At 64.2% G+C, this 56654-nt stretch carries 54 protein-coding genes and 1 pseudogene (1 of these 55 running past the window's edge); 11 read left to right on the forward strand and 44 right to left on the reverse strand.

Annotated features, from left to right (window positions below):
- Window positions 1-161: 161 nt before the first annotated feature.
- The 19 genes from L6637_RS17070 to L6637_RS17160 form a co-directional block, all read right to left on the reverse strand.
- A complete protein-coding gene (locus tag L6637_RS17070) occupies window positions 162-572 on the reverse strand; it encodes a DUF3052 domain-containing protein (protein ID WP_237871497.1) in 411 nt (136 codons plus the stop codon).
- Between the two features lie 10 nt (window positions 573-582).
- A complete protein-coding gene (gene ftsH, locus L6637_RS17075) occupies window positions 583-2505 on the reverse strand; it encodes an ATP-dependent zinc metalloprotease FtsH (RefSeq protein WP_237862955.1) in 1923 nt (640 codons plus the stop codon).
- 255 nt (window positions 2506-2760) lie between these two features.
- Window positions 2761-3858 carry a tRNA lysidine(34) synthetase TilS gene (gene tilS / locus L6637_RS17080; RefSeq protein WP_237871500.1) on the reverse strand — a complete coding sequence of 366 codons (1098 nt, stop codon included), beginning with the start codon at window positions 3856-3858 and terminating at the stop codon, window positions 2761-2763.
- Between the two features lie 81 nt (window positions 3859-3939).
- Window positions 3940-4974, reverse strand: coding sequence for a tol-pal system protein YbgF (gene ybgF, locus L6637_RS17085; RefSeq protein ID WP_237862957.1), 1035 nt, complete (start codon window positions 4972-4974; stop codon window positions 3940-3942).
- A 184-nt stretch (window positions 4975-5158) separates the two neighbouring features.
- On the reverse strand, window positions 5159-5647 hold the full coding sequence (gene pal, locus L6637_RS17090; RefSeq protein WP_237862958.1) for a peptidoglycan-associated lipoprotein Pal: 489 nt from the start codon (window positions 5645-5647) through the stop codon (window positions 5159-5161).
- Window positions 5648-5912: 265 nt separating this feature from the next.
- The gene (locus tag L6637_RS17095; RefSeq protein ID WP_377802947.1) at window positions 5913-6653 is read right to left on the reverse strand and encodes an N-acyl amino acid synthase FeeM domain-containing protein; all 741 of its coding nucleotides are present in this window, start codon (window positions 6651-6653) and stop codon (window positions 5913-5915) included.
- 170 nt (window positions 6654-6823) lie between these two features.
- Window positions 6824-9151 (reverse strand): putative bifunctional diguanylate cyclase/phosphodiesterase, encoded by a 2328-nt coding sequence (locus L6637_RS17100; protein WP_237862959.1) that lies wholly within the window; start codon window positions 9149-9151, stop codon window positions 6824-6826.
- A gap of 245 nt (window positions 9152-9396) precedes the next feature.
- Entirely contained in the window at window positions 9397-10749 is a 1353-nt protein-coding gene (tolB, locus tag L6637_RS17105) for a Tol-Pal system beta propeller repeat protein TolB (RefSeq protein ID WP_237863346.1), read from the reverse strand.
- Window positions 10750-10790: 41 nt separating this feature from the next.
- Window positions 10791-11756, reverse strand: a complete 966-nt coding sequence (locus L6637_RS17110) for a protein TolA (RefSeq protein WP_237862960.1) — start codon at window positions 11754-11756, stop codon at window positions 10791-10793.
- Between the two features lie 4 nt (window positions 11757-11760).
- On the reverse strand, window positions 11761-12213 hold the full coding sequence (gene tolR, locus L6637_RS17115) for a protein TolR (RefSeq protein WP_237862961.1): 453 nt from the start codon (window positions 12211-12213) through the stop codon (window positions 11761-11763).
- Window positions 12214-12256: 43 nt separating this feature from the next.
- Window positions 12257-12973 carry a protein TolQ gene (gene tolQ, locus L6637_RS17120; RefSeq protein ID WP_027532430.1) on the reverse strand — a complete coding sequence of 239 codons (717 nt, stop codon included), beginning with the start codon at window positions 12971-12973 and terminating at the stop codon, window positions 12257-12259.
- A 506-nt stretch (window positions 12974-13479) separates the two neighbouring features.
- Window positions 13480-13998: a flavodoxin family protein gene (locus tag L6637_RS17125; protein WP_237871502.1), complete on the reverse strand. Its 519-nt coding sequence runs from the start codon at window positions 13996-13998 to the stop codon at window positions 13480-13482.
- Window positions 13999-14158: 160 nt separating this feature from the next.
- A complete protein-coding gene (locus L6637_RS17130; protein ID WP_237871504.1) occupies window positions 14159-14926 on the reverse strand; it encodes a serine acetyltransferase domain-containing protein in 768 nt (255 codons plus the stop codon).
- A 193-nt stretch (window positions 14927-15119) separates the two neighbouring features.
- The gene (locus L6637_RS17135) at window positions 15120-15377 is read right to left on the reverse strand and encodes a hypothetical protein (protein ID WP_237862964.1); all 258 of its coding nucleotides are present in this window, start codon (window positions 15375-15377) and stop codon (window positions 15120-15122) included.
- Window positions 15378-15440: 63 nt separating this feature from the next.
- Window positions 15441-15611, reverse strand: coding sequence for a hypothetical protein (locus tag L6637_RS17140; RefSeq protein ID WP_237871506.1), 171 nt, complete (start codon window positions 15609-15611; stop codon window positions 15441-15443).
- A 144-nt stretch (window positions 15612-15755) separates the two neighbouring features.
- Window positions 15756-16250, reverse strand: coding sequence for a DUF2852 domain-containing protein (locus L6637_RS17145; protein ID WP_237862966.1), 495 nt, complete (start codon window positions 16248-16250; stop codon window positions 15756-15758).
- A gap of 120 nt (window positions 16251-16370) precedes the next feature.
- Window positions 16371-17111: a TetR/AcrR family transcriptional regulator gene (locus tag L6637_RS17150; RefSeq protein ID WP_237871508.1), complete on the reverse strand. Its 741-nt coding sequence runs from the start codon at window positions 17109-17111 to the stop codon at window positions 16371-16373.
- A gap of 96 nt (window positions 17112-17207) precedes the next feature.
- Window positions 17208-17570, reverse strand: a complete 363-nt coding sequence (locus L6637_RS17155) for a hypothetical protein (protein ID WP_237862968.1) — start codon at window positions 17568-17570, stop codon at window positions 17208-17210.
- A gap of 51 nt (window positions 17571-17621) precedes the next feature.
- Window positions 17622-18026 carry a YciI family protein gene (locus tag L6637_RS17160; RefSeq protein WP_237862969.1) on the reverse strand — a complete coding sequence of 135 codons (405 nt, stop codon included), beginning with the start codon at window positions 18024-18026 and terminating at the stop codon, window positions 17622-17624.
- Window positions 18027-18442: 416 nt separating this feature from the next.
- Here L6637_RS17160 and L6637_RS17165 point away from each other — a divergent pair, with 416 nt between their 5' ends.
- The 4 genes from L6637_RS17165 to L6637_RS42800 all read left to right on the forward strand — a co-directional run bounded on the left by L6637_RS17165 (window position 18443) and on the right by L6637_RS42800 (window position 22521).
- Window positions 18443-20107, forward strand: a complete 1665-nt coding sequence (locus L6637_RS17165) for a methyl-accepting chemotaxis protein (protein ID WP_237871510.1) — start codon at window positions 18443-18445, stop codon at window positions 20105-20107.
- Between the two features lie 233 nt (window positions 20108-20340).
- Window positions 20341-21129, forward strand: a complete 789-nt coding sequence (locus tag L6637_RS17170) for an SDR family NAD(P)-dependent oxidoreductase (protein ID WP_237862971.1) — start codon at window positions 20341-20343, stop codon at window positions 21127-21129.
- A gap of 124 nt (window positions 21130-21253) precedes the next feature.
- Window positions 21254-21691: a hypothetical protein gene (locus L6637_RS17175; protein ID WP_237862972.1), complete on the forward strand. Its 438-nt coding sequence runs from the start codon at window positions 21254-21256 to the stop codon at window positions 21689-21691.
- Between the two features lie 674 nt (window positions 21692-22365).
- Window positions 22366-22521, forward strand: coding sequence for a hypothetical protein (locus tag L6637_RS42800; protein ID WP_377802949.1), 156 nt, complete (start codon window positions 22366-22368; stop codon window positions 22519-22521).
- Between the two features lie 70 nt (window positions 22522-22591).
- On the opposite strand, the gene L6637_RS17185 is transcribed toward L6637_RS42800, so the two are convergent.
- The 4 genes from L6637_RS17185 to L6637_RS17200 form a co-directional block, all read right to left on the reverse strand.
- A complete protein-coding gene (locus tag L6637_RS17185) occupies window positions 22592-23011 on the reverse strand; it encodes a VOC family protein (protein WP_237871514.1) in 420 nt (139 codons plus the stop codon).
- Between the two features lie 60 nt (window positions 23012-23071).
- Window positions 23072-23608: an SRPBCC family protein gene (locus tag L6637_RS17190; RefSeq protein ID WP_237862975.1), complete on the reverse strand. Its 537-nt coding sequence runs from the start codon at window positions 23606-23608 to the stop codon at window positions 23072-23074.
- 164 nt (window positions 23609-23772) lie between these two features.
- Window positions 23773-25068 (reverse strand): RNA polymerase sigma factor, encoded by a 1296-nt coding sequence (locus L6637_RS17195; protein WP_237862976.1) that lies wholly within the window; start codon window positions 25066-25068, stop codon window positions 23773-23775.
- Window positions 25065-25433 (reverse strand): YciI family protein, encoded by a 369-nt coding sequence (locus L6637_RS17200; protein WP_057759198.1) that lies wholly within the window; start codon window positions 25431-25433, stop codon window positions 25065-25067. Before L6637_RS17200 ends, L6637_RS17195 begins: the two co-directional genes overlap by 4 nt.
- Before the next feature lie 144 nt (window positions 25434-25577).
- Between L6637_RS17200 and L6637_RS17205 the strand changes: the two genes are divergently transcribed.
- The gene (locus L6637_RS17205) at window positions 25578-26543 is read left to right on the forward strand and encodes a 2-hydroxyacid dehydrogenase (RefSeq protein ID WP_237871516.1); all 966 of its coding nucleotides are present in this window, start codon (window positions 25578-25580) and stop codon (window positions 26541-26543) included.
- Window positions 26544-26651: 108 nt separating this feature from the next.
- The gene (locus L6637_RS17210) at window positions 26652-28619 is read left to right on the forward strand and encodes a methyl-accepting chemotaxis protein (RefSeq protein WP_338076857.1); all 1968 of its coding nucleotides are present in this window, start codon (window positions 26652-26654) and stop codon (window positions 28617-28619) included.
- 5 nt (window positions 28620-28624) lie between these two features.
- Here L6637_RS17210 and L6637_RS17215 read toward each other — a convergent pair whose 3' ends face one another.
- Window positions 28625-29287, reverse strand: coding sequence for a TetR/AcrR family transcriptional regulator (locus L6637_RS17215; RefSeq protein ID WP_237871520.1), 663 nt, complete (start codon window positions 29285-29287; stop codon window positions 28625-28627).
- 107 nt (window positions 29288-29394) lie between these two features.
- Here L6637_RS17215 and L6637_RS17220 point away from each other — a divergent pair, with 107 nt between their 5' ends.
- Window positions 29395-30039, forward strand: a complete 645-nt coding sequence (locus L6637_RS17220; protein ID WP_237871689.1) for a glutathione binding-like protein — start codon at window positions 29395-29397, stop codon at window positions 30037-30039.
- 59 nt (window positions 30040-30098) lie between these two features.
- Here the strand turns inward: L6637_RS17220 and L6637_RS17225 are convergent, their stop codons facing one another.
- From L6637_RS17225 to L6637_RS17245, 5 genes are all read right to left on the reverse strand, one after another.
- Window positions 30099-31757 (reverse strand): hydantoinase B/oxoprolinase family protein, encoded by a 1659-nt coding sequence (locus tag L6637_RS17225; protein ID WP_237871522.1) that lies wholly within the window; start codon window positions 31755-31757, stop codon window positions 30099-30101.
- A 2-nt stretch (window positions 31758-31759) separates the two neighbouring features.
- Window positions 31760-33844, reverse strand: a complete 2085-nt coding sequence (locus L6637_RS17230; protein ID WP_237871524.1) for a hydantoinase/oxoprolinase family protein — start codon at window positions 33842-33844, stop codon at window positions 31760-31762.
- A 141-nt stretch (window positions 33845-33985) separates the two neighbouring features.
- Window positions 33986-34807, reverse strand: a complete 822-nt coding sequence (locus L6637_RS17235; protein ID WP_237871526.1) for an NAD-dependent protein deacetylase — start codon at window positions 34805-34807, stop codon at window positions 33986-33988.
- Between the two features lie 86 nt (window positions 34808-34893).
- Window positions 34894-35298: a hypothetical protein gene (locus tag L6637_RS17240; protein WP_237871528.1), complete on the reverse strand. Its 405-nt coding sequence runs from the start codon at window positions 35296-35298 to the stop codon at window positions 34894-34896.
- 52 nt (window positions 35299-35350) lie between these two features.
- Window positions 35351-36130 carry a sensor histidine kinase gene (locus L6637_RS17245; RefSeq protein ID WP_237871530.1) on the reverse strand — a complete coding sequence of 260 codons (780 nt, stop codon included), beginning with the start codon at window positions 36128-36130 and terminating at the stop codon, window positions 35351-35353.
- 434 nt (window positions 36131-36564) lie between these two features.
- On the opposite strand from L6637_RS17245, the gene L6637_RS17250 reads away from it, so the two are divergent.
- The gene (locus L6637_RS17250; protein WP_237862991.1) at window positions 36565-36825 is read left to right on the forward strand and encodes a DUF1488 family protein; all 261 of its coding nucleotides are present in this window, start codon (window positions 36565-36567) and stop codon (window positions 36823-36825) included.
- Window positions 36826-36877: 52 nt separating this feature from the next.
- Here L6637_RS17250 and L6637_RS17255 read toward each other — a convergent pair whose 3' ends face one another.
- On the reverse strand, window positions 36878-37714 hold the full coding sequence (locus L6637_RS17255) for an SDR family oxidoreductase (RefSeq protein WP_237862992.1): 837 nt from the start codon (window positions 37712-37714) through the stop codon (window positions 36878-36880).
- Between the two features lie 73 nt (window positions 37715-37787).
- A pseudogene (locus tag L6637_RS17260) lies at window positions 37788-38941 on the reverse strand (solute carrier family 23 protein).
- A 125-nt stretch (window positions 38942-39066) separates the two neighbouring features.
- Between L6637_RS17260 and L6637_RS17265 the strand changes: the two are divergent.
- Window positions 39067-40395, forward strand: a complete 1329-nt coding sequence (locus L6637_RS17265; protein ID WP_237862994.1) for a dicarboxylate/amino acid:cation symporter — start codon at window positions 39067-39069, stop codon at window positions 40393-40395.
- 238 nt (window positions 40396-40633) lie between these two features.
- Here L6637_RS17265 and L6637_RS17270 read toward each other — a convergent pair whose 3' ends face one another.
- The 4 genes from L6637_RS17270 to L6637_RS17285 all read right to left on the reverse strand — a co-directional run bounded on the left by L6637_RS17270 (window position 40634) and on the right by L6637_RS17285 (window position 45476).
- Window positions 40634-42226 (reverse strand): ABC-F family ATP-binding cassette domain-containing protein, encoded by a 1593-nt coding sequence (locus tag L6637_RS17270; protein WP_237871532.1) that lies wholly within the window; start codon window positions 42224-42226, stop codon window positions 40634-40636.
- Window positions 42227-42361: 135 nt separating this feature from the next.
- Window positions 42362-43609, reverse strand: a complete 1248-nt coding sequence (locus tag L6637_RS17275; RefSeq protein ID WP_237871534.1) for a metal-dependent hydrolase family protein — start codon at window positions 43607-43609, stop codon at window positions 42362-42364.
- A 14-nt stretch (window positions 43610-43623) separates the two neighbouring features.
- Window positions 43624-44121, reverse strand: coding sequence for a GAF domain-containing protein (locus L6637_RS17280; RefSeq protein ID WP_237871536.1), 498 nt, complete (start codon window positions 44119-44121; stop codon window positions 43624-43626).
- Window positions 44118-45476: an MFS transporter gene (locus L6637_RS17285; protein WP_237871538.1), complete on the reverse strand. Its 1359-nt coding sequence runs from the start codon at window positions 45474-45476 to the stop codon at window positions 44118-44120. The genes L6637_RS17280 and L6637_RS17285 overlap by 4 nt, the downstream gene beginning before the upstream one ends.
- Before the next feature lie 118 nt (window positions 45477-45594).
- On the opposite strand from L6637_RS17285, the gene L6637_RS17290 reads away from it, so the two are divergent.
- On the forward strand, window positions 45595-46518 hold the full coding sequence (locus L6637_RS17290; RefSeq protein ID WP_237862999.1) for a LysR family transcriptional regulator: 924 nt from the start codon (window positions 45595-45597) through the stop codon (window positions 46516-46518).
- 13 nt (window positions 46519-46531) lie between these two features.
- Here L6637_RS17290 and L6637_RS17295 read toward each other — a convergent pair whose 3' ends face one another.
- Genes L6637_RS17295 through L6637_RS17330 form a run of 8 tightly spaced genes read right to left on the reverse strand, consistent with a single transcriptional unit; the run spans window position 46532 to window position 54318 of the window.
- Window positions 46532-47656: an NAD(P)/FAD-dependent oxidoreductase gene (locus L6637_RS17295; protein WP_237863000.1), complete on the reverse strand. Its 1125-nt coding sequence runs from the start codon at window positions 47654-47656 to the stop codon at window positions 46532-46534.
- Entirely contained in the window at window positions 47653-49071 is a 1419-nt protein-coding gene (locus L6637_RS17300; RefSeq protein WP_237863001.1) for an NAD(P)/FAD-dependent oxidoreductase, read from the reverse strand. The genes L6637_RS17295 and L6637_RS17300 overlap by 4 nt, the downstream gene beginning before the upstream one ends.
- Complete coding sequence (locus L6637_RS17305) at window positions 49068-49364, reverse strand: (2Fe-2S)-binding protein (protein ID WP_237863002.1); 297 nt, start codon at window positions 49362-49364, stop codon at window positions 49068-49070. Before L6637_RS17305 ends, L6637_RS17300 begins: the two co-directional genes overlap by 4 nt.
- 28 nt (window positions 49365-49392) lie before the next feature.
- Window positions 49393-50529 (reverse strand): NAD(P)/FAD-dependent oxidoreductase, encoded by a 1137-nt coding sequence (locus L6637_RS17310; RefSeq protein ID WP_237871540.1) that lies wholly within the window; start codon window positions 50527-50529, stop codon window positions 49393-49395.
- Window positions 50530-50537: 8 nt separating this feature from the next.
- Window positions 50538-51344: an ABC transporter permease gene (locus L6637_RS17315; RefSeq protein ID WP_237863004.1), complete on the reverse strand. Its 807-nt coding sequence runs from the start codon at window positions 51342-51344 to the stop codon at window positions 50538-50540.
- A complete protein-coding gene (locus L6637_RS17320) occupies window positions 51341-52216 on the reverse strand; it encodes an ABC transporter permease (protein ID WP_237871542.1) in 876 nt (291 codons plus the stop codon). Before L6637_RS17320 ends, L6637_RS17315 begins: the two co-directional genes overlap by 4 nt.
- Window positions 52213-53253 (reverse strand): ABC transporter ATP-binding protein, encoded by a 1041-nt coding sequence (locus tag L6637_RS17325; RefSeq protein WP_237871544.1) that lies wholly within the window; start codon window positions 53251-53253, stop codon window positions 52213-52215. Before L6637_RS17325 ends, L6637_RS17320 begins: the two co-directional genes overlap by 4 nt.
- A gap of 27 nt (window positions 53254-53280) precedes the next feature.
- Window positions 53281-54318 carry an ABC transporter substrate-binding protein gene (locus L6637_RS17330; protein ID WP_237863007.1) on the reverse strand — a complete coding sequence of 346 codons (1038 nt, stop codon included), beginning with the start codon at window positions 54316-54318 and terminating at the stop codon, window positions 53281-53283.
- Between the two features lie 271 nt (window positions 54319-54589).
- On the opposite strand from L6637_RS17330, the gene L6637_RS17335 reads away from it, so the two are divergent.
- A complete protein-coding gene (locus tag L6637_RS17335) occupies window positions 54590-55489 on the forward strand; it encodes a LysR substrate-binding domain-containing protein (protein WP_237863008.1) in 900 nt (299 codons plus the stop codon).
- Here L6637_RS17335 and L6637_RS17340 read toward each other — a convergent pair.
- Window positions 55486-56654 carry the 3' portion of an amidohydrolase family protein gene (locus L6637_RS17340; protein ID WP_237871545.1) on the reverse strand. The gene runs 205 nt beyond the window's last position, so 1169 of the gene's 1374 nt are visible here — the last part of the coding sequence; its start codon lies beyond the right edge, outside the window — the gene reads right to left on this strand; the stop codon is at window positions 55486-55488. The two genes, L6637_RS17335 and L6637_RS17340, sit on opposite strands and share 4 nt — an antisense overlap.

Raw genomic sequence — 56654 nt, forward strand, 5'->3', positions numbered from 1 at the left:
GCGGCCACCCGGGCTGGGCCATTCCTCACGGAACGAGGCCATTCTAGCCCGGTGCGCTAAGACAAGGGTGGGCAAAGCGGAGCGTGCCCACCACCTGTCGCGATTGGCGAGAGATCGTGGGCACGGCGCTCCGCGCCTTTGCCCACCCTACGAAAGCGGTGCTACTTCGCTCGGTCCTTCACGGGGATCACGAGCTTGAGGCCGGACCAGACGTCGTTGACCGCGCAGATCTTGATATCGACGAGGCCGGTGGCAAGCGCGGTCTCGCGCACCAGGGCTTCGGTGACGTCTGTCGTGACGCCCGACGCCTTCTTCGGCCAGGATGCCCAGATCATTCCGTTGGGCGCGATCGCCTTGCGGTAGAGGCGCAGCTTGGCGGCGAGGCCTTTGGCCTCGGCGGCGAAGAGATGCACCATGTCGAGCGGGGCCTTGACGGCTTTTGCGATGCTCACTCCGGCAGGGAGCTCGCCGACGACGTCGCGATAAGGCGTCGCAAGGCCGTCCACCAAAATACAAAAGCCCGGCTTGATGCCGAGCTTTTGCACAACGGGTTTACCGGAATATCCGGCCATCGCCGAAGCGTTACGCCTGCGGCTGGGGCTCCAGGCCGGGATCCGGATCGGGACGCGGCCGCGACTTGCCGGCCGGGGGCACGGCGGAGGCGCGCGGCGTGGCCGGCTCCAGCACGGACTCGCGGTTCGGCTTCTTGCCCTTGAGCAGGTCGACGATCTCATCGCCGCTGAGCGTTTCGAACTCGAGCAGGCCCTTGGCCAGCGCTTCGAGGTCGGCGTGCTTCTCGGTGAGGATGCGGGTCGCTTCCTTGTAGCCTTCCTCGACCAGGCGGCGGATCTCGGAGTCGATCTTCTGCACGGTCGCTTCAGAGGCGTTCTGCGTGCGGGAAACCGACATGCCCAGGAAGACCTCGTCCTGGTTCTCGCCGTAGGAGACGGTGCCGAGCTCTTCCGACAGGCCCCAGCGCGTCACCATCATCCGGGCAAGGCGCGTGGCCTGCTCGATGTCGGAGGCGGCGCCCGAGGTGACCTTCTCGCGGCCGAAGATCAGCTCTTCGGCGACGCGGCCGCCCATCATGATGGCGAGGCGCGAGGTCATCTGCTCCAGCGACATCGACAGCTTGTCGCGCTCGGGGAGCTGCATGACCATGCCCAGCGCACGGCCGCGCGGGATGATGGTCGCCTTGTGGATGGGATCGGTCGCGGGCACGTTGAGGCCGACGATGGCGTGGCCGCCTTCGTGATAGGCCGTCAGCAGCTTCTCTTCCTCGGTCATGACGAGCGACTTGCGCTCGGCGCCCATCATCACCTTGTCCTTGGCTTCCTCGAACTCGGCCTGGGTCACCATGCGCTTGTTGCGGCGCGCAGCGGTGAGGGCTGCTTCGTTGACGAGATTCATGAGGTCGGCGCCGGAGAAGCCCGGAGTGCCGCGCGCGATGGTCTTGAGGTTGATATCGGGCGCCAGCGGAACTTTACGGACATGCACCTTGAGGATCTGCTCGCGGCCGACGACGTCGGGGTTCGGCACCACGACCTGGCGGTCGAAGCGGCCCGGACGCAGCAGCGCGGGATCGAGCACGTCGGGACGGTTGGTCGCGGCGATCAGGATCACGCCCTCGTTCGCCTCGAAGCCGTCCATCTCGACCAGCAACTGGTTCAGCGTCTGCTCGCGCTCGTCGTTGCCGCCGCCGAGGCCGGCGCCACGGTGACGACCGACCGCGTCGATTTCGTCGATGAAGATGATGCAGGGCGCGTTCTTCTTGGCCTGCTCGAACATGTCGCGCACGCGAGAGGCGCCGACGCCGACGAACATCTCGACGAAGTCAGAACCCGAAATGGTGAAGAACGGCACATTGGCTTCGCCCGCGACCGCACGCGCGATCAGGGTCTTGCCGGTGCCGGGAGGGCCGACCAGCAGCACGCCGCGCGGAATGCGGCCGCCGAGGCGCTGGAATTTGCCGGGGTCGCGGAGGAATTCGACGATCTCCTGCAGGTCCTGCTTGGCCTCGTCGACGCCAGCGACGTCTTCGAAGGTGACGCGGCCATGCGCCTCGGTCAGCATCTTCGCACGCGACTTGCCGAAGCCCATCGCCTTGCCGGCGCCGCCCTGCATCTGCCGCGACAGGAAGATCCACACGCCGATCAGCGCGATGAAGGGCAGCCAGGAGACCAGCAGAGAGACGAACCACGGCACGTTGTCGCCGGGCGGCTTCGCGGTGATCTGCACCTTGCTGTCATAGAGGCGCTTCACCAGCGTCGGATCGCTCGGCGCATAGGTCTGGAAGCTCGAGCCGTTGGTGAAGGTGCCGTGAATATCGGGGCCCTGGATCACGACGTCGCGGACATGGCCCTGGTCGACCTCGCTCAAGAGCTGCGAGAACGCGATGTCCTGCGAGGACGTGCGTTGACCCGGATTCTGGAAGAGCGTGAACAACGCCAACAGCAGCAAAACAATGATGACCCAGAGGGCGAAATTGCGCAGATTGGCGTTCATCGATCTTCCTTCGTGGTCGCGCGGATCGCGGCCTCATCCTTGGGGCAGTACGAGGAAATCCCCAAGGAATCCTCATCGTTAGACGTATACAATTTAGGTGCCGCCCCGCTCGCTGCCAAGGGAACGAGATGGGACTATTTAGCCCATCTTAGAGCGATTCCCGCTGAAATAATGGCACCAGAGCCGGGGTTTTTCCTGCCTGGTTAAGGTGTCCTGACAGCAGATCAGGCAAATGGCCGGTGTCATGATCCGCCCTCATCTGCCCTTTACGTCCCTTTGAGATCTCCTTGGGGACCGCCGGGCCGGCGCAGGCGCGATGTGGATACGCCCCCCGGCAAGGCTGATCAAGGCTCCCGCAAGGGTCTGCTTGAGAACGGTCTGCTTCAGGATGGCACGGCCATTGCCGGGTGCACGGGACCCCGCCCCCATCGCCTGATCAAGTGCGGCCAGCAGGGTTTCGGCCTTGCCGAGTTCCGCCGGTCCTTCGTGCCCGATCGCGTCGATGGCCCGCAGCAGGAGCCGCAGCCGGACTTCCTCCGGCAGGGCGGCGAAGGCCGAAGCCTCAAAACTGCGAATGCCCGGCTGCGGCCGTTGGCCGCGATCCCGCAAGCTGAGGAAGCGCTCGGCACCGTCGGTCAGCACGTCGACTGCCGCGTTGGCGCGGGCGAGCCGCGCCGAGAGCCGCGCCAAGGTTCTGATATCGCCGCCCTCGGCGGCAAGCTGCGGCAGCAGCGCGCGCAGCCGCGGGCGCGTGAACGCCGTGTCGCCGTTGGTGGGATCTTCAGCGAAGCCGATCCGGGCCCGCCTCAAGGTTGCGATCAGTTGCGATTTCGGAACATCGAGCAACGGGCGCGCCAGCACGAGGCCGTCGCGCCTGGTGAGGCGCGCCATCGCCGACAGTCCGGCGATGCCACTGCCGCGGAAGAGCCGCATCAGCAGCGTCTCGGCCTGGTCATCGCGGGTGTGCGCGGTCAGCACGTGGCTTGCGCCGGCAGCGCGCGCGGCTTGCGCCAGCAGGCGATAGCGGGCCTCGCGCGCGGCGGCGGGCAATCCTGCCTTCGGCTTTGTGCCGCGCCAGCGCAGGGTCCGGTGTGCAAGGCCAAGTTCAGTGGCGAGCCGCTTGACCTCGCGCGCTTCGCGCGCCGCCTCCTTGCGCAGACCGTGATCGACGGTGACGACGGTGATATCAGGGCCGCGGGCGAGGCTGCGCCGCCAGCGCGCCGCCAGCCACATCAGCGCGACCGAATCAGGCCCGCCGGAGACCGCGAGCACGAGCGCCGACGCGCTTCGGAGCTCGGCGAAGAGCTGCTTCGCCGCGCGCGCGGAGATCGGAGAATTGTCGTCGTCTGACATGACGCGGCCCGGCAATCGCGGCGGATGGCCGTCAAATCTAGCGCAGCATCGGCCGCGTTGTCAGTCCGCAAACGCCGCAGATCAGCACTTCACCCGCTTCTGCTCGCGGTCGACCGCGGCCTTCACGCCGGCGGAGGCACGCGGATATTTGCGGCCGACCTCGCCGAAGGCGGCGCAGGCAGCTTCCTTTTCCTTCAGCGCGGCGAGCGACTGGCCGAGCCGCAACAGCGCATCCGGCGCCTTGGCCGATTTGTCGTACTTCGTGGTGACGGCAAGGAAGGCCTCGGCGGAATCGCGATATTGCTGGCGCTGGAAATAGCTTTCACCGAGCCAGTATTGCGCGTCGCCAAGCAGCGGGTCACCAGGATATTTCGCGGCAAAATTCTTCATGGTCTGCTCGGCGAGCGCGTAGTCCTTGCGCTGCATGTAGCCGATGCCGAGGTCGAACTCGTCGCGGGGCGTGGCCGAGGGCGGCAGGGTCGCGAGCGCAGGACCGCCACCTTGCGCGGGATAGCCCTGCTGCTGGGCCGGCGGATAGCCGGGCTGTGCGGGAGCTGCTCCTTGCGGATATTGTCCGTTGTTGGAGAGATCGAGCGGAGCACCCGCCGGCATCGGCTGCTGGCCGCCGCCGAGCGCGCGCGGCGCACCGGGCGCATTCGGGGTCTGGCTCGGGTCGAACGCGTCGCCGCGGCGGCGCGTGCCGGGAGCACCCGGGCCCGGCTGCTCCTGAACGATCGGCGCGGGCGCCGCGCCCGGAGGCTGCTGGTAATTCGGTTGCTGATAGTTCGGCTGCTGCACCGCCTGTTGCTGCGGCGGCTGCTGGCGATAGCCGGGGGTGACCTGAGCCGGCGGGACGCCCGCGACATTGGGCTGGGCCGGCGGCTGGCCGGGCGCAGCACCTTGCGCGCCGCCCTCGAGCTGACGGATGCGATCCTCGAGCTGGCGGTTGCGATATTGCAGCTCTTCGTTCTGGCCGGTGAGCTGGCGCAGCTGGTTCTCCAGCCGCTCGATCCGCATCTCAGGATCATCGTCGGTCTGCGCGAATGCGGGCGCGGACAAAGAGAGCAGCGCGGCCAATGCCACGATGCCGGTAATTCCCTTGGATCTGGATGACATCTTGCCCTGACGACGAAAACAAAATCTGCGACGGAACACGCGAGGCGCGACACATTGAAAGGCACTACGCCAAAAATGTGACTGGCACCACGCCCTTTCGGTCACAGTTGGCTGAAACGAAACCGGCGCCCGTGAGGGCGCCGGCATATTCGGTTTCCAAAGATGAACAGCGGCTGACTGGACGTCAGGAGCTCGCGTTCAGCACGGTCACAGCACGACGGTTCTGCGACCAGCAGGAGATGTCGTTACACACGGCGACCGGGCGCTCCTTGCCGTAGGAGATCGTGCGCATGCGGTTCGGATCGATGCCGCGCGAGGTGAGGAACGAACGCACCGACTGGGCTCTGCGGGCGCCGAGCGCGATGTTGTATTCGCGGGTGCCGCGCTCGTCGGCGTGACCTTCGATGGTGAAGGAGTAGCGCGGATAGGTCTGCAGCCACTGCGCCTGCTTCTCCAGGGTCACGATCGCCTGCGGGGTCAGATCGGTCTGGTCGCTCTCGAAGAACACGCGGTCGCCCACGTTCACCACGAAATCCTGCTGGCTGCCCGGGGTCGCCGCACTCGCATTGGCGTCCAGACCTGCATTGGTCTTGGCACACGCCCCCATCGACAGCGCGATGGCAACCACCGCGGCCAGCTTCAATCCCTGGAGGATACGCATAGGATTAGTCATTCCGGAGCCTCCACGCTCACGTTCGTCCACTGCTGTCCGGTCTACAGGGGGTTGGTTAAGCGAACGTTCCGTCAACCTTATCGGAACCTTGCCTCAGCCGGTCAAATGCCCCCAACCAGCGAAAAGCACCCATTGTGGTTAATGGGTTGTAAATGTGGCGCAAGGGTGAAGGCAAGCCGCATGAGCCGGCAAAATCATCGAATTCCGGGCCATTACGGGCTTTGGCGGACTGCGCAAGGCGGCCAACGGCCCGGAACAGTGCCGGTCAAACCAGGCTGGCGGGACTGAGCGGCGCTTGAACGAGCACAGGCCGGGACAGAGCCTGGGGCTGGCTGTTACGCTCGAACAGCATCCGCCGTTCGAACGCGCTTGAGCGCATGATGGGAAAGCGCGTCAGCACCTTCTCCCGAAGATTCTTGAAATCGGACGCCATCAACGACGTCTTCATCGTGTGCCAGCCGGGAAATGCGCGAGGTTCGGCGACCGGCTCATGCAAGAACACGCGCCGGTAAAACGGCTGGTGATCGGGCCGCACCATCGCAAGACCGGTATCGGCATTGAAATATTCGCAAGCCAGATAGGCCAGCCGCAGGGTGAGATAGGGCAGTTCCGGAAGCCGCCTGGCCTTCTCGGGATCGGCGGCAAGCCGCGCCGGATCGACGAAAACCTCGCCCCGATCGAGGCGCGCGTGGAGATGATCGCCGTACAATTCGGTCGAATAGGACATCCTGCATTCGCTCGTCAGGACGTGGATGCGGACCGAGCTGCACAGCTGCCCATCGACGTAAACGCCGAAGATCCAGACATTGGGCGCGTCATCATAGACGTCGCGGACCTGCTCCGACTCGGACGGCAAGATCAATCCGCCGTTCAAATACGCCTTGTAGCGCAGATGGTAGATCTCAGCTCTGTCTTCGGGAGTCTCGATCAGCCTGTAGTCGGTGCGATCGAACAACGCTGCTCCGCGCATTTGCGACGGCCTGCGCAGCTCGGGTTGAGACGACATCCGCTACTCCAAAACTTCCAATCAACTTCCGCGAGTACGCAAAAGATTAAAGGTTCCTTAACACAATTGCAAAGGGTTAGAACTGTTAGGGTTAAGGGTTGTGGCTCGCAACTGCTTCGCGAAATACTTGGAAATATTGGGAAAATAGCGATGAGCGGATGCGCGGGAACTTACCCGAGCGAGCGTGAGGAGACGACGATCAGCTGCTCCTGCACGCGCTTGCCATGCGAGGCACTGAGCAATTGCCTGATACGGACGGCCGGAACCGGTCGGCTGAACAGGTAGCCCTGCCCTTCGGACACGGTGCCGTCGGCGCTGATCAGCTCGAGCTGCTCGTTGGTCTCGATGCCCTCGACCACCACGGCCATGCCGAGGTCGGCCGACAGCCGCGCCACGCCGCGCAACAGCGTCAGCGGCCGGTCGGTGTCGATCCCTTCCAGGAAGGACCGGTCGATCTTGACCTTCTGCATCGGGAAGTTGTGCAGATAGCTGAGGCTCGAATAGCCGGTGCCGAAATCGTCCAGCGAGATGCGCACGCCGAGCGCATGCAGCTGCGAGAGAATGTCGTGCGTGAGCTGCGTATTGCGCAGCAGTGACGATTCGGTGATCTCGATCTCGAGCCGATGCGCCGGCAGGCCCGACACTTCGAGCGCGTAGCGAATCTCGCTCAGCACGTCGCGCTGGTGGAATTGCTGCGGCGAGAAGTTGACGGCGACGCTGACACCCTCCGGCCACTTCATGCATTCCATGCAGGCACGGCGCAGGATCCAGCGGCCGAGATCGACGATCAGGCCCATGTCCTCGGCAACCGGGATGATGTCGACCGGCGAGACCGTGCCGCGCACCGGATGATTCCAGCGCAGCAGCGCCTCGCAGGTGGAGATCTTGCCGGACTTCAGATTGACCAGCGGCTGGTAGAACAGCTCGAATTCCTCGTTGGCGAGCGCCTTGCGCAGGTCGAGCTCGAGGATGCGTCGCGCTTCCGCGGTTGCCGCCATCTCGTCGCGGAAGAAACAGAACGTGCCGCGGCCGTCGGCCTTGGCACGGTAAAGCGCCATGTCGGCGTTCTTGAGCAGCGTATCGGCGCTGGCGCCCTCCGGCGAGGTCAGCGCGATGCCGATGCTGGCGCCGATCTCGACCAGATGATTGTCGATGCGGTAGCGCTCGCTCAGGCGCTCGACGATACGGCGAGCAAGGCTCGCGGCATCCTCTGGCACGCTGATATTCTGCTGGAAGACGACAAACTCGTCCCCGCCGAAGCGGGCGACGAAATCCTCCGGCCGCAGCATCTCGCGCAGGCGGTTGGCAACCGCGCAGAGGAGCTGGTCGCCACAGGGGTGGCCGAGCGTGTCGTTGACCTGCTTGAACTGGTCGAGATCGATGAACAGAAGCGCGGACAGCCGCGCGCTATGGTGCGAGGCCGCCAGCAGCGATTCGATCTCGTTGCGGAAATGCACGCGATTGGGAAGCGCGGTCAATTCGTCGTAACGAGCCAGATGGGTGATCTTGGCCTCGGCATTGCGCCGCTCGGTGACGTCCTCGAGCAAGACCACCGCGCCGCCGTCGGCCATCGGCTGGACCGTCCAGGACAATGACCGGTTTCTCTCAGCATCGGGATCGACAGTCACGATCTGGTTCGCATGCGCGTTCTCGATCTCGGCGACGATCATCTCGCCGCTTGCGGCCGAGATGGAGCCCGAGCTGACGCACGCGGACAGGATGTCACGCGCGGTCGAGCCGCTCCGGACGAGACCATCGGGGAGATCCAGCATGTCGCTGAACCGGTGATTCATCACTGCGAGCTGCCGGTCGACGCGGAACATGCACAGGCCGTGCGGCATGTTGTTCAGGGCAGTATCGAACTGGCCGGCGAGCGCCGATTCTCGTTCGCGGGCCACGACGGCCCGCATGAAGATTTTGTGCAGATTGCCCGAAAGCTGCATGATCGCCAGCAGGAACGCCGCGCTCACGAACGCCATCGCGATGTAATAGGGCGTGCCGCGGACCGCGAGGGCGATCACCGCGGGACCGAATTGCAGCAGCGCCTGCTGGTGAAATATCGATGGCCGTCCGTACGCCCTGCCCGCGCCTCCCGCCACGATCCCGGTGGTGACGGACAGCGCAATGAGATGGACGACGGCATCGTCGTTGCTCAACAAGGCGGTCGAGCACCAGGTGCCGATCGCAGCCGCCTGAATCAGCGCTCCGATGCGATAGCGCTGCTGCCACTTGCCGGCTTCTTCAGCCGTGAGATCCGACTTGCGGGGATCGAAGCGTCGAAGATCGAACACACGGATCGCGCCCGCAACGACAAGAAACAGGACGCATCCCCAGAGCAGGGTTTGTCCCGTCTTCAGCGCGGTCATGCCCGCCGCAAAGGCGACGAAGACGATGCCCGCAAGCAGCGGGCCAGACGCCTCGAACAGCGAATCGATCAGCGCCGCCGAAAGCTTCGTGGGCTTTTGATCAATCCCGCCGGTCTGGTCTGCGAACTGCATTTTGGTTTGTACGCGCGTCCTGTTTGGCGCGTACTTTTACCCACAGCAGATGAAGCCTTTCTGAGGGAACATCGTTAAAGTCGAGTTGTTTTTCGGCAATAGCGAAACTGTTTCTGCTGAAAAATCAAGCAACTAGGCAAGCCTTGCCGGGCACAAGATGAAGGAAAGCTTGCCGCGCATGCAGAAAGCCGAAAAGTTCGCGGATTTTTCGAAATAGATCGCGCGCTTCCCAGCGCGCGATCGAGCTACTGGCCCGCGGTCGCTGAGAGCAACGGCGACCACGCCGGATCGGAGGCGAAGCCGGGCGTCGGCACCTTTTGTTCAAAGCGACCGGAGATATCGACGCTGAACAGCGACGGTCCGGAATTGCCGCCGGGATCGCGGAAGAACATCACGACGCGTCCGTTCGGCGAAAAGGTCGGGCCTTCGTTGTGGAAGCCGGACGTGAGCAGCCGCTCGCCACTGCCATCAGGCTTCATGACGCCGATCGAGAACTGCCCGCCACCTTGCCGGGTGAAGGCGATGTAGTCGCCGCGCGGCGACCACACCGGCGTCGAATAGGTGGCATTGTTGTCGTCCTTCGAGAAGGAGATGCGCTGCGCCTGTCCGCCGCCCGCCGCCATCACATAGATCTGCGAACGGCCGCCGCGATCGGATTCGAAGCAGATGCGGGTGCCGTCGGGCGAATAGGACGGAGACGTGTCAATCGCCGGCGTATCGGTGAGGCGCGTGGTCGAGCGCGAGCGCAGATCCATCACAAACAGGTTGGAATTTCCGCCCTGCTGCAGGCTCATGATGACGCGCTGGCCGTCCGGCGAGAAGCGCGGCGCAAAGGTCATGCCTGGGAAGTTGCCGACGATCTCGCGTTGGCCGGTCTCAATGTTGAACAGATAGACCTTCGGGTCGCCCTGCCCGAACTCCATGTATGTGATCTCTTGCGAGTTCGGCGAGAAGCGCGGCGTCAGCACGAGGTCGGAGCCGCGGGTGAGGTAGCGCACATTGGCACCGTCCTGGTCCATCATGGCGAGCCGCTTGACGCGGCGCTCCTTCGGCCCGGTCTCGTCGACGAACACGACGCGGCTATCGAAATAGCCCTTCTCGCCGGTCATCTGCTCGTAGATCTGGTCGGAGATGATGTGGGCGATGCGGCGCCAATATTCCGGCGAGGTGAAATATTGCTGGCCCGCGAGCTGCTGGCCGGTCACCACGTCCCACAAGCGGAATTCGGCCTTGAGGCGGCCGTCCTGCTGCCGCGTCATGCGGCCGGTGACGAGGGCCTGGGCGTTGAGCGTCTTCCAGTTCTGGAATTGCGGCGCGACGTCGATGTTGCTGATGCGCTCGATGAAGGCGGCCTGGTCGATCGGGGCAAACAGGCCCGAGCGCTTCAGATTGTTGGTGATGACCTGGGTGACGCCATTGCTGACCTCGCCGTCAGCGGGCGAGCCGGGCACGAAATTCGTGATCGCGATCGGGATCGGCCGAAACTCGGTGGGATCGATGCGGAGACGGCCTTGCTGCGGTTGCTGGGCGAAGGCCTGTCCACCCCCGAGCAACGCAAGCGTAGACCCGGTCAGAGTCATGAAGCGGCGGCGGTTCATCGATCGAACGTCATTCATTGCAAAATTCTTTTGTCCGGATGTCACAACATGTCTTTCAGGCCGAAAGTCATCGGAATGAGCTTCCAGCTGTCGTATTGCTGCTTCGGCAGGAACGAATAGACCTGGCACTGCACGATGGCGCGCTTGGCGCTCTCTGCCACGGCCTGCGCGATGGACCGCGACGGTCCGCGCACCGCGACGATGACGGGCTCGGAGGCGAGCGATCCGTCGATCTTCATGGGAATGTCGATGTCGGCTTCATACAAATTGGCGTCCTGCCCGTTATAGGTGGGCGTGAAGCAGCGTTTGACCGCGCCCTGGAATGCACCTTGCCAGGTCGCGATGTTGTTGGCGGCTGTCCCTGACGTCGAGCCCAGCGACGCCGACGCATTCAGCGCTGAGCCCGTGAGCTCATGCCGGGTCGCGGCACGCTTGTCGAGGTCGCGGGCGATCTGCGCGGGATCGAAGGTGCGCTCCTTCGGTTTCGGCTGCTGCTGCGGCTGCACCGCGGCAACCTTCTGCTCCACGGGCTTGGGCGGCGGCTTCTTGGTGTCCAGCTTCTTCTGGAGCTCGGCGATCGGATCTTCCTTGGCCGGGTCAGGCTTCTTCTCCTGCGGCTTCGGCTCTTCCTTCGGCTTGGTCTCCGCAACGGGCTTCGGCGGATCGGGCTTCTTCTCGACCGGCTTTTCGACAGGCTTCGGCGGCGGCGGCGTATCCGGGGTCGAGTTGGTCTTGATCAGCTCTTTCTTCTCGGTGACCTTGCCGACGGAATCTTCCTCGGGCTTGGCCTCGGCGACCTTCTCGACCTTGGGCTTCGGCTCTTTCTTGTCGCCGGTCTTCTGCCCCGACATCATCTGCGCGAGCTGATCTGTCGAGATGATGTCGACCGGGAGCGACTCCTCCGGCGCGATGTAGGCCTTGCTGCTAAAGGTGAGCAGGCCCCATCCCAGCACGAGGACGTGGAGGACAATCGACGCAACGAGTGTCTTGTCGACGTTCACCTTCACTGGCCTAAGACCCCTGATCCGCTTCGGTGACGAGCGCCAGCTTCTTGAATCCCGCGCCCGACAGCAGGCCCATCACCTTGGCGACCGTGCCGTAATCCGCCTTCTTGTCGGCGCGGAGATAGATGCGCTCCTCGAGGCCGCCGCGCGCGTCCGTGATCGCCTTCAGCTTGGGGATCAGTTCGTTGATCGCGATCTCCTGGTCGTTGATGAACACCTTGCCCTTGATGTCGACCGACATCTGGATCGGCTTCTGGTCGTTCTGCTCGAGGCTCTTGGCCTGGGTCTGCGGCAGGTCGAGCGGCACGCCGACGGTGAGCAGCGGTGCCGACACCATGAAGATGATGAGCAGCACCAGCATCACGTCGACCATCGGCGTGACGTTGATCTCGGCCATGACCGGCTTGCGCCGGCTGCGGCGCCCGCCGCCTCCGGACGAACTGGCAACGTTCATGCCCATGGCTTGGTGCCCAATCTCGCCTTCACACTATACATGCCGTCCGTCAGCCCCGCTCGTCGATCTGGCGGGACAGGATGGCTGAAAATTCATCAGCGAAGCCCTCGAGCCGCTGGGCCTGCCGGTTCACCTCGGAAGTGAACTTATTGTAGAAAATAGTGGCAGGAATTGCGGCAATAAGGCCGACCGCGGTCGCAAACAGCGCCTCCGCGATACCGGGCGCCACCACCGCCAAAGAGGTATTTTTCGACGCCGCGATCGACTGGAAGCTCGACATGATGCCCCAGACCGTGCCGAATAGGCCGACGAAGGGGCCGGCGGAGCCGACGGTCGCGAGCACCAGCAGGCGGCGTTCCAGCCGCTCGACCTCGCGGGCGATCGAGACGTTCATGACCTTGTCGATGCGCATCTGGAGCCCTGCGACCGAGCGGGCATGGCTCTCGAACGAGCGTTTCCACTCACGCATCGCCGCAACGAAACAGGCCGCCATCGAATGGGTCGGCTTGGCCGAGAGCGTGCGATAGAGCTCCTCGATCGACTCGCCGGACCAGAAGGCCTGCTCAAACCGGTCCATCGAGCGGCGGGTGCGGGCATAGAGGAAGATCTTGTCGATCGCGATGGCCCAGACCCAGACCGAGCAGGACAACAGGCCCAGCATGACGCATTTCACGATCCAGTGAGCCTGCCAGAACAGCGCGATCAGCGACACGTCGGCGGAGGCGGCAACCGGAAGGGCAGACTGAGCCACGTCGGCCGGATTCATTAGAAATATCCTCTCAAGGTGACCGTTTTTGGCGATCGTTACCTATGTCCCGGCCCGCTTATGGCGGCCGGTTCCCCAATGCCCGCGCTAACATCGGCGCGGCCGGCAAGCCCGCTCAAAGCCTTGTCTTTCTGGGGTGCAGGGGCTCGTCCAAAGCCGCCGCCTGCATTCCCTGCCAAGATGTCAAAACTATGGGCCTCGACGACAGCTCCGGGCGCGATTGTCCGTCGTTACCAGAGCCCGGCGATGGTTAATGCGGGGTTACCAGGGGCAAATTTGGCTGCGGAAAAGGGTTACGGTGCAGGGGGATGGGAGGGGCATTGCCCGCCAGCAATCCCGCCGCTGGCCGGTACGATTGCTGCGACCCGGCTGACCCATGTGCAGGGCGTCGTGCTCCAAGGCCCGGCCGACCCGGGACCGGAACTCGATTTCGAGATCTACTACCCAACGAACTCCGAAGCGGTCCCTCGTTGGCGGACCTTCTTCGAGGAATCTGCGGGACCCACTCAGGCCACGCTCGTCGCTGTGCTGCGATCTTCCGCAAGCGTCCGTTGCAATGTCTCAACGAAGGTTACGAGCTGCGGCGCATATTTCTCGGATGCCACATCGCGGGCCGTGATGGAGAGACAGCCGACGGGACGCTTGCCGACGACCTCCTGCATCTGGCCGAAGGCCTGATCGCTGCCAGCCCCGCCGAGCGTACAAAAGAACGCCACGGCAGGAAGTCTTGGCTTGTTTGCCAGCAGGTAAGCCCGGACGGGCGAAGATAGTGACCAGGCCCAGACCGGAGTTCCGATCACGATAAGATCGTAGAGCGATGGATCGCTAGCGCCCGCGGCGATGCGCGATGGAACCTGCCGTCGCGCATCGATCACGGACCGCAGATAGCCAAACATCCCGCTTCGGCTGCTGGTCTCGACGACCTCTTCGCTGTCACAATGCAATGCAGCCGCGAGTGATTTGGCAACCTTGCGTGTCGTTCCGGTCCGAGAATAGTAGACCACGAGAATCCTTGCATCCGCCATTGATGCGCTCCTCCCTCGTGCACAAGGAACTACATCTCGATTGTGTTGATGGCGGTTTGATCCTCGTCAACAAGCAGGCAATTGAATGGGCCATTTGAGCGAAACATCCTGAAGCTTCGTCTCCCGAGATTGAAAGCTGCGGGATGATCCGATCCGCCCGTCACGCCGCCGGGAGAGGCTCGGGACAATTGGTCAATCGCGCGGGATTGCCGACCGCGGTGCAGCCGGCGGGCACGTCCGATGTCACGACCGTATCGGCGCCAATCTTGGCGAAATCACCGATCCTGATATCGCCGAGAATGGTCGCGCCGCCGCCGATGTAGACGCCACGGCCGATCCGCGGCGAGCGTGCCGGCAGCTCACTGTCGCGACCGATGCTGACGTTCTGGAGGATGGTGACCTCGTCGCCGATCACGACATTGGCGCCGATGACGATGCCGGTGGCGTGGTCGAGATAGACGGCCGATCCGATTGCCGCTGCGGGATGGATGCTGACCTGAAGAACGTTCGAGGCCTCGTTTTGAAACAATAGCGCCGCGTCGCCATGGCCGTGACGCCAGAGCCAGTTCGAGACGCGCCAGGCCTGCAAGGCGACGTAGCCTTTGTAATGCAGCAGCGGCGGCAACAAGGAGGTGATGGCCGGATCGCGCAGCGCGATAGATCGCAAGTCGCGCCCGGCCGCTGCGATCAGGTCCGGCTCGTCGCGAAAAGCATTGCGCGAAAGGGCCGTGAAGCGCGTGCGCTCGGCGGCACTGCGGCCAAGGCGATGCCCGATCAGATCGGCGAGGGCAGCTGCAAAATCATCATGGGCGAGAATGGCACGGGCAAGGGCCTGGCCAAACACCGGATCGGCATCCGCCGCGCGCTGCGCCTCGCCGCGAATGGTCCGCCAGAGGCTCTCGCTCGTCATGATCACAGCCTGTGCCATCGTCGCCTCCGCGCCCTGCCCACGACGACGGATATAGGCCGTCCCGATCAAGGTGCCAGGGATGCAGGCGGGATGGCGCTCCGCCGGGGCGCGCGGCCTGGCCGGACCCGTTTGCGCACGTCGATCGCGTAGAACCAGCCGCCCGCAGCGATCGCGGCAGGAAGGATGAAGAGCGCAAAATCACGGAGCAGGATCATGGGTCGAGGCTCGCTTTGGCAAAACTGATGGCGCGGTCGAGCGCGAGCGAGGCCAGAAAATAGAGCAGGCAACTGAGAAAGAATTTCCAGGACTCGCCAACCTGCCAGTGCGGATAGAGCTCGACCGTGGTCGGCCATCGATTGAGAAATGCGATCACCAGCGGAATGGAGCCACCGAACCGGCCGAACAGCGCGCTGCCGCGCTCCAGCAGCGCAATGCGCTGATCGATCTCTTTGCGTTCGGCGTTGGTCATGGTCGGACCCGTCGGCGCGGCAGGCGCTGTCGGCGATTGGTCGCGCCACGGACCGATCGGGTTCTACGGCGTCGGGCGGTTCTCAGGATGGTCGTAGACGACGCCGCAAAACCGATGGCCGCAGACGTGGAAATGGCAGTCGGGGTCGCCTGCGCATCCGCCATAGACGGAGCTGATAAAGGCCAGCACCGCGAACGCGGTCACGCCGAGCAGCAGGCGGGTGGTGAGGTCCATAGGCTTTGGTGTCAGCCGACCGTGCGCTGGTTCGGAGGTCAAGCTTCCCCAAAAACCAAACCGCCCGCCTGCGGGGTGCGCGGGCGGGCGGCTCGGGGCCATCAGGACTTTGGGGGCATGCGCCTGAAGGCTTTGAGTTAGAGATCAACCCTGCGGCTGGTCGGTCGGCGGCGGGGTCGGCCGCGTCTTGTGCTGGGCCATGAACTGGTCGAACTCTTCCTTGTCCTTGGCGTGGCGCAGACGGTCGAGGAAGTTCTTGAACTCGACCTGCTCTTCCTCGAGCCGGCGCAGCGTTTCGCTACGATACTCGTCGAAGGCGCGGTTGCCGGAGGTCGGCGGACCGAAACCAAAGCCGCCGAAGCCGCGGCGCTCCATGCGATCGCGCATGCGGTCCATCTTGTACTGCATCCGCTCCATCTTGTTCTGCCAGCGATCTGAGTTGCTCCAGCACGACATTCTTCTGCTCCCGAGTGTGAAAAAGAGAAGTGCGAGTCCGATCGGCCACCAAATGATGAAGCCGAGAATGGTCACGGCAATCCAACCAGGATGCCAGGGCGTATCGAGCATGTGAGGCCGCTCATACTGCTGGTGTTGGTCCGAGGGGCCGCGCCAGCGATTGACGTCAGCGGTGTAGGCCATTTCCCATCTCCATCACGGCATCGCGCCGTTGTGAATGTAAATAACATTTACATAACTAGACCATCCCGCGATTTTGTCAAGCTGACCGCCTGACAAGCCCGCGTGATTATTTGCGCAACTTTATTTCGGCTTGCCCCAAGGGCCGCCCGGCGGGACCCCGGAACCGGAGGATGCCTCCGGCGGCACCGGCGGTGGCTCGGCGCTCTTCGCCTGTGGCCTGCGGTCGGTCGGGAAGCCGAGGCCGCGCAGATAGATCAGCACCTCGGCCTCCAGCAGTTCGTCCGGCGACATCGGCAGCTTGCGTCGCGCAGCATCACCACGCGAGAACAACGAGGCGACGCCGTGCGCCATCGACCAGATGTGGAGCGCCATCATCATCGCCGGCGGCCGCGGCGTGCCGGGCGAGGCGAGCGCCGCAAGACGCTCCGCGGCGGCGCGAATGACGTTAAAAGCACGCTCGCTTGCAGCCTGTAGCGCTGCATTGGCATCGACCGGCAGGCCGGATTCGAACATCGCGTTGTAGAAGGCCGGCTCCTCGCGGGCGAAGGCGAGATAGGCCCGGCCGACGCGCTCGAACGCGGTGACGGTGTCGGGACGCCCGTCGTCCCAGGCCTCGGTCAGCCGCGCTTCGAACTGCTCGAAGCCGCGCTGCGCAATCGAGGACAGCAACTCATCGCGGTCGCGAAAATGCCGGTAAGGCGCCGCGGCGCTGACGCCGGCCATGCGCGCGGCATCGGCGAAGGTGAAGCCGGCCGCCCCCTTCTCGGCGATCAGCCCGAGGGCGGCCTGCAGAAGTGCTTCCTTCAGATTGCCGTGGTGATAGCCGCGCTCGGCGCGGCGCTGCTCCTTGCGCCAGCTCATGTGAACGATCTTTACATGAGCTGGGCGTGAAGGTCACTAGGCCCTGCCCGTCATTCCGGGGCGATGCGCCAGCCACCCCGGAACAATCAGAGGGCCCTAGCCGCCCGGAATCGGCAGCACCGGCATGATTTCGACGCGCTCGCCGGGGAAGATCGCGAAATGCGGGTGGTTCTCGAACATTTTTGCGGCCGCCTCGTGCGAGGCGGCGCTAACGACCGTGAACGCGCCCATCTCGTTGGCGATGTCGGCAATGCCCTTGCCGTCAACCTTCTTGGTCTTGCCGAGCGGACCGCCCATCGCCTGGATCGCGCCCTGATGCTTCTCGACCCAGCCCTTCCAGGCCGCCATGCCCTCCATCTCCTTCGCCTTGCGCTCGGCGTCGGACATCGCATTCCACGCAGCCATTTTCGGACTGGTCTTGCTGCCGAGGAAGACGGCGAGATAGGTATCGTTGCTCATTGGTTTGCTCCCTGTTGATGGATGGACGAAGCCGCGAAGTCTTGGCGGCGGCTAGTTCTTCAGGTTTTCGAAGCCGGCAGCGGCTGCCTGCACGTCAGGGGGAAAGTCGGACATCTCCTGCACCTGGCGGATCTCGATGATTTCATTGGCGGAGGCCGGGCACTTCTTCGCCCACGCAATCGCCTCCTCGCGCGAGCCGACCTCGATCATCCAGTAGCCGCCCAGCACTTCCTTGGCTTCGGTGAAGGGGCCGTCGGTCACGACAGGCAGGCCGGTCGCGAACGAGACGCGGGCGCCCATCGACGGCGGATGCAGGCCGTCCAGCGTGATCAGCACGCCGGCATCCTTCAGCGCCTCATTGTAGCGCATCATCGCGGCGACGCGTTCGGGATCGAGTTGCACGTCCGCCGGCGCGGTCTCGTAGCCGAGCGGGATCATCAGCATCATGAATCGCATGCGGTTCCTCACCAAAGCGCGCCTTCTGACCCGCGCTCACTTCTAAGACGAACGACCTTCTCCGAGGCCGACATGGCCGCGAAAATTATTGCGGACGTCACGGTCCGGAACCGGCACGGCGCATGGGCGGAGGCATCCGTGCGGGCCCCGCCCCAGGCCCGCGCTGCGTCAACACGCCGCGCAAAATAATGCCAATGGGTCCCGTACAAATACGTGTCGGCCAATGAATTCCGCCGTGCATATGAATCGGGAACGTGTGCTTGCTGAAGGACATGGCCACAGCACGTCCAACTGCGGAGCCGATGCGGCTCATGGCAAGTGTTTACGGTTGCTCAAGAAGCCCATGCAACTTTTCGGAACAAGACAAACGGTCTGGCAATCCAGCCGATTCGGGTTGGGAACGTTGCGGAGCAAACGTGTTCAATTTTCAAAGCAAGAAGGTGAGGCACGCGGTCGCAGAGGTCGAGGCGCTCGATCGGTCGCAGGCCGTGATCGAGTTCGGTCTCGACGGCACCATCCTCGATGCCAACGAAAACCTGCTGAAGATGAGCGGCTATTCACTCGCCGAGATCAAAGGCAAGCACCACAGCATCTTCGTCAGCCCGACCGAGCGCGAGAGCGCCCGCTATCGTGATTTCTGGGCCAGCCTCAATCGCGGCGAGTTCCAGACCACGCAGTACAAGCGGTTCGGCAAGAACGGCAAGGAAGTCTGGGTCCATGCCTCCTACGCGCCGCTGCTCGACGAGAACGGCAAGGTGGTCTCCTTCATCAAGTTCGCCACCGACATCACGGCGTACAAGATCAAGACCATGGAAGATGCCGGCAAGATCGCGGCGATCAATCGCGCCCAGGCCGTGATCGAGTTCCAGGTCGACGGCACCATCATCACCGCCAACGAGAATTTCCTCGGCGCGATGGGCTATTCGCTCGACGAGATCAAGGGCAAGCACCACAGCATGTTCGTGACGCCGGAGGACCGCGCCAGCGCGGCCTATGGCGCGTTCTGGGCCAAGCTGAACCGCGGCGAGTTCGAGGCCGCCGAATTCAAGCGGATCGCCAAGGGCGGCCGCGAGATCTGGATTCTCGCCAGCTACAATCCGATCCTCGACGAGACCGGCAAGCCGTTCAAGGTGGTCAAGTTCGCGACCGACATCACCGCACAGAAGATGAAGGCCGCCGACAATGACGGCCAACTCGCCGCAATCCAGAAATCGCAGGCGGTGATCGAGTTCAACATGGACGGCACGATCCGCACCGCAAACCAGAATTTCCTGAAGGCGATGGGGTATTCGCTGGCCGAGATCAAGGGCCAGCACCACTCGATGTTTGTCGAGCCGAGCGAGAAGAACGCGCCGGCCTACCGCCAGTTCTGGGAAACGCTTGGCCGCGGCGAATTCCAGGCCGCCGAATATAAACGCATCGCCAAGGGCGGACGCGAGATCTGGATCCAGGCATCCTACAACCCGATCCTCGATCTCAACGGCAAACCCTACAAGGTGGTGAAATATGCCACCGACGTCACCGCGCAGGTCATCGGCCGCAAGAAAGCCGACAATGCGCGTGGACTGATCGAGGCGGTCGCGGCCGGCAGCGAAGAAATGAGCGCATCGATCCGCGAGATCTCCGAAACCATGGCGAAGTCGCGCGAGAACTCCAAGGTCGCGGCCTCCAGGGTCGAGGCCGCCGACGGCCAGGCGCAGAGGTTGAATGCGGCCGCGCAGGCCATGAGCGGGATCGTCGAGATGATCGCCGGCATCACCAGCCAGATCAATCTGCTGGCGCTCAACGCCACGATTGAATCGGCACGTGCAGGCGAAGCCGGACGGGGCTTCGCGGTGGTCGCCTCCGAGGTGAAGAACCTCGCCAACCAGGCCAAGCAGGCCACAGACACCATCACCTCCGAAATCGACGCGCTGAACACCATCTCAGGCGACGTCGCTAGCTCGCTCACTGCGATCAAGGCCGCGATCGCCGGCGTCAACGAGTTCATCGCCACCACGGCCGCCGCGGTCGAGGAACAGAGTGCGGTGACCGCGGACATGTCGGCCAACATGCAGCGGGCATCGGCGGAGCTGGCTTAAGGCGCTCGCTGTTTCGCTATCCCCGTCATCCTGAGCGCTCGCTGTCCCTACAGCGTCATTGCGAGCGTAGCGAAGCAATCCAGAATCCCTGCATAGTAAAGACTCTGGATTGCTTCGCTACGCTCGCAATGACGGAGCGGATCGATCAACATAGCCCTTCCTCACCGGCGCTAAAGCGCAGTAAAAGGAGCGCGCGCTCACGCGCCTCTCTTCTACACAGGACACAACAATCCATGCCGCAAGCCCCACAAAAAGTCGCCCTCGTCACCGGAGCCGCGCGTGGCATCGGGCTTGCGACAGCCAAAAAATTCCTAGCCGAGGGCTGGCGCGTGGCGATGCTCGACATCGAGGGCGAATTGCTGAGCCGCGCGGTCGCCGAGATCGACCGGAGCGAGGCGACGCTGGCACTCACCTGCGATGTCTCGGACGCGACCGCGGTCGGTGCCGCAATGACGGCGCTCGAGCAGAGCTTCGGCCGGCTCGATGCCCTGGTCAACAATGCCGGCATTGCCGTGTTCGCGCCGCTGATGGAGACGTCGGAGGCCGACTGGCGCCGCGTGCTCGAGGTCAATCTCACCGGGCCGTTCCTCTGCACCAGGGCGGCCGTGCCGCTGATGCGCGAGGCCGACGGCGGTGCCATCGTCAATATCACCTCGATCTCGGCCGTCCGTGCCTCGACCTTGCGCTCGGCCTACGGCACCAGCAAGGCGGGGCTCGCGCACCTGACAAAACAGCTCGCGGTCGAGCTCGCCTCGCTCAACATCCGCGTCAACGCGGTCGCGCCCGGGCCGGTCGACACTGCTATGGCAAAGCAAGTGCACACCAAGGAAATCCGCGCGGACTATCACGACGCCATCCCGCTCAACCGCTATGGGCTGGAGGAGGAACTGGCGGAGGCGATCTACTTCCTGTGCTCGGAGCGCGCGAGCTACATCACCGGCCAAATTTTGGCCGTCGATGGCGGTTTCGATGCCGCGGGCATCGGCCTGCCGACGTTGCGAGGGCAACGACGGAACGGGTAGGCGCAGACTTGTCGGGTGGACAAAGTCGCGATGCGCCGTTCCCGCCATCGTCACAGGAGTTGCTGTGACAATGGTGGGCACGCTACGCTATGCCCACTACGAAACCGAGTTGGTGGAGTGCTTCATGCGACGCGTCACCTTCTTCAGTGCCCTGATGCTCGCATCCGCACTGTTCGCCTCCGCACCCGCCAAGGCGGAGATCCGCATCATCCAGAGCCCAGGCGGGCAGGTCGGACCGTTCCTTGATCTGTTCGAGAAGGTGCGCGCGAGCGGCGAGCGTGTCGTGATCGACGGTCCGTGCCTGTCCGCCTGCACACTGGTGCTCAGCATCGTACCGGGCGAGCGGATTTGCGTTACCAGGCGCGCCGTGCTCGGTTTCCATGCCGCGCGTTCGGTTGACCGGCGTGGACGCTTCTACGCCGAACCGGAAGCATCCGAAGCCGTGCTCGAAGCCTATCCCGGCCCGGTGCGTGACTGGATCAGCCGCCGCGGCGGCCTCACCTCTCGATTGCTCTTGCTGAGGGGCCGCGACCTCGCCGCAATCTATCCTCGCTGCCGGTGAGGATCAGCGACTATAAGGCGCGGGTCATCGCTTCCGCGAGATTGTCGTCGTACGGGTCATTGTCGTTCGCAGCATCGCTCGCGAACTGACCAACGTGATGCCTAGAAGAATCTCTCGATCGTCTGCGCCAGCTCCAAGCTCGCGCAAATGAGCATTCCCCACAGTGCAAAGTTGATTTGTAGCGCCGCCACCATCGGTCGCTCCCTTCCGAGTTACGTCCACCCTGGTTTTTAAACTTTATGAAGGAATTATTAGCGGATTCTCGCGCGACGTGCACAGCCTAATATTGCGCCAGTTGTTGTGCGTTGCGATCCGCTTCATTTCACGAAGCGGCCTCACTGCTCTCGCAATGTGATGCGAATCAAGATTTCAGATTCAGCCTCGCCGGCGGTGTCATTTCTTTGGGTTCCATTTGATTGGCGCGAAGCAGAACGTCCTGCGCAGCTTTTGCCTGTCGTCGCGTGGAACACCGAAAGTCCGGCATGATACGACACATCTTCGTCTTGCTTAGTTTTTGCGCAGTGCTCGTGGGATGCGCGGCCGCGCCGGCGGCGGAGCGGCGATCAATCGCGTGGGACGGGCTCGGTCAGGATCCAAATCGTCCTGCCGTCACAAAGCGTCGCGTTGCCGGTCGCGCAACGCCAGAGACCGATCCTAATCTTGAGAGGCAACGAGTGCTGGCCACGTTGCGTCCTTATTCCGACGCATGGTGGGCGGTGCAGGACGAGATCGAGGCCGAGAACGACAGGCAGCTCGGCTCGAAGCTCGTGATCTGCCCCAGCTGCGTGACACAGCCGCCGAACGAAGAGACGACCGGATCGATCCGCTGACATGCACCCTCCTCTCTCACGGCAAAGGAGAGAGGAAGGCGCAGCGCGGTGTATCAGCGGAACGACACGCTCACATTCCCTCGGCCGGGCAATTCACCATCCAGGGGATGCCGAACTTGTCGACGCACATGCCGAAGCCCTTGGCCCAGAAAGTCTTGCTGAAGGGCATCGTGACGGTGCCGCCGTCGGCGAGCGCGTTAAATTTGCGCTCGCCCTCAGCCGGGTCCATGACCGTGATCGAAATCGAAAAGCCCTGCGGCTTGTGAAAATGCTCAGCCGGCGTGTCGGAGGCCATCAGCACGCCACCGCCGGGCAACGTCATCCGCGCATGCATGATCGTCTTCTCCCGGCCGGGCGGTCCAGGAGGCATGTCCGATGGCGGCGCGTCCGAGAGGCGCATCAAGGCGTCGATCTTGCCGCCGAGAACCTTGGCGTAATAGTTGAACGCCGCTTCGCAGGTGTCCTGATAGAACAGATAGGTACTGAGCATCGCTTCTCTCCTCTTCGTTTCGCTGACCGTTTCCTGCCAGTCCTTGGGCGGCAGTTGGCGTTATTTCTCGGTGAGCTTCTTCAGGCTGGCGAGGCCGACCTCAAAGTCCTTGCCGATCATGGTGTCCATGTTGACGAAGACCTGCATCATCTTGGACATGAAGGGCGCTGGACCGTACATCGCCCATGTGACCAGCGTAGCATCGCCTTGCGGCACAAAAGTGAACTCGGCGGTATTGTGCCCCTCAAAGGGACGCTCGAAATCGAGCTTGATGCGGAGCTTCGACGGCGTGTTCGCCTCGAGGATCTCCATGTGGCCGGCGCCGACATTGTTGTTGCCGTCCCAGGCATAGGTCGCGCCCTTCCCTGACTCGGTTCCACCGTAGGTGCGCTTCATCGCGGGGTCCCGGTTTTCATAGGGGGACCAACTGGTCCAGAAGTGGAAATCGGCGACCATCGGATAGATCGCATCGGCCGGCGCCTTCAACGCGAGCGAACGTTCAACACGGAACGTGTCGGGCTTTGTGAGGGCGAAGACGACGATGCCCGCGATCCCGACGGCGACCACGATGGCGATGATGGCAACAGCTTTCAGCATGAATGGCTCCCTTGATACGGGATTAAGACGAAGGAGAGCCGCGCGGACCGACAATCTGGAAGAGATTTTCTTGCCCGTCATTCCGAGGCACCGGAAGGGTGAACCCGAAATCTCGAGATTCCGGGCTCGGTCCTGCGGACCGCCCCGGAACAACGGCTACGCCGTCATTTCGCCTTCACGCCCTGCTTGGCGCCGCTGTCCTTCGGCTGGCTATCCCGGATCAGGCGATCGATGTGCATGCGGATGTGGGCGGCTTCAGCGGAGGTGTTGGCGAGCGCGATGGCGCGGTCGAAGGCAACGCGCGCTTCGTCGCTGCGGCCGAGCTGCATCAAAAAGGCGCCGCGCACGCCGTAAAAATGGAAGTAATTGGCAAGCTTCGGCGCCAGCGGCTCGATCAGATCGAGCGCGGCCTGGGGCCCGCGCACCTTGGCCACCGCGACCGCCCGGTTGAGCGTCACCACCGGCGAAGGCTGCACGACTTCGAGCGCACCATAGAGCAGGTCGATCTGGGCCCAGTCGGTCTCGTCAGGCGTCGCCGCGCGCGCATGCAGCGCGGCGATCGCAGCCTGGATCTGGTAGGGCCCGCTGCGGCGGTGCCGCATTGCCTTGTCGATCAAGGCGAGGCCTTCAGCGATCATGGTGCCGTTCCACAGGGCGCGGTTCTGGTCCTCCAGCAGGATCAGCGATCCGTCTTCGGCAAAGCGCGCGGCACTGCGGGCATGCTGCAACAGGATCAGCGCCGTCAGCCCCATGATCTCCGGTTCGCTCGGGAACAGGCGCAACAACAGTCGCCCCAGGCGGATCGCCTCCTCGCACAGCGGCTTGCGGATCTCTGCGGTATCGCCACTCGCCGAATAGCCCTCGTTGAAGATCAAATAGATCATCGCGGCGACGCCAGCGAGCCGCTCCGAGCGCTCGACGGCGCCGGGCGTCTCGAACGGCGTCCCGGCTTCCGCGACCTTGGCCTTGGCCCGGGTGATGCGCTGCTCCATCGCGGCTTCCGAAACCAGAAAGGCGCGCGCGATCTGCTTCACGGTGAGACCGGAGACGATACGCAGCGCCAGCGCGATCTGCTGCGTCGCCGGCAGTTGCGGATGGCAGCAGATGAACATCAGCCGCAAGATGTCGTCGCGATAATGCGAGCCGTCGAGACGCTCGGCGAGCGCGCCTTCGGCATCGTCGAGATCGGAGATCGCCTGGTCGTCCTCCGGCAGCGGCTGCTGCTTGCGTGTGCGGCGAACCTCGTCGATGGCGACGTTGCGGCCGACCATGATCAGCCAGGCCGCGGGATCGCGCGGCGGCCCATTCTCCCGCCAGTTCTTGAGCGCGCGCAAGGACGCGTTCTGGAAGGCTTCTTCGGCCGTATCGAGATCGCGGAAATAGCGCAGCAGCGCGCCGACCGCCTGAGGTCGCGCCGAGGTCAGCGCGGTCTCGATCCAGCCAGTGTCGGCCTCGCTCACGCCGAAATTCCTCCCGGCCTGAACACGCCGACGGGACGCACCTCATAGGCGCCGCCGGGATTGGCAGCGCCGAGGTCGCGCGCGACGTCGAGCGCATCGTCGAGATTCTTGCAGTCGACGATATAGAACCCGAGCAGCTGCTCCTTGGTCTCGGCATAGGGGCCGTCGAGCACCAGCGGCGGGTCTTCCTTGCGCAAGGTCGCCGCAGCGGTGGTCGGCAGCAGCCGCGCCACCGGGCCGAGCCGGCCTTGGCTCGTGAGCTTGTCCTGCACCACGGCGAGCTTTTTCATCACGGCTTCGTCCTGGTCCTTGCTCCAGGAGCCGACGAAGTCTTCGTCATGATAGCAAAGGATCGCATAAAGCATGGGCAGTACCTTCCGGGAACGCTTGATTTGAAGACGATCCACTATGCCTCGCCCCGACAGGGCTGCGGAAAAAAATTGCGAGAAAAATCCGTCGGATCGTGCCAAGGAGGACCTGCAAAAGCGGAACCTTATGAGGCACTTCGAATGACCAAGGGCACACTGGCCGTCCTGATCAACAGCACGCAGCAGAATTGGCTGCCGGAGCGCTGGAAGGCCCGGTTCGATGCGGTCTGCGACGGCCGCCGCGTGGTGCTGCTGCCGGATGCCTCCCTCGATCCCGCCGAGGTGCATTACGCCGCGGTGTGGAAGCCGGTGCCGGGCGACCTCGGCTCCTTTCCCAATCTGCGGGCGATCTTCAATCTCGGCGCCGGCGTCGATGCGTTGATGGCCGACAACAGCCTGCCCGACGTGCCGCTGGTGCGCGTCGCGGTGCCTGACCTCACCAACCGCATGACCGAATATGTCGTGTTGCACGTGTTGATGCACCATCGCCAGGAACTGTACCTGCGCCAGTGTCAGCGCGACAAACACTGGGAGCCGAAATATCAGTGGCCGGCGAGCGCGGTGACGGTCGGCGTCATGGGCCTGGGCACGCTCGGCGCCGATGCAGCCGACGTGCTGCGGCGGCTTGGCTTCCGCGTCGCCGGCTGGAGCCGCAGCCCGCGCAGCATCGCGGGCATCGAGTGCTTCCACGGCACCGCCGGGATGGACGCGTTCCTGCGCAAGACCGACATCCTGGTGTCGCTGCTGCCGCTGACGCCGGACACGCACGGCATTCTCAACCGCGAGGTCTTCACCAAGCTCAACCGCACAAGCCCGCTCGGCGCGCCCGTGCTGATCAATGCCGGCCGAGGCGGTCTTCAGAACGAGGCCGACATCCTGGCCTGCCTCGACGACGGCACGCTGGGCGCCGCCTCGCTCGACGTTTTCGTGCAGGAACCGCAGCCCGCGGACAGCCGGTTCTGGACCCATCCCAAGGTGGTGCTGACCCCGCACAACGCCGCCGACACCGACGCGGACGCGATCTCGGCCTACGTCGCCGAGCAGATCGAAAGGTTTGAGGCCGGTGAGGCGCTGGAGAATGTGGTGGATCGGATGCGGGGGTATTGAGGCCACAGGCAGCCCACCCCGCACCCCACTCCGCCGGTATCCCGTTCACCCTCTTTTAGCGAGAAGTTGATAAGCGTCGTTAATGAACGCGCAACAAACGAGTCGGACATGCGAATGAGCCTCGGCCTCAGGATGCGGATCACGGTGGCGCTGGCCGTGACGGCGGCGGCGACCGCGCTGATTGCCGTGCTCGGCGCCATGTGGATCATCGCGGGCATCATCGACCGCGCCGACCAGCGCGAGTTGCGCAGCCATTATGATGCGCTGCTGTCGCGCATCGCCGAGGAGTCCCACCGCGCCGCCGCCATGAGCACGGTCGTGGCCGCGATGCCGGCGACGCAGGAAGCGATGGCCAAGCAGGATCGCGACGCCCTGATGCGTCTGTTCGGGCCGGTGTTCGCGGCGACCAAGTCGGAGTACGGCGTCGAGCAGTTCCAGTTCCATACGCCGCCCGCGACCTCCTTCCTGCGGGTGCACCAGCCGGCGAAGTTCGGCGACGACCTCTCGAGCTTCCGCAAGACCGTCGTCGACGCCAATCAGGAGCGCAAGGTCATCGTCGGACTCGAAGGCGGGGTCGCCGGGCTCGGCATCCGCGGCGTGGTGCCAATCGCGCAAGCGGGCAAGCATCTCGGCTCAGTGGAATTCGGCCTGACCTTCGGCCAGTCCTTCCTCGACGATTTCAAGGCCAACCGCCATGTCGACATCGCCTTCCATCTCGCCGACGGCGCGGGCTTCAAGCTGTTTGCCGGCACGCTGAAGGGGCAGAGCTTCTTCGATGCCGCCGATTACGGCCGCGCCGCCGGTGGCGATTTTACGGTACGGCAGTCGAAGCTCGACACCAGGCCGGTCGCTGCGCTGCTCGGACCGATCAAGGACTTCTCCGGAAAACCGCTCGGCGCCGTCGAGCTGGTGATGGACAACGCCGATTACGTGGCTTCCGCCGACCGCGCCTGGTGGCTTTCGCTGGGCATTGCCGCCCTCGGTCTGATCCTCGCCGCCATCGTCGGCTACCTCATCGCCCGCGGGATCTCGCGCCCGATTCTGTCGATCACATCAGTGATGCGCGAGCTCGCCGATGGCCATCTCGACGTCGCCATCCCCGAGAGCAAGGCGAGTGATGAGGTCGGCGCGATGGTGAAGGCGGTCGCAGTGTTCCGCGACAATGCCGTCAACTTCAGCAAGCTCCAGGCCGGTCAGCTCGAGGCCAAAGCACAATCCGAGGCGGAGAAACGGCGCGCCTTCGCCGCGCTCGCCGACAATTTCGAGGCCAGCATCCGCGACGTCGTCACCACCGTCTCCTCGGCCGCCGTCGAGATGGAACACACCGCGCGCTCGATGTCTGCCATCGTCGACCAGTCGCGCAATCAGACCCGCGCGGTGTCGTCGGCTTCGGCGCTCGCCTCGGAGAACGTGCAGACGGTTGCGGCCGCCGCGGAAGAATTGTCCTCGTCGATGACCGAGATCAGCCGGCGGCTTGCGCATGCGACCGAGGTGGTGGGCAAGGCCGCGAGCGACGGACAGGCGTCGAATGCGCGCGTCCAGAGCCTCGCAGATGCCGCGCAGAAAATCGGCGATGTCGTCTCATTCATCAATGGCATCGCCGGGCAGACCAATCTCTTGGCGCTGAATGCGACGATCGAGGCGGCGCGCGCGGGCGAAGCCGGCCGCGGCTTTGCGGTGGTCGCCTCCGAGGTCAAGGCGCTCGCGACCCAGACCGCGAAGGCGACGGAGGAGATCGGCGCGCAGGTGACAGCCGTCCAGGGCGAGACATCAGGAGCGGTCGAAGGCATCCAGTCGATCTGCGCCACAATTCAGCAAGTCGATGAAATCTCCGCCGCGATCGCAGCAGCCGTCGGCCAGCAGGGCACCGCGACGCAGGAGATCGCGCAAAACGTTCAGCAGGCTGCCGCCCGTACCGGCGAGGTCTCGCAGAACATCGCCGGCGTTACCGACGGCATCGCCGCGACCGGCACGGCCGCGGAAGAGGTGCTGGTCTCGGCGATCGAGCTGTCGAAACAGTCGCAACGCTTGCGCGATGAGGTAGATCGCTTCCTCGCGCAGATTCGCGCAGCGTAGTCAGCCTACCCCTTAGACCCCACCATCACGTCGATCGCGCCCTTGACGATCGCTTCCAGTTCCTTGCGCGGTACGCGCGCGCGGGAGCGGATGGCGATGGTGTGGACGGTGGCGGAGGCGAGTTGCGCCAGTGCGGCGGGATCGGCGTTCGCGGGCAGTTCGCCCTTTTCCTTGGCACGGCGGAAACAATTGGCGAACGCCTTGTCGAGCTCGGTGAGTCCCTCGACCACCATGGCGCGGATCTCGGGATCGCTGACCGCTTCGGAAGCTGCCGTCACCACCGTGAAGCAGCCGCGCGGGCCGGTCTCTCCGGAGAGATAGATATCGAGCGCGGCGGCGTAGATGCGCGTCAGCCGCTCGCGCACCGGCATCTCCTCGCGAAAGATCTCGACCATCGATGCACGGGCGTCCTCGCGGTAACGCTGGTAGCTCTTGATGTAGAGCTCGCGCTTGTCGCCGAAGGCGCCGTAAAGGCTCGGCCGGTTCATGCCGGTGGCTTCGCTGAGATCGTCGAGCGAGGTCGCGGCAAAGCCCTGCTTGCGAAACAGATCGAGCGCCCTGCCGAGGGCGATTTCGGGCTCATAGGCACGCGGCCGGCCGCGTCGTTTCGGCCCGTCGCGGCGTTCGGGCTTGTTGGCAGCAGTTGGCGGCTTCGATTTTTGTACCATTTCGCAAATTAATCCTTGACCTGCCCCATATTATGCAAGATGGTACAAAAATCAATCTGGCCAGGTTGAGCGACACTCACAAGAGGACTTGCCCAAGGAGGCCCATGATGGATCTTTTTTTCTCGCCGCTCGCCTGCTCGATGGCGACGCGCGTTGCACTCTATGAAGCCGGCGCTGACGCGAACTTTCTCGAAGTCGATTCCCCCACCAAGACTGTGCTGAATGACGGCTCCGACTTCCGCGCTGTGAACCCGATCGGTCTGGTGCCGACGCTGCGCACCGACGAAGGCGTGGTACTGACGGAGAACGCAGCGATCCTGCAATATGTCGCGGACCGTTTTCCGCAAGCCGGGCTCGGCGCCACGCAAGGCATCGAGCGCACGCGGCTGCATCAATGGCTCTGCTTCATCGGCACCGAGCTGCACAAGGGCCTGTTCATCCCCGTGCTCGACCGCAAGGCGCCGCAGGAGACCAAGGCCTACGCGCTGGAGAAGAACCTGTCGCGGCTCGACTATGTCGACAACTACCTGAAGGGTCGGGACTACTTGCTCGACCATTTCAGCGTGGCGGACGCCTATCTCGTCACGGTCATCAACTGGACCATGGCGACGCCGCCGATCGAGCTTTCGAAATGGCCGAACCTGAAGGCGTATTACGAGCGCCTGCGCCAGCGTCCATCGTTCGCAAAGGCGATCGCGGAGGAGTTCGAGCTGTACAAGGCTGAGCAGGCGCGGAGGAAGGCGGCGGCGTAATTTCAGCTCATCAAGACATCGTCCCGGCCGGTGAGGCCGGGACGGATTGCTTCAGTGGCTCATTCCGCGAAGCCGTACACTGCGGCCGCATTGGCTGACGACACGAGACCGCTCTCGACATCATCCTTGACCGCTGCGCGATCGCGCATTGCGGGCGCGCCGATGCCGGCGCCGCCGGGCGTGTGCACCACGAGCCGGTCGTCCGGCGGCACCTGCTGAAAGCCCTTGCCACGCAGCTTCTTGCCGGACTTCAGGCCGACATAGCCAGCCTCGCCGTTCTTGCCGCCATCGCGGCCGCGCGGCGGATGATCGATGCGGTCGAACGCTGCGAGAATGTCGAAGGACGCGTCGACGCCGCTGCCGACTTCAATGATCTGGCCGAGGCCGCCGCGGGTGCGCCCTGCCCCGCCGGAGTCAGGACGCAGCTCCTTGCGCCAGAAGATCAGCGGGGTCTGTGTCTCCGCGATCTCGACCGGCGTGCCGCGCACGCCGCTGGGATAGGCAGTCGCCGACAGCCCGTCCTTCGCAAAGCGCGCGCCCGTGCCGCCGTTCGACGTCACCGCCATCGAGAACCCGTAATTGCCGCCGACGCCGGAACGGGTCTGGCCGCGCACGTTCAGATTCCAAAGGCACGAGGTGCCTTCGGCGGGCACGCGCTCGGGAATGATCTGGCGCAGGCAGCCGAACACGACATCGGGCAGCATCTGGCCGATGATGTGGCGCGAGGCGACCGGCGCCGGTTTCGGCGCGTTGAGAATTGCCCCCGCGGGCGCCGACACCGTCAACGGCGAGAGCGAGCCGGCATTGTTCGGAATCTGCGAGGCGACGACGCAGCCAAGACCGAACACAGTATAGGCCGTGGTGTAGGACAAGGGCACGTTGATGCCGAATTTTGACGCCGCCGACGTGTCGTCGAAATCGACGTGAATGCCCGTATCCGAGATCGTCAGCGTCGCCGCCAGCGTGACGGGCGCGTCGTAGCCGTCGACGACCATGGTGTTGCGCCAGCTGCCCTTCGGCAGCTTGGCGATCTCTGCGAGCACGGCCTCACGCGAGCGGTCGCAGATGTAGTCGCCGAGCTCGTCGAGTGCGTCGATGCCGAACTCGGTCATCATCTCGACCAGGCGTTCACAGCCGACATCGTTGCAGCCGGCGAGCGAATAGGTGTCGCCTTCGGTATCAACAGGCAACCGCGTGTTGGTGCGGATCATCGCCATCAGCGTCTCGTTGACGACGCCCTGGTCGATCAGCTTCAGCATGGGGATGTAGAGCCCCTCCATGAACACGTCGGTGGCATCGGGGCCGAAGCCGATGCCACCGATGTCCATCAGATGACTTGTGCAGGAGAACAGCGCGACGATCTTGCCGTCCTTGAAGCACGGCGTGGTCACGACGAAGTCGTTGAGATGGCCGGTGCCCATCCAGGGATCGTTGGTGATATAGGCGTCGCCCTGCTTCATCGTCTCGAGCGGAAAATGCGCGATGAAGTGCTTGACCGATTCCGCCATCGAGTTGACATGGCCGGGCGTGCCGGTCACCGCCTGCGCCAGCATCCGTCCCCTCAAATCGAACACGCCGGCCGAGAGATCGCCGCATTCGCGCACGATCGGGCTGAAGGCGGTGCGCAGCAGCACCTGCGCCTGCTCTTCGACCACGGCGATCAGCCGGTGCCACATGATCTGGAGGTCGATCAGGCTCGCGCCGTTTGCCTTGCTCATGATCAGGCCGCCTTCCGTTCCATGACGATGCTGCCGGCACCGTCGATATGGGCGTCAAAACTGGTGGAGACGAAAGTCGAGGTCTCGTCTTCCGCGATCACGGCGGGGCCGGCAATGGTCGCGCCCGGCGCCATGTCCTCGCGGCGATAGAGCGGGATCTCGATCACCTCGCCCGCACGGCCGTCGAAGAACTTTCGGCTGCCCGACGCTTTGCCCGCGGGCTTGCGCGCGACGGCGGCAACCGTAGGCAGATTGCGCGCCTCCGTCGTCGCAAGCACCGACCAGCTCAACACCTCGATCGCCGCGCCCGGGATCGGGCGCTCGAACATCGCGGAATAATCCGCCTCGAACTTCTGGCGGAGTCCCGCGAGATCAGCCGTCGTCAGCGGCCGGTTCGGCAGCTCAACGGTGATCTCGTGGCCCTGGCCGACGTAACGCATGAAGGCGGAGCGGCGCTCGCGCACCGGCGCACCGGCCGCACCGGGCTCGACCAATGCGCGCGCTTCGGTCACCATCTCCTGCAAGAGATCGGAGACGGCCTTGGTGTCGAAATCATCGAGCCGAACGTGACGGCTGCGCACCAGTTCATAGGCGATGGGCGCCGCGAGGAATCCAACGGCAGAACCGACACCGGCATTCGACGGCACGATCACGCGGGAGACACCGATCTTCTCGGCAACGCGCGCGGCATGTAGCGGGGCAGCGCCGCCGAAGGCAATCAGCGTGTGCTGGCCGACGATCTCGCCGCGCTCGACCGCATGCACACGCGCCGCGCTGGCCATGTTCTCGCAGACCACCTCGTGCACGGCATAAGCCGCGGTTTCCGCCGACAGGCCGAGCGGCGCGCCGACGTGTTGCAGCAGCGCTTGCTTCGAAAGCTCCGGGTCCAGCTTGATCGTGCCGCCCGCAAAGGCGTCGGGATCGATCATGCCGAGCGCAACGTCCGCATCCGTCACCGCAGGGCGTTGGCCACCACGCCCGTAGCAAGCGGGACCCGGCTCGGAAGACGCACTCTCCGGGCCGACAGTGACGCGCTTCATCGCATCGACATGCGCGATCGAACCGCCACCGGCGCCGATCTCGACCATCTCGATCACGGGAATGCGCACCGGCAGGCCCGAGCCTTTCAGGAAGCGCGCAGCGCGGTCGACCTCGAACACGCGCGAAGTCTCGGGTTGGTATTTCTCGATCAGGCAGATCTTTGCCGTGGTGCCGCCCATATCGAACGACAGCACCTTGCTCTCGCCGAGCCTTGCTGCGATCTGCGCCGCGAAGATCGCGCCGCCGGCAGGACCGGATTCGACCAGCCGCACCGGAAAGCGTCGCGCCGTCTCGATCGAGGTGACGCCGCCGCCTGACGTGACGAGATAGATGGCGCCGCGGAATTGCTCGACCTGCAAAGCATCGGCCATGCGGGCGAGATAGCCGTCGATCAGCGGCTGCACATAGGCGTTCGCAACAGCGGTTGACGTTCGCTCATATTCGCGGATCTCCGGGCACACGGCGGACGACACCGTCACCGAAATGCCCGGCATCTCCTCAGCTAGGATCGCAGCTGCGCGGCGCTCATGGTCGGGGTTGGCATAGGAGTGCAGGAAGGCGACGGCAACGCTCTCGACCTTCAATTCGCGCAATTTCGGCGCGAGTGCGCGCACTGCCGCCTCGTCCAGCGGGAGACGGACGGCGCCATGGGCGTCGATGCGCTCGGGCACGGTAAAGCGAAGGCTGCGCGGCGCCAGCGGCTTCGGCTTGTCGATGGTGAGGTCATACTGGTCGTACCGGCTCTCGGTGCCGATATCGAGCACGTCGCGAAAGCCTTCGGTCGCGATCAGGGCCGTCTTGGCGCCACGCCGCTCGATGATGGCGTTGGTGGCCAGCGTCGTGCCGTGAATGAAGACGTCGATGTCGCTGATATGCGCACGTGCGTCGATCAGAATCAGACGCATCCCGTCCAGCACCGCCTGTTCGGGCCGTTGCGGCGTCGTCAGCACCTTGCGGGTTTTGCGCACCTCGCCCACATCAAGCACGATGTCGGTGAACGTGCCGCCAATATCCACGGCAAGCCGCACTTCGGCTCCCTCAAACATTCCAAATCTCTCCGTGCTGATCGTCAAATCGGGATCGAAACCGCAGCAATTTCCATACCAGCGACGGCCCAATTGGTGAAGCCGGTAGGGCCGGTTTGCGTGGCACCTATGCGAGAGCAGAGTGCTCGCGGAGCTCCCGGATCAGAGCAGGAATGCCAGCGCCGCTTCACAGCGCTCCTCGACCTTCAGCGTCAGCAGATCATCGGCGCGGGTGCGGCCGAGATTGACGGCGGCGATCGGGATCTGCCGCTCTGCGGCAGCCTTCACGAAGCGGAAACCGGAATAGACCATCAGTGACGAGCCCACGATCAGCATGGCGTCGGCCTGCGCCAGATGATCCTGCGCCGTCGCGACCACGTCGCGGGGGACGTTCTCGCCGAAGAACACGACGTCGGGCTTGAGGAGGCCGCCGCAGGCCTCACAAGCTGGCACCTTGAATGACGAAAAATCCGCGTACTCCAGGTCGGCGTCGCCGTCGGGCGCATCAGCAGCATCGAGCGTCAGCCATTCCGCGTTAGCGCGGCCAAGCGCATCCTGGAATTGATTACGCGGCGTCTTGGCCCCGCAGCCCATGCAGCGGACCAGATCGAGCCGCCCGTGCAAATCGATCACCTGCCGGTGGCCCGCCGATTGATGCAGTCTGTCGACATTCTGGGTCAGCAGCATCTCGCAGCGTCCGCTCGCCTCGAGCCGCGCCAGCGCATGATGCGCATCGTTCGGCCTCGCCTGCCCGAACCGCCGCCAGCCAATCAGGCTGCGCGCCCAGTAACGCTGGCGCGTCCGCTCTTCCAACATGAAGGCCTGGAAATTGACCGGCTGGGTCCGCTTCCAGTTGCCATGGCTGTCGCGATAATCAGGGATGCCCGAATTGGTGCTGCAGCCGGCGCCGGTCAGCACGAACAGTTTGTCGTGCCGATCGACGAAATCCTGGAGCGGGTGGTTTGCCAGCGGAGCATTTGCCATGGGTGCAGATGTAGTCGACGGCGCGCGCTTTTTCCAGATCACCGCGCGTCCGCGCCCTTCTCGCCCGGCCGCGAACACGTTACCGGTCAGATCTTGCCGCGATCAGCGTCGTGCCTGTGCTTGTGAAGAAACCGGGCGATCTGCCCGCGGAGCGCCGCTGTATCCAACAGTGTTCCGACCGATCCGGCAGTGTCGAATATTTCCCGTTGAAGGGGCGTCGGCAGAGAATTCCATTGCATGATAACTGCCGCGCCGAGACACCGCAAAACGCGCTCCTCCTCCGCCGCGAGGGCTGCACCGCGCGGTCGCTCCGTCCCTCCGGCGTTGACTGCATCCGCATATTGATCCGCGAGGACCCGCTCGTTGTCCGCGCGCGACGCAAGACTGTCCCGCAGTTTCTCAAATTTGCGGGTATCGTCCCGGCCGGAAGAATTTCTGGCAAGCTCGCCATACTCGGCCGCTCTGGCGCGATACTGTAAGAATTTGAACATGGCGGCTCCATTCGATGAAAGTCTTGCGTGTCGTCCCCATGCCGCTGGCCGGCTATGTCGGCGTCGGAACATTCAGAGAGGCCAGCGGAGCGTCGAAGGTGTATACGAAGCCGCTCTCCGCATAGGTCAATCCCACGTTGCCGTGAAGCTGGCGGCCAAGGGTTTCGATCAATCTCGTTCCAAAGCTGCGCTTTGGGAGCGACCTGATCGATGGACCATCTTTCTCGGTCCAGCTCAGGCGCAAACGCTGCGTCTGCCGATCGATCGTCCAGCCGATATCCACGCGCCCCTTTGGCAACGAAAAGGCGCCATATTTCGTGGCATTCGTGCAGAGCTCGTTGAGCGTCATCGCGACGGCGATGACAGCGCCCGAATTGATCTGGATATCGGGTCCCGAGATCGAAAACCTTGACTCATTGCGATCGTCGAAAGCTTCGATCGCGTTGCGGACAACCGCGCCGAGATCGGCGTTTGACCATCTTGTCTGCAAAAGCAGATCGTGCGCCCGGCCAAGCGCCAATAACCGGCCCTCGATCGCCTGCTGCGCGTGATCCACGCCCTGCACGTTGCGCAGGCTCTGCGAGACGATAGCGGAAACGGTCGCTAGTGTGTTCTTGACGCGATGGTGTAGCTCTTCAAGGATCAACTTTTGCAGCTTGTCGGAGGCCTCCCGCTCTTTGGCGTCGATCCCCGCCCTGGCAAGCAGCCCATTCGCATTGATCTCCGCCTGGGCCAGGAGAAGGCGCAGGCTCACATTCTCTGCCGCCAGAGCGTCCTCGTATGATTCTTTGCCGCCGGGGTGCTGGCCCGTTCGGAGGTCGATCTCGAGCATTGGCGACTATATCACTCGGTTGCTGCCGGACCTGATCAATGGACGGTACCGTCACGAAAGTGGCGACGGCGCGCCTGGCCCGGCTACCATTGTATGAGCATCGAAGCGGCGATCAGCAACACGAAGAAGATCGGCAGCAAGACTGGAGGCACGAGCCACTCACGAAAGCTAAATCCCGGAGAATCCGACATATTGACCGCCTGTTGATTTCGGCGGGAGCGCGATGCTCTCAGTCACCGATAACAGCCGAGGGGCGCGCGGTGATAAATGGCATATAGTGATCGTTCGCCGAATTACGAGATCCGGCAAGAGCTTTACGCAACTATGGACCTCCAACCGCGTTGTATCGCGCGCCAGGTTCTCACCCAAGAGTATGGCAGCTGGGCTTCCCTTGTCCCCGGGCATCAAATCCCGCAACTTGATCGGCCCTTATCATGATCGACTTTCCGAATTATAGCCGCTCATATGACCGGACTCGGCATGCCGTGCGGTTCTGGGGACACGACAGCGCCATCGAGGCCTCGTTCTTCATCGACGAAGGGGCGCTAAAGCGGATTCAACCGAGCGCCCATTCCAGCGAATCAGGATTTCTGGACGCGTTCGATGCCAATCGCGACTTGATATGTGCCACCGCGGCCAGGAAGTATGTCCGCGGCAGCCGGGGCTCCTACGACCTGCTCGCAGGAGATTTCTGAAGCTGCCAGCACGGGCGTGACAGGTGCAGGGGTTTCATCCGTCAAGCCAACTTCAGCTCGACCAGTTCTCCCTGAATTCTGGAAACAGCGTCAGCCCGCCGCAGGCGTAGATGGTCTGCCCGGTGATGTAGCTAGCGTCATCCGAGGCCAGGAAAGCGAAGACCGCGGCCATCTCTTCCGGCGTGCCGACACGCCCGAGCGGAATGTGGCTGACGACGGCGTCGCGCTTTTCGGCGTCGCCTGTCCAGGCCTCGTTGATCGGCGTGTCGATTGCGCCGGGGCCGACCGCATTGACGCGAATGCCGCGGCCGGCAAACTCCAGCGCCAGCGTACGGGTCAGATTGGCCATGCCGCCCTTGCTGATCGAATAAGCGAGATAGCCGGGCTTCGGAATGATCTGGTGGACGCTCGAGCAGTTGATGATGCTGCCTCCTCCGCCGCGGGCGACGAAATGCGCCAGCGCCTTCTGCGCGCAGAGCACGGCGCCGTTGAGATTGACGTCGATGATGCGGCGATAGGCTTCGATGTCGAGCGCCTCGCTCGGCGATTCCTGTTGAAAGCCGGCATTGTTGACGAGACAGTCGAGACGCTTCCAGCGCGCCAGGATCGTCTCGAACATCGCAGCGACCTCCTGCTGATTGCTGACGTCGGCCTTGACGATGACATGGTCGAGCTTGCCGTGGCCGCGATCGCTCGATCCAGTCGTGGCCAGCGCAAGCGTCTCCTCAGCCCTCCCGAGATGATCAAAATAATTGATGGCGACGGTCGCGCCTTCCTGGGCGAGCCTAACGGCAACGGCGCGGCCGATGCCCTGGGAGGCGCCGGTCACCAGCGCATAGCGGCCGTTGAGGCGTGAAGGAAAGGCGGGCGAGAGATCGGTTTGTGGCATGAGTATTCTCCGGGATGCCTCATCATGGATGGAACCGGGATTTTGTTCCACCCTGTTGGCGCATCGCTGGGATTCATTCCGCGTGGCGCGCGATCGGTGAGGTGAGGATCTGATACAGGATTATCGCGCCGAAGGTCGCGGTGCCGATTCCTCCGATCGTGAAAGCGCCGAATTTGAGCGTGAGATCGCCGGCCCCTGCGGTCAGCGCCACGGCGACGGTGATCAAATTCGCGAAAGCAAACAGCAGGGTCGAATAGACCTTCGTCGCCGCCATGACGCCGATGTTCTCGGCATAGGTGGTCACGCCGGTGCCGCCGCCACAGGCCGCCAGGATCGTCGCGAGGCTGTTGGCAAGCAAAGCGCGGCCGAGATAGGCATCGAGGCTCCGGCCCGTCATGGCCCCAACGGCCTTGATGTGCCCGAGATTCTCGGCGACGAGGATGACCGCAACCGGCGCGATCAGAAAGATGGCATCGGCCTGGAAGGTCGGCGTGGTGAAGTTCGACAGGCCGACCCACGGCGCAGCCGAGAGCTGCGCGAAGTCGATCGGCTTGCCGAAACCAAGGCCGTTCGCGAACAGCAGGTACAACAGATATCCACCGATCGTCCCCAGGATGATCGGCAGGCGGCGCCACAGGCCAGGCGCGACCACCGCGACCACGCCGATCATCAGATCAGCGCAAGCCCGATCCAGGTCTCGAACGCGTTCGCGCTCACCGCCTTGACCGCCACGGGCGCAAGGTTGAGGCCGATCGCGGCGACCACGGCGCCGGTGACGGCCGGCGGCATCAGACGCTCGACCCAACTGATGCCCGACCACATCACGATCAGTGCGATCACGCCGTAAAGCACCCCGGCGCCGACGATACCGCCGAGCGCGACCGAGATGTTCGGATTCGGTCCGTGCCCGGCGTAGCCGGTGGCGGCGAGGACGACGGCGATGAACGCGAAGCTCGAGCCGAGATAGCTCGGCACACGCCCCGCGACGATGACGAAGAAGATCAGCGTGCCGATGCCGGAGAACAACACCGCAACATTGGGATCAAATCCCATCAGCAGCGGCGCGATGATCGTCGAGCCCGACATGGCGACGCAATGCTGCAGACCCGAGACGATGGTCTGCCCCCATGGCAGCCGCTCCTCCGGCATGATCACGCCCGACGTCTTCAGCTTCCAGCGCGGAAAATAGCCTTGCGATGGCTCGTCCGCGCCCCTTGCGTTCGACATGCTCCCCCCATTGCGGTGCAGCGATTGATGTTCGTGCGATCCGACAAAAATGTGATTGTTGCTTATGATGCGATCATCACATGATGTAAATCATGCAAGATCAATGTGTTCCGGGATTGAACTTTATGACGCAGATCGCGATCCAGCCAGCCGTCCACCGCCGGCACCAGCCCTGGTACAAGATCCTCTATGTCCAGGTGCTGATCGCGATCGTGCTCGGGGTGCTCATCGGCTATTTTTATCCGGACCTCGGCAAAGCCCTGAAGCCGCTCGGCGATGCCTTCATCGCGCTGATCAAGATGATGATCGCGCCTGTCATCTTCTGCACCGTGGTGCACGGCATTTCCTCGATGGGCGACCTCAAGCGCGTCGGCCGCGTCGGACTGAAATCGCTGATCTATTTCGAGACGGTCTCGACCGTCGCGCTCGCCATTGGTCTTCTGGTGGGCGAGGTTCTCCAGCCCGGGCACGGCTTCAACATCGATCCCGCCACCATCGATCCGAAATCGGTCGCGACCTATGTGTCCAAGGCGCATGAAGACGGCATCGTCGCCCATCTGATGGCGATCATTCCCGACAGCTATGTGGGCGCGATCGCGCGCGGTGACCTCTTGCAGGTGCTGCTGGTCTCGATCCTCTCCGGCTTCGCCATCGCCTTCCTCGGCAAATCGGGCGAGCCGATCGCGGAGGCGATCGACAAGGCCGCGAAGATGTTCTTCGGCATCATCCGCATCATCGTGCGCGTGGCGCCGATCGGCGCGTTCGGTGCGATGGCGTTCACCGTCGGCGCCTATGGCCTCGGCTCGCTGCTCAACCTCGCCGCTCTGATCGGCACATTCTATCTCACCAGCATCCTGTTCGTGCTGATCGTGCTCGGCACAATCGCCCGGCTTGCCGGCTTCTCCATCATTCGCTTCATCGCCTATATCAAGGACGAGCTGCTGATCGTGCTCGGCACCTCGTCGTCGGAAACGGTGCTGCCGCAGATGATCCAGAAGATGGAGCATCTCGGCGCCTCGCGTTCGGTGGTCGGCCTCGTGATCCCGACCGGCTACAGCTTCAACCTCGACGGCACTAACATCTACATGACGCTGGCAACGCTGTTCCTGGCGCAGGCGACCAACACGCATCTGACGATCTGGCAGGAGCTCGGCATTCTCGGTATCGCGATGATCACCTCGAAGGGCGCATCCGGTGTCACAGGCGCCGGCTTCATCACGCTGGCAGCGACACTGTCGATCGTGCCTGACATTCCGATCCAGTCGATCGCGATCCTGGTCGGCATCGACAAGTTCATGAGCGAGTGCCGCGCGCTGACCAACCTCATCGGCAATGGCGTCGCCTGCGTCGTCATCAGCATCTCCGAAGGCGAGCTCGACCGCGAGGCACTGCACGAGACCATGGCGCATCCGCTGGAGATCGGCGAAGCGCTGGAGCCCGGCGGTAGCGCGTAGAGCCACGCCGCGAAGATCGAAGCCAGACGCCCGGTTCCCTTGCGGTAGTTTCCCGGAGTAGAATTTTGGTAGGACTGGAGTCACAACACCCGGGTTGGGATCACGGATTGATACTCATCCATTCCACCCGACGCGCTGGGGGCAGAGCGTCGGGTTTTTGAAAATTATCACGCAGTCTGGCTGTCAGTGCTTGCATCGCCCGCGTCGGTCAACGCCGCGAGCCGCTATCATTGTTCCATCAGCCCGAACAATCGGCCAGATCGAGCCGGCGTCTGATCCCGATGGCTTCCAGGAACGCCTCATCGTGACTGACGACGAGTAGCGCGCCGTCATAGGCCCGCAGACCCGCTTCGACAGCCTCGATGGAGTCGAGGTCGAGGTGATTGGTCGGCTCGTCCAGGATCAGCAGCGATGGCAGCGTCGCCCCGCCCAGCACGCAGGCGAGGGCCGCGCGAAACAGCTGGCCGCCGCTCAGGCTGCCGACAGGCTGCAGCGCCGCATCTGCGCGAAACATGAAACGAGCCAGCGCGGCATGGCATTCATTCGCACCTGCCCTCGGATTGAGGCGTCCAAAGTTGTCGAGAATCGAGATCGCAGGATCGAGCAGGCTGACCTTCTGGTCGAACAGCGCGAAGTCCGGCCTGACCCGCACGGTCCCCGCGACGGGGCGCAATTCACCGGCAACCAGCTTCAGCAGCGTCGTCTTGCCCGAGCCGTTAGGCCCGACAATCGCGACGCGCTCCGGACCAACGATGGTGAGCGACAAATCGCGCAACACCGGCCGCTCCGGCTGATAGCCTGCGCAGACACGATCAAGCCAAACCACCTCCCGCCCCGCCGGCAGCCGAGTCGATGGCAGCTTTACAGACAGCGGCTGAAGGATCTCGATGCGCCGGCGTGCAGTGTCGACCGCATCCAACGCCTCCGCGCGACGCCGCTCGGCAATATCTGCGGCCTTGCCGCCGCTATCCTCGCTGCGATCCTTGCGTGCGCCCGCAAGGATCCGTGGCATGTCGCCCCTGGCGCGCTTCTTCCTGCCGCCGCTGTCCTTGCGCGCCTTGCGCTCGGCTGCTTCCTGCGCCTTGCCCTCGATCTCGGACAGATGCTTCTCGGCATGTGCGAGGTCGTGGCTGACGGCGGCGAGCTCGACGGCCTTTTGTGCGCGATAGCTGCTCCAATTGCCGCCATAGCGTGTCGCGCCAAGCGAGGTCAGCTCGACGATGGCGTCCATGGTCTCCAGCAGCGCCCGGTCGTGGCTGACGACGATGGCGCCGCCGCGCCAGGCGGCGAGCAGATCAATCACGGCACGACGCCCGTCGCGATCGAGATTATTGGTAGGCTCGTCCAGCAGCAGGAAGTCCGGCTCGGCAAACAGCAGCGCGGCGAGACGAACGCGCGTGACCTGTCCGCCGGACAGACGGTCCAGTTCCGTATCAGGCGCGATATCGAAGCCGACGCGCGCAAGGGCGGATGCCAGCCTCGTATCGAGAGTCCAGCCGACCTCGGCGACATCCTCGGCCGAGGCCTCGCCGCGCTCCGCCCGGCGAAGCAGCTCCAGAGCATCGCGCGCGCCGAAGAGGTCAACGACCTTAGCGCCGGCGCGCAGCTGGGCGTCCTGCCGCAGCAGCCCGACGGTGCCGTTGACGACGACGCGCCCCGACTGCGGAACGTGCTCGCCCGTGATGACCGCAAGCAGCGTCGTCTTGCCGACGCCGTTGCGACCGACGAGGCCGACGCGTTCTGCGCCGAAGGTCAGATCGATGTTGGAGAGAAGAGAGCGGCCGTCAGGTGTGGACAGCGACAGGCGTGACAGGATGATTGAAGCAGGCATGTAATTCCCCGTGAGCAATGCGGATGGGCGTTGCGACCGGGGTAAAATCCATGGCTGCTGATATCCTTGATGAGAGCCTCGCTCATAATCCGGCCGGGCGGCAAGATCAAGGCATGCCGTCGGCGAGGCCAGCGGCTACGCCGCCAGCCTGTCGAACTGAACCTTTCCCGCCTTCATTACCAGCGGAATGTGCTCGCCCTGCCCGAGCAGGCATGAGACGTCTCGAAGCGGGTTGCCGTCGACCACGAGCAGATCGGCGAGCGCGTCGGGCACGATGCGGCCGAGCTTGCCCTCCATGCCGAGCACCTCGGCCCCGATCACGGTCGCGCTGGCGATGACCTCGCGCGCGCCCTGGATTTCCGCGCGGATGCGGAACTCCTCGCTCTGAAGGCGTTGCGACGGGCCGAGCAGATCGCTGCCATACCCCATCTTCACCCCGGCCTTGCGGTAGATCTCGAGCGAGCGCAGGCCGGCATCGCGGACGTCGGCGATCTTGGCGACGCTCTCCGGCGGCAGGCCGAACTGCGCACCCTCATTGGCGAGCGCTTCATAGGTGATCAGGGTCGGCACCACATAGGCGCCCTTCTCGGCCATCAGGCGGGCGGTCTGACCGTCCACGAGATTGCCGTGCTCGATGGTGCGGACGCCGCAGCGAACCGCGCGCGCGATCGCCGCCGCCGTATAGGCGTGGGCAAGCACATAAGTCTGCCGGCCGTGGGCCTCGTCGACGATGGCGCTGATCTCGTCCTCGGAGTAGCCGAAGGCGCCGACCGGATCGGTCGGCGACGCCACGCCGCCGGACGCCATGATCTTGATCTGGTCCGCGCCCATCTGCAGCTCCTCGCGCACCGCCCTGCGCACGCCATCAACACCGTCGGCAACGCGCGCCAGGGCTCCGACCCGCACGCAGCACGGACAGACGGAATCGCTGGCCAGATAGTCCGAGCGGGCCCGACCATCGCCATGCCCGCCGGTCTGGCTGAGCGCTCGGCCCGAGACAAACAGCCGCGGGCCATCGGCGAGGCCGGTCTCGATGGCCTGCTTCATCGCGTGGCCGGCGCCGCCGGCATCGCGGACGGTCGTAAAACCTCGCCGCAGCATGCCCTTGAGAATCAGCGTCGAACGCAGCGTTACCAGGACGTTCGGCATTTTTGCCTGCGCCGCCAGGTTGAGTTCGATCGCAATCGTATGGACGTGGAGGTCGATCAGGCCGGGCATCAACGTCTTACCCTTGAGATCGATCGTTCGATCTGCGGTGGCCTGGATCGGACGGTCCGAGACCTCCTTGATCACGGTATCCTCCACCAGCACATCATGGCCCATCAGCAATTCGGGCTGGAGCGGATCAAGCAGCGCGGCGTTCTTGAAGAGAGTGCTTGGCATTGAGATTTCCTCTGTCAGGCAATTGGAAGCAGCGCCGGCAGCGCGAGCTGGGCGAACGGGAGACACGCGGCGACGTCGTCCTCGTCGTACCAGCCTGCTTCGTGAAGCAGATTGAGCGAGCCGAGCGTGCGGCCGCGCCAGCGCACCGGCATGTTGAGCACGCTGGCGCAGCCAAGCAAGGCGATCAGCTCATGGTCGGGGAAGACAGTCCGCAGATCGTCCTGCGTCCGGCCGATATAGGCCTCGCCGAAATCGAGCACGGCTTCTGTCCACGGTCCCGGCGCGAGGCGCTTGCGACCGCCGGTGGGGTATGGACCCGGCAGATTGGAATAGATCCGCGCGGCTTCGAAGGTGGCGCTGTCATAGGTCAGGATCGTGAACAGCTTGTGGCCGATCGCCGACTTCAGGGCCTCATCCAGCACCGCAAAGAGCGCGCCCGGCTGATCCGCCCTGTCGTGTGCCGCCGCAACGGCGCAGAGCAGCGGATCGGCCGGACGTTTGGTCGGCCTCATGCGGTTTCACCCGCGGCGATCTCTTCAAGCGACCGGCCGCGCGTCGGCACGCCCATCAAGACGACGGTGACCGCTCCCAATAACAGAACCGTGGTGGTGACGCCGAACACGCCGGCGAAGCCGAAATTGGGATAGAGATAGCCGACCAGGATCGGCGAGACGATCGCGCCGATGCGGCCGATGGCCGACGCAAGCCCGGCACCGGTGGTCCTGATCGGCGTCGGGAACACCTCAGCGGTGTAGGCATAGACGCCGGCATAGGTGCCGTTCATGAACAGCGACAGCAGAATGCCCGCCAGTATGATGTGTTGGTCCGTCTGCGCGAAGGCAAGGCCGAGCGCGCTGACGCCGCCGAGCACCATGTAGGTCGCAATCGTCGCCTGCCGGCCGATGCGCTCGTTGAAATACGCGGCGCTGAAATAACCGGGTATCTGGGCGCAATAGATCGCGATCGAATAGCCAAAGCTCTTGGTGATGCTCATGCCGTTCTGGACCAGGAGGCCGGGGATCCAGACGAAGAAGGAATAGTAGCTGAAGGTGATCGCAAGCCACATGATCCAGGTCATGATGGTGATGCGCGCCTGGCGCGCCGCCAGAAGCGCCGCGAAATTGGCAAGCAGTGTTCCTCCAGTGCCGGTGGGCGGGGCGACTTCGACCACCGGCGGCGGAAGCGCACGGCCTTCGCCTGCAAAGACGGCCTCGATGCGATCAAGCACAGCCTCGGCTTCCTTCTCCCGGCCGCGGCTCTCGAGCCAGCGCGGCGATTCCGGCAGGGACCGCCGCCACCACAGCAGCATGACGACAGGCACCGCCGTGATCACAAGCACGATGCGCCAGCCATTGTCGTAGGAGGGAACGATGAAGTACCCGAGCAAGGCCGCGGCGACGAAGCCGAACGAGAAGAAGCCTGCGAGCGCGCCGGTGAAACTGCCGCGGTAACGTCGCGCCACGAACTCCGCAAGATAGGGCGCGATGATCGCGCTCTCCGCGCCTGTGCCCATGCCCGCGACGATGCGGGCGACGAAGAAGGCCGACCAGGTGTCGACCATCGCGCTGACAATGGATGCCGCGCAATACAACGCCAGCGCCGACATCATCACCGCGCGGCGGCCGATGAGATCACCGAGCGTGCCGGCGAACAGCGCGCCGAACAGGAAGCCGATATAGGTGCTGCTGCCGAGCACGCCGATCTGGACGCTCGACAGATTCCACGCCGTGCGCAGCACCGGCAGGATGAAGGCCAGCACCGCGGCGTCCATCGCGTCGAACATGTAGCCGAGCCCGCCCATCAGCAGCAGATGCATGTGGAAGCGTGCAAACGGAAGGCGCTCAATGCGCGCCGATATCATCGACATGAAATATCCCCCTCGATCCCCGCGATCCGGCACCCGCTTGTCGTTCGGGAGGAAATCATAGACAGAATGACGTTATCGTCATAATTTATAATGATGACCTAATACATCACTACGGTGAATGTTCTTGTCCTTCCGCGCGCTCGACCTCAACCTGCTGAAAGTCTTCGAGGCGTTGATGACCGAGGGCAGCGTCACGCGCGCGGCGAGCGCGCTGACGATGACCCAGCCCGCCGTCAGCAACGCGCTCGCACGCCTGCGCGACGCGCTCGGCGATCCCTTGTTCGTGCGATCCGGCACCGGGATCCGCCCGACCCAGCGCGCCGTCGTGCTCTGGGAGCCGATCGGCGAGGCACTGGAAAGCGTCCGGGGGGCACTTGACGAGCAGGTGTTCGACCCCGCCCGCGCGCAGACCGAATTCACCCTGTCGATGTCGGACTACGTCGCCTCGCTGGTGATGCCGAATCTGCTGAACCATCTTGGCGAGGTCGCACCCAAGGCACGGGTCCACACCGTGCCCAATACCATCCTGGAGATCGCCGATCAGCTCGAGGGCAACCGGGTCGATTGCGTACTGAGCGTCTACGTCAACGAAGCGCAGCAACCGACGGCCATTCGCTCACGCTCGCTTTGGACCGTCGATTATGCCTGCTTCATGCGGCGCGGCCACCCGCTCGCGGCTCAGAAGCGGCTGAGCACGCGCGCCTTCCTGAACGCCGGGCATGTCGACGTGACCTTGGCGGGGAAGCGCCTGCCGACCTACGATCTCTTCCTCGCCTCGCGCGGGCTGTCGCGCAATCTGGTCGCGACCGTCAATCATTATAGCGCCGCCTATGAGATCGTGCGCCAGACCGATCTGATCGCCGTGCTGCCGAGCGATCTGCGTTCGCAGTCGCGCCACGCCCCGTTCCTGCATGCGATGCCGCTGCCACTGCAGGCGCCGGCGCGCATCGTCAGCCTGTTCTGGCACCAGCGCAACGACACCGTGCCCGCGCAGCGCTGGCTGCGCGAGACCCTGGTCGGAATGTTCGCCAAGTCGGAATGAGTGAAGCCATGCTTTAGCGGGCGGCCGAACGATGGAAACGCTCGATGCCGAGATCGCTGATGCGGGTCTGGGTGCCGCCATTGACGATCAGCTCCGCCATCACGGCACCAGCGCCGGGCCCGAGCTGGAAGCCGTGCAGCGAGAAGCCGAACTGGTGATAGAGGCCCTTATGTCGCGAACTCGGGCCAAACACGGGAATGTCGTCCTTCATCTTGGCCTCGATGCCGGCCCAGGCGCGCACGATGGTGGCGCCGCGCATCACCGGGAACAGCTCGAACACGGTACGGGCGCTGATGGCGAGGCTCTTCCAGTCCAGCACCGTCTCGTTGCGATCCTGATAGGACGTTGCCAGATGGCCGCCGCCGATCAGCACGGTACCGTTCTTGAACTGCTTGAAGGAGAGCTTTCGTCCGCGCAGGATCACGACGGGGTCGATGAAATGCGGCACGCGCGAGGTGATCATCAGCATCGGCGCTACCGTCTCGACCGGCACCGGCTCGCCAAGCGCGGCAGCGATCTTGCCGGCCCAGGCGCCGGCGGCATTGACGAGAACCGGCGCGGCGTAGCTATCGGAGCCGACATCGACGTGCCAGAGGCCATCGCTGTAGCGGATATTACCGGCGGCCACGCCTTCGCGCACGGTAGCGCCGAGTTGCTCGGCCTTGCGGCGGAACGCCGTCGTCGTCTGCGCCGGATTGGCCGCGCCATCGCGGCGCGACACCACGCCGCCGGGGCAGGTCTCGGCGACCGCCGGCACGAGACGCCGGAGTTCGCTCGCGTCGATCAACTCTTCATGGGTGAAGCCGAGCGCGTTGAGCTCGGCCACGCGCGCGCGGCAGACGGCAAGCTCTTCCTCATTCTCCGCGACCAGCACCTGGCCGTGGCTCTCAAAACTGCAATCGTCGTCGAGGAGATCGTTGATCTTTTCCCAGATCCCCATCGAGCGGATCGAGAGTGGGATTTCGGGGATGTGCCGCGCCAGCTGACGGACGCCGCCGGCGTTGACGCCGGAGGCGTGACGACCGGCGTAGTCTTTCTCGATCAGCACCGGCTTCAGGCCGGCGAGACACAGATGGAGCGTCGTCGAGCATCCGTGGATGCCGCCGCCGATGACGATCGCATCCACGTTCGTGGTCATCCGCGCACCACCGCCTTGACGTCTTCTTCCGTTTTCGGGACCGCGGCGAGCTCGGCGAGGGTGATCGGCTTCACCGGTGCGCGCAGCCGGTAGTAGCCGATCTCCTGCGGAGTCTTGCCGCGCGCCTGCGCCATCAATTCGGTCACGGTGAGACCGCAGAGCCGGCCCTGGCATGGACCCATGCCGGTACGACGATAGGCCTTGAGCTGGTTCGGCCCGGTCGCGCCGATCGCAACGGATTCGAGCACGTCGTTGGCGGTCACCTCCTCGCAGCGACAGACGATGGTATCGCCCGAGGGAATGCGGAACTGCGGCGCCGGGCGAAACAGCGTGTCGAGAAAAACGCGGCCGCGCTCGGCCTTGGCAAGATCGCGGCGAAGCGTCGCCAGCGCGGGCAGCTTCGCAGCAGCGGCGGGCGCCAGTGCTTCCACCGCCGCACGGGCCGCGATGCGGCCACGCACCACCGCGGCATTCGCGCCGCCGATGCCGGCACCGTCGCCGGCGATCGCAATACCGGCAACCGACGAAGAACCGTTCGCATCCAGCACGGGTGACCAGCACAATTGCAGATCATCCCAGCGATGCTCGATGCCGGCCGACATCGCTAGATTGACATTGGGCACGACGCCCTGATGCAGAAGCAACAGATCGACAGCAATGGTCTCGCGTTTGCCACCCGCGACGTAGCTGACGCCGGCGAGTTGGCCCTCGCCGGCCGCGGCAAGCTCTGTGACGCCGGAGACGACCTCGACCTTCGCCTTCACCTCGCGCATCATCGACAGGCCCTTGGTGAAATAGGGCGAGGTGAGGAACGCGAAAGCGTGCGGCAGCGCGGCGAGATAGTTGCCGCGTTCGGTGGTGTCGAGGATGCGATCGATGCGGCCGCCGAGGCGCAGGATCTGTGCGGCGAGCAACCAAAGCAGAGGCCCCTGCCCTGCGATAGCAGTGCGGCCGTCAGGCACCAGCCCCGACGACTTCAACATGGTCTGGGCCGCGCCCGCGGTCATCACGCCCGGCAGCGTCCAGCCAGGAATTGCGAACGGCCGCTCCAGTGCGCCCGTCGCCAGGATCACGCGCTTCGCCTTGACGAAAGCGGAGGCGCCGCCGATCGAGACGGCGATATCGAGATTGCGGTCGAGGCTCCAGACCGTGGCGCGGTGGATGACCTCGGCAGTGCTTGCGCGCAACGACTGCACGAGCTCGGCACCGACCCAATAATCGGCGCCGAGCTGGCTGCGATCGGTCACCGGCGTTGAGGAGATGGCGCGGAACACCTGGCCGCCAGGCCCGGCGTTCTCGTCGAGCAGCAGCGTCGACAGGCCAGCTTCGGCAGAGGTCGCAGCGGCCGCAAGGCCCGCAGGCCCCGCGCCGATCACCACGACGTCGTAGTCTTCGCGCTTGGGAGCAACGCTCATCTTCCGATCTCCCGCTTGCCCTTCTGGATCTCGATCTGCATGCCCTCAGCCACTGGCACGAGGCAACCCTGCCGGTTGCCGACACCGTCGATGGTGACGAGACAGTCGAAGCACACGCCCATCATGCAGTAAGGCAGCCGCGGCGCACCGCTGACTGCCGTGGAACGCCGTGCGTCCTGGCCGGAGGCCAACAACGCAGCGGAAACGGTGTCGCCCTCCCGCGCCGCGACGACGACGCCGTCGACGAAGATCTGCACTGGAGGACGCTTGTCCTGTTCGGATCGTCTAAACATGGGATGCCTCGTGGCTCCTTAAGTATCTTTAGTAGCCGCTGTTGTTCGCAGCGCCGGCGCCGCCGAAGCGGCTGGCCGAAAACGCACCGACCAGCTCCGGCTCGAGCGCGCCCTGCGCGACCATGCGCGCAATCTCGAAGGCATGGTTGGAGGCGAGCGTCACGCCGGAATGGCAGCAGGCGACGAAGGCGCCGGGATGCGTCTCCGACTGGTCGTAGATCGGAAAGCCGTCCTGAGGCATGACGCGGATGCCGGACCAGCTCCTGACCACGTTGAGTCGCGACAGGTGCGGAAACATGCGTTGCGCGCGATCAGCCATCACGCCGCTGATCGAAGGCTTCAGCGTACGATCATCCAGCTCGTCTTCCTTGCTGTCGCCGATCATCACCGTGCCTTCGTCGGTCTGACGGATCGTGGTGAGGGGATGCGGCAGGAACGGCATGGTGCGTTCGGTCACGACGACCTGGCCACGGGTCGGCCCCATCGGCGCGTAGAGGCCGACCATCGGCGCCAGCGTCTGGTTGGCGTTGCCGGCAGCGAGCACGATTTTAGCGGCGCGAAGCTCGCCTTTCGGTGTGGTCAGACGGAATTCGCCGCCGCTCTTGCTGATCGCCGAGACCGGACGCTCCGGAAAATAGTCGATACCGAACACCTTGAAGCCGGTATGGAAGGCACGGAACGTCCGCAGCGAATTGACGTGGCCATCGAGCGGGCAATAGCTGCCGCCAGAGACCTCGGGCCCGATCAGCGGCAGCGCCGTCTTGATCTCGGAGGGGCGCAACATCTCCATCTTGTAGTCGGCGGCGCCGGTCTGGTTGTGCATGCGCTTGACCAGCTCGGTGCGCTGGCCGAATTCGTCCTCGCCGAGCGTAAGGTGAAAGCCGCCGTTCTGCTGAAGCACGACGTCGAGCCCGGTCTGCTGTTTCAGTTCGGACGCCAGCCGGCCCCACGCCTGCGAGGCCTGCACGGTCCAGACCGTGTAGGCCGGCATGCCGAGACCCTTGCTCTGCACCCACACCAGCGCAAAGTTCGCTCGCGAGGCGCGCTTGGTGATGTCACCTTCGTCGAGCACGGCCACGCTCTTGCCGAGCCGGCCGAGGCCCCAGGCGATGGCGGAGCCGAGCAATCCGCCGCCGGCCACGGCGACGTCGTATTCTCTAGACATTGGTTCTCCTATCGCCCGGCATCGCCCTTGCCGGCGAGCACGCGGTCGAGCCCGTAGAAGCGGTCGAGCAGAATGAGGGCGGTCATGGTGACAGCGATCACGCAGGCCGAGACCGACGTCACCAGCGGATCAATGTTGTCCTGGATATAAAGGAACATGCGAACGGGCAATGTCTCGGTGCCGGGCGCGGCGAGGAAGACGGTCATGGTGAGATCGTCGAACGACTGGATGAAGGCAAGCGCCCAGCCGCTGATGACGCCGGGCAGGATCAGCGGCAGGGTGACGCGGCGGAATAGCGTCCAGCCGCCGGCGCCGAGCGAGACCGCCGCCATCTCGACCGTGCGGTCCATGCCGGTCGCTGCCGCCAACGTCAGCCGCAGCGCGAACGGAAACACGATGATGACGTGCGCGATGATCAGCGCCGCAAAACTGCCGCCGAGGCCGGCCGAGGTGAAGAAGCGCAGGAAGGCGATGCCGAGCACGACATGCGGGATCATCAGCGGCGACAGGAAGAGTGCCGCTAGCGCATCGCGGCCGCGGAAACGATAGCGCGCGATTGCCAGCGCCGCCGGCACCGCGAACAACAGCGACACGAAGGACGAAAGTGCGCCGAGCCCGAGGCTGACCCAGAAGGCGTGGATAAATTCTGGATACTGGGCAATCGCCCTGAACCAGCGCAGCGAAAAGCCGTTGGTCGGCAGCGACAGAAAGCCTTCGGGCGTGAAGGCAACGAGGCAGACCACCAGGATCGGCGCCACCATGACGATGACGAAGATGGTGTGGAAGATCAGCGCGAGCGGGCCGTTCCGCCTCATCGGAACACCTCCGCATAGCGGCGTTCGATCGAGGCATTGCTGCCGACGACAATCAGCACCAGCGCGACCAAGAGCAGCGTCGCGACCGCCGCGCCGAGCGGCCAGTTCAGCGTGTTGAGGAACTCGTCATAGGCCAGCGTCGCCGCGACCTTGAGCCGGCGGCCGCCGATGATCGCAGGTGTCGCGAAGGCGCTGGCCGAGAGCGAGAACACAATGATCGCGCCCGACAGCACGCCCGGCATGATCTGCGGCATGATGATGCGGCGGATGATGGTGAGCGGTCGCGCGCCGAGCGACATCGCGGCATTCTCGATCTGCGGATCGAGCCGCTGCAGCGCCGCCCATACCGACAGCACCATGAACGGCATCATCACATGCGCGAGCGCGACCACCATGCCTGTTTCGGTGAACATGAAGGGAATGGGGGAACGGATCGCGCCGAGCGTCATCAGGAGTTTGTTGACGAGACCGTTGTTGCCGCCAAACAGCAGCGCCCAGCCGAGCGTGCGCGCCACCACGGAGATCAGCAGCGGGCCGAGAATAACGAGCAGGAAAAAGCTCTTCCAGCGGCCGCTCATGCGGTTGAGGATGTAGGCTTCGGGAGCGCCGAGCAATGCGGTGAGCAGCGTGGTCAGGATCGCGATGCGAAAGGTCCGCCAGAACATTTCGGCATAGTAGGGATCGGTCGCGATCTCCTTCCAGTTCTTCAGGATGAAGACCGGCTCGATGCCCTTGTACTGGCCCCAATCGTGGAACGACAGCATCACGGTCATCGCCAGCGGGATCAGCAGCACGCCGACGAACAGCATCAAGGCGGGCGCCGTCAGCGCCCACGGCACACGTACACTGCGCTCCTCGGCGGCCATGCTCATGCGCCAGCCCTCGCGCGAACGCTCATGTCCTCGGGACGCCAGGTCAAGCGAACCGCCTCGCCTTCGGCCGGCTGCGCCGTGCCGTCATTCTGACGGATCACGATCGCCGGGCCGCATTCGCTGTCGCACTGGAACAGCCAGTGATTGCCCTGGAAGATGCGCGTGACGATTCTTGCGTTAAGGCCGGCATCGCCGAAGCCGATGCGTTCGGGGCGAATGCTGACCGTGACTGCACCGTTCAGGCCAGCGGGCGCCAGCGCGCTCCACGAACCAGCGACGATCCGCACGGGTGCCGCGGTTCGATCGATCGTTCCGGCGAAATCGTTGGTCTTGCCCAAAAACTGCGAGACGAAGGTCGAGGCCGGCTTCTCATAGGTCTCCTGCGGCGTGCCGATCTGCTCGATCTTGCCCTGGCTCATCACCACGATGCGGTCGGACAGCGACATCGCCTCGTTCTGGTCGTGGGTGACGAGGATCGTGGTGGTGCCGATAGTGCGCTGGATCTGGCGCAGCTCGATCTGCATCTCTTCGCGCAGTTTTGCGTCGAGATTCGATAGCGGCTCGTCGAGCAGCAGCACGCTCGGCTTGATCACCAGGGCGCGAGCCAGCGCCACGCGCTGCTGCTGTCCGCCGGACATGCGACGGGGATGGCGGTCTTCGTAGCCGGCAAGACCCACCATCGCGAGCGCCGCACGGACGCGCTCGGCCCGCTCATTGCGCGACACATTGCGCATCTCCAGACCGAAGGCGACGTTCTCCGCCGCAGTCATGTGCGGAAACAGCGCGTAGCTCTGGAACACGATGCCGAGCCCGCGCTTGGCGGGGTGGACCGCCGTCAGGTCCTTGCCCTCCAGGCGGATCATGCCGCCCGTGGGATCGAGGAAGCCCGCGATCATCTGCAAGGTCGTGGTCTTGCCGCAGCCGGAGGGGCCAAGGAAGGAGATGAACTCCCCCTTGCCCACCGCCAGACTGAAGTCATCGACCACGGTCGTGGTACCGAACTGCTTAGAGACCCGATCGAGCTCGAGATAGGCCATACGCTGTCTCCGCTGCGAACGATCAGATCAGCGCTCGACCTCGCGATTCCAGCGTTTGGTCCACTCCTCGCGCTTCTCGTTGATGGCGGTCCAATCAGGATTATAGAGCTTGGCCGCGCGCTCGCCGATCGGCGCCATCTTGCCGAGGTCCGGCGGCACCTTCAGCGATTTCAGCACCGGGCCGTAGCCGTAGTCCCTCAGCATCACGAGCTGGATTTTTGGATCGAGCAGCATCTTGACGAAGCTCGATGCCAGCGGCGAGGCGTTGGGCTTTGCGATCGGACACGCCGTCGTCAGCAGGGTCGCGGCGCCTTCCTTCGGATAGACGAAGTCGACGGGGAAGCCGGTATTGGCAAAGCTCTGCACACGGCCCGTGCCCCACACCGCGATGACCGCCTGGCCGGACTGGAACAGCTCGGTCATCTTGCCCGGCGACGGCTCATAGGCGAGCACGTTCGGATTGATCTCTTCCTTGAAGATCTTGAAGCCGGAATCGACGTTGGACTCACCGCCGCCGTTCATCTTCGAGAGCATCACCAGCGCTTCGAGACCATAGGTGTTGTTGATCGGCGGGATCACGAGCTGCTTTGCGTATTTCGTGTCCTTCAGATCATTCCAAGAGGTCGGCGGTGCCCAGCCTTTCTCCGCGAACACCTTGGTGTTGTACATCAGGCCCGTGGCGACGATGCCGATGGCAACCGCGCGATCGTCCTTGAAGCGCGCGGTATCGTAGAGATCGGCGGCCGGCAACCCGTCGAGCTTGCCGCAGAAGCCGAGCTGGATCGCCTGGTACATCGGGCCATCATCGACGATGGCGACATCGATCTGCTGGTTGCCCTTCTGCGCCTGCAGCTTTGCAAGCGTGTCGGTGGAGTTGCCGGCGACGTACTCGACCTTGACGTTGTTCTCCTTCTCGAAGGTCGGGATCACCTCGTCGCGGATGGTCTTCTCGAACGAGCCGCCATAGCCGGCGACATAGAGTGTCTTTTGCTGGGCCGAGACGGCCGAGGGGATGGCGATGAGCGCTGCGATGCTGACTGCGGTCAGAAGGCGGAAAGTCTTCATGTGGACCGATCTCCAATACCGGAATGAGGTGACGTGCCGACAATTCGCTGGCTGAGCACCCTTCCGCATTTCCTTCCGCACCGATCCCCTTTGAAGCAGGGCTCCGGCCCCTGCTCGACGGGTTTTGACGCGATCTGGGGTGTTTTGGGCCCCATCTGCCGAAAAAGCGGTCTGTCTTCAGCTCTGATGAAAAAGATCGCAAACCCCAGCTTCCATCGTCCAATGAATAATGGCACCCTCTACATGCCTAAATGTGATGAATGGGATTTGCATGGCGCGGATCAATTCGCGGCAAGTGGAGGCTTTCCGGGCGATGATGCTGACCGGCAGCGTCACCGAAGCGGCGACGCTGATGGCAGTGACCCAGCCTGCGGTCAGCCGGTTGCTGCGTGACCTCCAGGCGCTGCTGAAGATGGAGCTGTTCGAGCGGCGTGGCACCGGCCTGGTGCCGACCGCCGCAGCGATGGCGCTCTACACCGAAGTGGAGCGCTCCTTCGTTGGCCTGGAACGCATCACCGCGGCTGCGGAAGAAATCCGCGGTCGTCGCACCGGCTCGCTGCGGATCGCGGCACTTCCGGCGCTGTCGAACGGCTATCTGCCGCGGCTCACAGGTCACTTCCTGAAGGAGCGGCCGAACCTCAACCTCGCCTTCTTCGGCGTGATCTCGCCGATCGTGGTCGATTGGGTGCTGAACAACCAATGCGACGTCGGCTTTGCCGAGGTGCCGATTGCGCATTCGGGACTGCCGAGCCAGAAGCTGCCCGCACCTGCCCGCGTTGCGGTGCTGCCAACCGGTCATCGTCTCGCGGAAAAAGAAGTCTTGGAGCCACGCGACTTCGAGGGCGAGACATTCATTTCGCTCTCGGCGGGATCCTCGAGCCGGCACCTCGTCGACCAGATCTTCCATCGTCACGATGTCCGCCGCGTGCTGCGGGTTGAGACCGCACTGTCCGAGATCATGTGCGGCATGGTGTCGTCGGGGCTGGGAGTCGCGATCTGCGATCCCTTCACCGCGCAGGAATTCTCCACCCGAGGTGTCATCGTGCGCCGCTTCCTGCCGCGCATCGACTTCGAGTTCTCCGCGGTGTTTCCGGCGCAGCGCAGCCCCTCGCCGGTGGCGCTCGATCTGGTCGAGACCATGCGCAAGTCGCTCGCGGAGTTCGAGAGCTAGCCGTTGAACGCGGCCTGCGCCTCCGGCAGGTCCCAGATCTTACCGATTGCAGCGGTGCCTGCGGCCGTGATCGCAGCCTCATCGGCGCCGACGTAGCGTCCCTCATCGACAAGCACACGGCCATCGACCATGACCTGGTCGATATTGGCGCGGTTGGCGAGCGCGATCAGCGCACGGCGCGGATCGAACAGAGGCTGGAGATGCGGATGGGTGAGATCGACGACGGTGAGATCGGCGGTGGCGCCCGGCTCGATCCGACCGAGGTCCGGCCGCTTGATGACGTCGGCGGCGACTGCCGTGTTCGCCTCGATCAGCTCCGGCGAGTTCGCGACATCGGCGCGTTGCGAGGTGACCTTGGAGATCAGCGAGGCCGCATTGAGCTCGCCGAGCAGGTCCATGTTGTAGCCGTCGGTGCCGACCACCGTGCGGACGCCATGCTCCGCGAACCGGCTGAACGCAGCGGTCACACCGGCACGTGCAAATACGCGCGGGCAGTTCAACACGGTCATGCCGCGCGCGGCCATCAGCTTGAGATCGTCGTCGCTGCTGAACATGCAATGCGCCGCCATGAGATCGGGCGCAAGCAGGCCGAGCCAGTCCAGGTACTCCGCCGGCGTGCGGCCGCCATAACGTTTGCCGATGGTCTCGACCTCGGCGCGGCTCTGCGCCATGTGAGTCGTGATAGGCACGCCAAGCTCGCGCGCCCGCGTGGCGCAGGCCTTCAAGAGATCGGGACCGCAGGTGTCGGTGGCATGCGGGCTCATCGCGAGCGAGATGCGGCCATCGCCGCGATTGTTCCAGCGCTGGTAGAGCGCGTCCCACGTCGCCATGTCGGCGGCACCGTCGTCGCCGGAATAGCGCACCACGCCGTCGGGGCCGGCCTTGGCGTCCGAGGTCGAGAACAGATAGGGCGCGCCGTAGAAGCGGATGCCCATCTCTTCCGCCGCGTCGAACATCTCGGGAATCGAGTTGCGGAACGGCTCTATCACCGTGGTGGCGCCGCCCTTGAGCAGCTGGAGGATGCCGAGCCGCGCCACCGCGAGACGTTCTTCCGGCGACAGGATCTCAGCGCCACGCTTGGTGAGCGGCAGCAGCACCGTGTAGACGATGCTCTGATTGTTCTTGCGGCCGTTGCCGTCCTCGCTGTGGCTGCGCGCCACCGCTT

Source organism: Bradyrhizobium zhengyangense, assembly GCF_022012435.1.
Lineage (GTDB): Bacteria > Pseudomonadota > Alphaproteobacteria > Rhizobiales > Xanthobacteraceae > Bradyrhizobium > Bradyrhizobium zhengyangense.

Coding starts and splice junctions, on each gene's coding strand:
- L6637_RS17070 (WP_237871497.1), bottom strand. CDS start 572: ATGGCCGGATATTCCGGTAAACCCGTTGTGCAAAAGCTCGGCATCAAG.
- ftsH (WP_237862955.1), bottom strand. CDS start 2,505: ATGAACGCCAATCTGCGCAATTTCGCCCTCTGGGTCATCATTGTTTTG.
- tilS (WP_237871500.1), bottom strand. CDS start 3,858: ATGTCAGACGACGACAATTCTCCGATCTCCGCGCGCGCGGCGAAGCAG.
- ybgF (WP_237862957.1), bottom strand. CDS start 4,974: ATGTCATCCAGATCCAAGGGAATTACCGGCATCGTGGCATTGGCCGCG.
- pal (WP_237862958.1), bottom strand. CDS start 5,647: ATGACTAATCCTATGCGTATCCTCCAGGGATTGAAGCTGGCCGCGGTG.
- L6637_RS17095 (WP_377802947.1), bottom strand. CDS start 6,653: ATGTCGTCTCAACCCGAGCTGCGCAGGCCGTCGCAAATGCGCGGAGCA.
- L6637_RS17100 (WP_237862959.1), bottom strand. CDS start 9,151: ATGCAGTTCGCAGACCAGACCGGCGGGATTGATCAAAAGCCCACGAAG.
- tolB (WP_237863346.1), bottom strand. CDS start 10,749: ATGAACCGCCGCCGCTTCATGACTCTGACCGGGTCTACGCTTGCGTTG.
- tolR (WP_237862961.1), bottom strand. CDS start 12,213: ATGGGCATGAACGTTGCCAGTTCGTCCGGAGGCGGCGGGCGCCGCAGC.
- tolQ (WP_027532430.1), bottom strand. CDS start 12,973: ATGAATCCGGCCGACGTGGCTCAGTCTGCCCTTCCGGTTGCCGCCTCC.
- L6637_RS17125 (WP_237871502.1), bottom strand. CDS start 13,998: ATGGCGGATGCAAGGATTCTCGTGGTCTACTATTCTCGGACCGGAACG.
- L6637_RS17130 (WP_237871504.1), bottom strand. CDS start 14,926: ATGGCACAGGCTGTGATCATGACGAGCGAGAGCCTCTGGCGGACCATT.
- L6637_RS17135 (WP_237862964.1), bottom strand. CDS start 15,377: ATGACCAACGCCGAACGCAAAGAGATCGATCAGCGCATTGCGCTGCTG.
- L6637_RS17140 (WP_237871506.1), bottom strand. CDS start 15,611: ATGGACCTCACCACCCGCCTGCTGCTCGGCGTGACCGCGTTCGCGGTG.
- L6637_RS17145 (WP_237862966.1), bottom strand. CDS start 16,250: ATGGCCTACACCGCTGACGTCAATCGCTGGCGCGGCCCCTCGGACCAA.
- L6637_RS17150 (WP_237871508.1), bottom strand. CDS start 17,111: ATGAGCTGGCGCAAGGAGCAGCGCCGCGCCGAGCGCGGCTATCACCAC.
- L6637_RS17155 (WP_237862968.1), bottom strand. CDS start 17,570: ATGAGCAACGATACCTATCTCGCCGTCTTCCTCGGCAGCAAGACCAGT.
- L6637_RS17160 (WP_237862969.1), bottom strand. CDS start 18,026: ATGCGATTCATGATGCTGATGATCCCGCTCGGCTACGAGACCGCGCCG.
- L6637_RS17170 (WP_237862971.1), top strand. CDS start 20,341: ATGCCGCAAGCCCCACAAAAAGTCGCCCTCGTCACCGGAGCCGCGCGT.
- L6637_RS17175 (WP_237862972.1), top strand. CDS start 21,254: ATGCGACGCGTCACCTTCTTCAGTGCCCTGATGCTCGCATCCGCACTG.
- L6637_RS17185 (WP_237871514.1), bottom strand. CDS start 23,011: ATGCTCAGTACCTATCTGTTCTATCAGGACACCTGCGAAGCGGCGTTC.
- L6637_RS17190 (WP_237862975.1), bottom strand. CDS start 23,608: ATGCTGAAAGCTGTTGCCATCATCGCCATCGTGGTCGCCGTCGGGATC.
- L6637_RS17200 (WP_057759198.1), bottom strand. CDS start 25,433: ATGCTTTATGCGATCCTTTGCTATCATGACGAAGACTTCGTCGGCTCC.
- L6637_RS17205 (WP_237871516.1), top strand. CDS start 25,578: ATGACCAAGGGCACACTGGCCGTCCTGATCAACAGCACGCAGCAGAAT.
- L6637_RS17210 (WP_338076857.1), top strand. CDS start 26,652: ATGCGAATGAGCCTCGGCCTCAGGATGCGGATCACGGTGGCGCTGGCC.
- L6637_RS17215 (WP_237871520.1), bottom strand. CDS start 29,287: ATGGTACAAAAATCGAAGCCGCCAACTGCTGCCAACAAGCCCGAACGC.
- L6637_RS17220 (WP_237871689.1), top strand. CDS start 29,395: ATGGATCTTTTTTTCTCGCCGCTCGCCTGCTCGATGGCGACGCGCGTT.
- L6637_RS17225 (WP_237871522.1), bottom strand. CDS start 31,757: ATGAGCAAGGCAAACGGCGCGAGCCTGATCGACCTCCAGATCATGTGG.
- L6637_RS17230 (WP_237871524.1), bottom strand. CDS start 33,844: ATGTTTGAGGGAGCCGAAGTGCGGCTTGCCGTGGATATTGGCGGCACG.
- L6637_RS17235 (WP_237871526.1), bottom strand. CDS start 34,807: ATGGCAAATGCTCCGCTGGCAAACCACCCGCTCCAGGATTTCGTCGAT.
- L6637_RS17240 (WP_237871528.1), bottom strand. CDS start 35,298: ATGTTCAAATTCTTACAGTATCGCGCCAGAGCGGCCGAGTATGGCGAG.
- L6637_RS17245 (WP_237871530.1), bottom strand. CDS start 36,130: ATGCTCGAGATCGACCTCCGAACGGGCCAGCACCCCGGCGGCAAAGAA.
- L6637_RS17250 (WP_237862991.1), top strand. CDS start 36,565: ATGATCGACTTTCCGAATTATAGCCGCTCATATGACCGGACTCGGCAT.
- L6637_RS17255 (WP_237862992.1), bottom strand. CDS start 37,714: ATGCCACAAACCGATCTCTCGCCCGCCTTTCCTTCACGCCTCAACGGC.
- L6637_RS17265 (WP_237862994.1), top strand. CDS start 39,067: ATGACGCAGATCGCGATCCAGCCAGCCGTCCACCGCCGGCACCAGCCC.
- L6637_RS17270 (WP_237871532.1), bottom strand. CDS start 42,226: ATGCCTGCTTCAATCATCCTGTCACGCCTGTCGCTGTCCACACCTGAC.
- L6637_RS17275 (WP_237871534.1), bottom strand. CDS start 43,609: ATGCCAAGCACTCTCTTCAAGAACGCCGCGCTGCTTGATCCGCTCCAG.
- L6637_RS17280 (WP_237871536.1), bottom strand. CDS start 44,121: ATGAGGCCGACCAAACGTCCGGCCGATCCGCTGCTCTGCGCCGTTGCG.
- L6637_RS17285 (WP_237871538.1), bottom strand. CDS start 45,476: ATGTCGATGATATCGGCGCGCATTGAGCGCCTTCCGTTTGCACGCTTC.
- L6637_RS17290 (WP_237862999.1), top strand. CDS start 45,595: ATGTTCTTGTCCTTCCGCGCGCTCGACCTCAACCTGCTGAAAGTCTTC.
- L6637_RS17295 (WP_237863000.1), bottom strand. CDS start 47,656: ATGACCACGAACGTGGATGCGATCGTCATCGGCGGCGGCATCCACGGA.
- L6637_RS17300 (WP_237863001.1), bottom strand. CDS start 49,071: ATGAGCGTTGCTCCCAAGCGCGAAGACTACGACGTCGTGGTGATCGGC.
- L6637_RS17305 (WP_237863002.1), bottom strand. CDS start 49,364: ATGTTTAGACGATCCGAACAGGACAAGCGTCCTCCAGTGCAGATCTTC.
- L6637_RS17310 (WP_237871540.1), bottom strand. CDS start 50,529: ATGTCTAGAGAATACGACGTCGCCGTGGCCGGCGGCGGATTGCTCGGC.
- L6637_RS17315 (WP_237863004.1), bottom strand. CDS start 51,344: ATGAGGCGGAACGGCCCGCTCGCGCTGATCTTCCACACCATCTTCGTC.
- L6637_RS17320 (WP_237871542.1), bottom strand. CDS start 52,216: ATGAGCATGGCCGCCGAGGAGCGCAGTGTACGTGTGCCGTGGGCGCTG.
- L6637_RS17325 (WP_237871544.1), bottom strand. CDS start 53,253: ATGGCCTATCTCGAGCTCGATCGGGTCTCTAAGCAGTTCGGTACCACG.
- L6637_RS17330 (WP_237863007.1), bottom strand. CDS start 54,318: ATGAAGACTTTCCGCCTTCTGACCGCAGTCAGCATCGCAGCGCTCATC.
- L6637_RS17335 (WP_237863008.1), top strand. CDS start 54,590: ATGGCGCGGATCAATTCGCGGCAAGTGGAGGCTTTCCGGGCGATGATG.